Below are 51,895 nucleotides of genomic sequence, written 5' to 3'. Positions count from 1 at the left end.
AGCAATTCTCAGTTTGATCTTTTCGGCGTCATTTTGGGCTGGGAAAAGCCTTTTGAGGAACGCCGTAAACCCTTCCATGGGGGCTTGACAGCAGCATCCCTGCTGCCGACATCCTCAAAAAGCCTCCCCCAGCCCTTTCCCCCTTCAAATTGAGAATTGCTGGATTTGTTCAGCGCCTCCCCTTATGTCACAAAATTCTAATATAATGCCCTCTATATTGTTTCATTTTAATTTCAGGAATTATCGCACATGAATCCCTCTGAATGGTTTACCGAGAAAGTCCCCGGTGCCGAATCGGCTTTTTCATTAAAAATCAAACGTAAATTGCACGAAGAACAATCCCCGTTTCAATTTATCGAAATTTACGAAACCGAAACCTTCGGTAATCTGATGGTGATCGACGGTTGTACCATGGTCTCGACCCGGGATAACTTTTTCTATCATGAAATGATGAGTCATCCGGTATTGTTCACGCATCCCAATCCCAAAAATGTCTGGATTATCGGCGGCGGCGATTGCGGAACCTTAAAAGAAGTTTTGAAACACCCAGGCGTTGAGCATGTCGTTCAGATCGATATTGATGAACGCGTCACCCGGTTGGCTGAAATTTATTTTCCGGAATTGTGCGAGTCGAATGAAGATCCTAGAGCGGAATTGAAATTTATCGATGGGATCAAATGGGTCAAAGACGCCGCGCCCGGTTCCGTCGACATTATTATCGTAGACAGCACCGATCCCATCGGACCGGCGGAAGGATTGTTCGGTGCCGAGTTTTACCGCGATTGTTTTAATTGCTTGTCGGATACCGGCATCGTGATTCAACAAAGCGAGTCCGCTTTGTTCCATCTCGAATTAATGGGCGAAATGCGTTCCGCCATGCAAGGTGCCGGTTTTGATCATCTGCAAACCGTGTTTTTCCCACAATGTATTTATCCTTCCGGCTGGTGGAGCGCAACGATGGCATCCAAAGCCGATCTGGGCCATTTCAGAGAAGGAGATGCCGCTAAAAAGGGCTTTGAAACCGTTTACTATAATATCGATATTCATCGCGCGGCACTGGCGAAGCCGGAATTTTTCAAGCGTGCTTTTGGGTAATAACTGCACTTTGCCCGGCGATATTTAGAAATGCGCGAATTAAGCACTTTTAAACTGATCGACAGAATCACTACGCTCTTACGTTCTGAAGAGCGTAAGCGCTATCTGGCGATGGGATTACAGCCCATTCATGTGCAAATTCTGGAATATCTCGCGCAATGCAATAAATTGAGCGATACTCCTGCAGCAGTAACCGAGTATTTTGGATTAACCAAAGGTACGGTATCGCAGTCTTTACAAGTCCTTGAACGCAAGGGCTACATAGAAAAAACAGCTAATCCGCAGGATAGACGGATTCTGCATTTGAACTTATCCCCGGAAGGCAAAGGCCTGTTGGACGATATACTGGGGGTTAATATGCTCCCCCATGCCTGTAAAACGCTGAATGATGATCAATTTGAAGAGATCAACAAAGCCCTGAATACGGCACTGATCGCCTTGCAAGCCGCTAATAACCTGAGAAGTTTTGGTGTTTGTCATACCTGTAAAAAAATGTCCGAGGTCGACAATCACTATCTGTGTGAACTAACACAAGAGCCTCTGAGCCAGGATGACACAATGCAAATTTGCCGAGAACATGTTCTGACGTAATCAGCGGATTAGCGTAAACTGTTACTCATATTTTTTAAATCATTTGAGCGAGTATTTTATGTTTGACCCAAAAGCACTTGATGAAATTGCCAGCCGTCTTGCCAACGCGGTTCCGCCCGGCCTGAACAACCTTAAAGAAGATCTGGAAAAAAACTTCCATGCGATTCTTCAAGGTGCGCTGGGTAAACTGGATTTGGTGACACGGGAAGAATTTGAAGTTCAAAAAGCCGTGCTGGCTAAAACCCGTGCCAAACTGGAAGATCTGGAAAGCCGCATAGCCGCCCTGGAAAATCCGAATCAGCAACAAAGCAACTGAGTTATTTCGCTGGTCTTATCAGTTTGTTAAAACACCCCTGGAAGCTAGCTTTCTCAGCGTCCAGGGTAATTAACCCCCCTTAAATCGCATTCTATGTCGCTGGCAATCGTTTACAGCCGTGGCCGGTCAGGTATTTCCGCACCGCTGGTTACTGTCGAAGTTCATATTGCCAATGGGCTTCCTGCCCTGAATATTGTTGGCCTCCCCGAAACCGCCGTTAAAGAAAGCAAGGACCGTGTGCGGGGCGCCATCATCAATTCACATTTTGATTTTCCAATGGAACGGCTGACCGTTAATCTGGCTCCGGCTGATTTACCGAAAGAAGGTGGTCGTTTTGACTTGGCTATAGCGCTGGGTATTCTCGCCGCTTCAGGACAAATTCCGAAAAATCGGCTAGCAGAATTTGAATGTATAGGTGAGCTATCGTTAGGCGGTGAATTACGCCCCATTTCCGGAACATTGCCGGTAGCCATCCAAGCCAGAAACCAGGGAAGAGCGTTGATACTGCCTCGCGAAAACAGCGCTGAAGCTGCACTGGTGCAAGGAATTCAACTGATACCCGCCGAGCATTTGTTGCAGGTTTGCGCACATTTAAGCGGACAGCAGATTATTGAAATCGAGATTGAAAGCGCCGTACCGGAACCTTCGAATGATGAACCCGATTTTGCAGATGTGCATGGCCAATACCTTGTCAAACGCGCCTTCGAAATTGCTGCCGCGGGCAATCACAATTTACTGATGCTTGGTCCGCCTGGCACAGGAAAATCGATGCTGGCATCCAGATTGCCGACTATCCTACCCTTGTTATCTGAAGCACAAGCCCAGGAGACAGCAGCCATTGCATCGGTTAGCGATCAGGGATTGAATGTTGCCAATTGGCGAAAACCGCCTTTCCGTGCGCCCCATCATACCGCCTCAGCAGCCGCGTTAGTTGGCGGAGGCAGTAATCCTAAACCGGGCGAAATCTCTTTGGCGCATAATGGCGCTTTATTTTTGGACGAATTGCCTGAATTTGACCGGAAAGTTCTGGAGGTCTTGCGTGAACCACTTGAAACCGGGCATATCACTATTTCCCGTGCAGCCAGACAAGCTGATTTTCCGGCCCGATTCCAGCTTATTGCGGCCATGAATCCCTGTCCGTGCGGCTATCTGGGCGATCCTTCAGGCCGTTGTCATTGCAGCTCAGAACAAGTGGCGCGATACCGCTCCCGCATTTCCGGTCCGTTGCTCGATAGAATCGACATGCACCTGGAAGTGCCGCGTGTTTCTCTGGAGGTGTTAAGGAAAGGCTCGGCTCAGGGCGAAGAAAGCAGCTCGCTAATCAGGACCAGAGTCATGAAGGCCCGCGATACAGCCATTGACCGGCAAGGCAAAGCCAATGACGCGCTGTCCGCCAAGGAAGTCAAACAACACTGCCCGCTCTCTGAGCAAGGCCATCAATTGCTGGAACAGGCCATGGAAAAATTCGGCTTATCACACAGAGCCTATCACCGCATTTTAAAAGTAGCCCGAACCATTGCCGATTTGGCAGGATCACCGTCTATCGAAATAACGCATCTCAGTGAAGCAATCAGTTATCGCAAACTGGACCGAGCATTAAAATAAGCCCATCTATTTTGCAGGATCCCTTTAGCGACGATACCGATAGGGGTTATCGACTACCCTGTAACCTTTTTGATGTCGGGTATAGTAAGTATCGCCTGCGACATAATAATCGACGCCCCGTTGCTTGACGCGATGATGCAGCCTTGGCAGCGAGATGACAATAGCCCCGACAGGCGCGTCAATCAGCATGTAACCGTTTTGATTCGGCCGATAAAAATAGCCCTCGTAATAGTAGTACTCGTTTTGGTTGTAATTGAGTCGCGAAGCGCCATAGGGTAGGGGATTAATATATCGGCCCGGGCGATAATCACTCCGATAAGGCTGCGAATAAGAACGCTGTTTCGGCTGAGTGCTGTGCCTGCGTACTTGCTGTCGTTCCGCAGGAGCAGAGCGTGATTTCGTATAACTATGCCGCATTGAATTTTGCCCGTCATCGGCGCCTGCATCAGCTATAAAAACAAGGCCAAGCCCTAAAAATAGGGCCAGTTTTGTAAGGTAATCAAACATAACGCCTCCTTTTATGTGCCACATCATAAATTGCCATGACACATTCAATGGGGATAAGTTTCCGTTGATGGACAAAGGCATTAATTCCCAGTTTGACGATAAAAAAGGGGTGGCTTAAGCTTTGCGAGGATGTCGGCAGCAGGGATGCTGTCGTCAAGCCCCCATGGAAGGGTCTACGGCTTTCCTCGCAAGACTTACGCCACTCCTTAAAGCCACATATTAAAAGTTCAAACTGGGATTTGCTGGGACAAAGGCCAAATCAAGCGGCCTTTGCGCCCAGTCGTTTTAATTCAGATTGATTATTTTGTTACTTCCGGTTTTTCAGACCGTCTTGTTTGAGCTTTTTCACGCCATTTGTCATGACGGCGCTGTTTCATTTCTTCCAGTTTAGTAAATTGCTCGGGTGTCAATATTGTTTTCAACTGAGCCTGAGTTTCGTCGTGTATCGCTTTGAATTTTTCACCTTGTTCTTTGAAAACTGCCCCCACTTTGGTTTGCTGCTCTTCGGTCAAACTTAATTCCTTGCTCATCCTTTCCATTCGCTTTGCCTGATGACCTTCATCATCGCCTTTACCGCCTGGATATGCGGCTACCGCTAAAGGAAATATCAGTGCTATCAGAATCGCAATATGTTTGGTTTTCATAATAATGTCTCTCGGTTAATGATTGAAAAGAGAGCGTCTTATTGCCGCCCTTGAGAGAAACTATACGCAGCAAATGCGTAAACATTTTGCAGCGATTGTGAAATAAATGTGGAAGTTTTTTACTCGCTTTTTTGAGGATCATACCGATACCCGGCGCCGTAGACCGAGTGAATAATCTCTTGCCCTGGAATCAAGCCGGTTAGTTTTTTTCTCAGCTTCTTAATATGACTGTCAATGGTTCTGTCAGACACAATGCGTTGATCCTGATAGATCAAGTCCATTAGCTTGGAACGAGAGAAAATGCGTCCAGGTTGCTGATAAAGCGCGTAAAAAAGCTGAAATTCAACCGAGGTCAGTTCGATGCTCTGCCCGCCATACTCGACTTTATAACTTTCCGGATAGAGCGTCAGTGACTCATCGCAGGAAGTTGTTACAGGGGGTTGATGTCTGCGCAATACGGCTTTAACGCGAGCCACCATTTCCCTGAGGCTGAAAGGTTTGCATATGTAATCATCAGCGCCCATTTCCAGACCCAGCAACCTGTCGATCTCTTCAATACGCGCTGTCACGATAATAATGGGGACTTGACTGAAGTTACGAATATCACGGCATATTTCCAGGCCGTCCCGCCCCGGCATCATTAAATCCAGCAAGACTAGATCGGCGCTGTTATCTTTTAACCAGGGCACCACTTCAAGCCCCTGATTTAAACAATGCGTTTGAAAACCGGCGTTATGCAAATAATCAACTTCCAACTGAGCCAGTTTGAGTTCATCTTCAACGATCAGGATACGACTCATGATGCTACCGGCAAGATAATTTGAATTGCAAGGCCGCCCAAAGCCGAGGGGGCCGCTATCAGAGACCCTTCATGGGCATGAACAATATTGCTGCAGATGGCAAGGCCCAAACCTGCGCCGCCCAAGTGACGGTTTCGCGAGCTGTCAACCCGATAGAAACGATCAAACAGGTGCTTTAAATCCTGCTCAGCAACGCCCGGACTGCTGTCGGCGAGTTCAATGATCAGATTTTCTTCTAAGCGCTTTACCATAATATGTATTTGCCCGCCGTGATCGGTGTAGTTAAGGCTGTTAGTCAATAAATTCCGAAATAATTGTGCCAATCTATCCGGATCCGCATTAATCTTTACCGGTTTGTTGAGGTGATTGGCGAAGCGAATACTGATTTCCTTGTGGGTGAAATCAGGCGTAAATGCAGTCATATCGTCTTGTAAAAGCAACACAGGATCCAGCAGTTTTTTCCGGTAACTCAAGGCACCCTGGTCGGACAAAGCCAATTGGTACAGGTCATCCGTCAAACGGTTGAGACGCATCACATCTGCTGATAATGATTCGATCGCTTGCGGAGTCAACGGCCGAATACCGTCCATCAACGCTTCCAGTTCCCCGCGTAAAACGGCCAGAGGTGTTCGCAGCTCATGTGAAATGTCCGCCACCCAACGCCTACGGCTTTGCTCGGCCTGCTCCAATGCTGCCGCCATATCATTAAAATTGCGCGCCAGCTGACCCATTTCATCGGTTGACTCAACAGGCAAGCGGGTCTTGTAATTACCAATAGCCAACTCTTTGGCCGCCGAAATGATCCGCTTGAGAGGCCGCCCCAATTGGTAAGCCAGAAACCAGGCGATTAAGGCGGAAAGCAGTACCATCCCCACGGCAATCCCGATCAACAATTTGGCCTGTCTTTCCATGAAAAAAATATCACTGGGTTGATTCACCGCACTGCCCGGCATAAGTCCCAGATAGCCTACCGTTTGTTGATTATGCTGAATTGGATGCAGGGTTAATTGAGACAATAACTCGTTACGACCAAAAATAATCGATTTTTCGGTATTTAACAGCATAACGCGCAGTTCAAACGGTATTATCCGTCTTTGTTTAATTTTTTCAGATAATGCGGGCGGCCACAGATTTTCCGGTTCCAGTTGCGCCTGTCTGATGATGTGCCGGGGTGGACGGTGCCTATGAGAATCCGCGCGCCAGAGCAATAAAATCCAATTCTGCTTGCTTGCCGCCAATTTTTCCCAGCCTTGAGTTTCAGCATAATGCTCTTCCAGTTCTTCAACCAGTGTGTTCACCCGTTCTTTTTCTCTTTTTTCGACAAATTCTGTGAAACCTTTTTCCAGGGACCACCGGGTAAAAAGATGCATCCCCATGACCACCACTAAAGTCGTCAGTAAAAAGGTTAAGAATAATTTAACTCTGATTGTCATGAATGGCTCGCGGGGTTTGCTAACGATGAGCTGAGGCTAGGTTTCGAGAATTGTCATGCCAAATTGTGCAAAAAATAGGGAAATACAGCATCTATCAAAGAAACGGCGCTGTTTAGAAGGCTGGCGGCTTAAGGTGGGTTTTTCTTGCATCCTGTATTCAAAGGCAATCCATCCCTGGATTGTTTTGGCATCTCCCTAATACCCTCTGCTGTGTTTTTCCTCGACCATCTCATCGATTAAAGCCATGACATCGGCGCTGGCTTCCTCCGAACGCCGCATCGAAGCAATGATATTCTCTAGTAAGGATTGATTAACTTGCCAGTCTTCTCTCGATCCACTATAGGCTTGTTGTGTGTATTTATGAACATCCGAATGAGGAAGATTAATTTTTGCATAAGCATTAGTTGTTCTGAATTTTTCGTAACCCAAGCCTTCGAAATACCATTTGCCGAGTCTACAGTTTTTATGCGACACATTGATCGCATCCGATTGCGAACAATGTAGGTGGTTTTCAATAGCAATATAGCCGTTTTGCTTGTAAACGATATGATCCACTTTAGTCAGCAACGCAAAGCTCTTGTCTTTTGCGTAAGCTATGTAATCAACAGAGTTTTTTGCAGATTGCGATAACTCCGCGAATTGGCCTCTGAATTCATTGACATTATCCATGATGTTTTGAGAGATATCGGCTGAGGTTTCGGCTTCGTCACGCATTTGTCTTACACGTTTATTGAATGAGTCCAGCGTTTTAGTCACTTCAAGTGCTGCATTCTTGGTATGTTCCGACAGATTTTTTACTTCCTCTGCCACTACGGCAAAACCCCGTCCATGCTCACCCGCTCTGGCCGCTTCTATGGAAGCATTTAAGGCAAGCAAATTGGTTTGATCAGCGATACCGGTAATCATGGACAGCGATTCTGTCACTTTTTTACTGTCATCGATCAACGCACTGATCACATCAGTCACCGAATGAATATTGTGATTGATATTGGTCAGCGATTTACTGATCGTGTCAACGGAAGATAGGCTGTTTTCAGCATTATTCCCGGTGTTGGCGGCAATATCTTCCACTTTCTGCATTTGCTCACTGATGCTGATTAAATCTTGTTGATTGGATTTCAGGTTATTCAACAAGTTGGACGTATTAAGACCATGCAATCCGGCTGAAAGGCGGTTCTTTTTAATCATAATTTCGTTTTCCGCCATCAGTTTTAAAGTGATGTTGACTGATTTGGCTGACGTTTTAATCAAGCCGGGAAAACCATCCGCCAAGGTATAACGGTCATGATTACCTTTAGAGACCTGATCGAAACAGGTCGTAATTTCCTTAAAATAGGATTCCATGATATCCAGCGTTTCATTTAATTCCCAGGCAATTTTGCCCAGTTCCCCCATACCTTTGGTGCCGGTAATGCGATGGTAAAGTTCGCCGTCATTAGTTTTTAAAAGCACATTTTGTATTGCGGTTATGACTCTGAAATACCGGTTAGCAGAATTCTGGGTAATGAGTGCAATGGCGATCAAGGCTAAATTGATCAATAAATTGAGCCATGAAAATTCGTAGGCGAAGATATTGAGGGCCATGTTCGCCAGAGCCAACAAAGAAACGCTGACGGCCAAATAAAATACCGTTGTTTTCAGGTAAGGGATATTTGCGCTGGAATGGTCTGAATTTGCACTCACCTTAAACTCCTTTGGGTTTGTATAAACTTAACACCAGGCTGTTGTAATTTTTTGCTCCGACTTGCGTTACGACATCGAATAAATATCCCAAGGAAGCATCCGGCGCGTCTTTTATGGAAGAAAGATTTTCGATTGCCAGCATTTCTTTATAAACCGGTATAAGAACGTCAAGAGCCGATTGCGGAGGTTTACGTCTAACTGAATAATAACCTTGTAACTTTCCATCCCGGTCATAATCCGGAGTAATATTGGCAAAGACCCAATAGTACCCGCCATCGGCGCATAAATTTTTGGCAAACCCAAAAAACTCCTCGCCCGCTTTCAGGGTATTCCACATAAATCTGAATACGCCTCTGGGCATATCCGGATGACGAATTACATTGTGCTGAACACCTAGTAAACTGGATTCAGGATAACCGGCAATTTCCATGAAGATCCGGTTCGCATAAGTTATTCGGCCTGTTAAATCAGTTTTAGAAACAATAAAATCCTGATCACCTAGTTTCTTTTCATTGTTATTGGGGACTATTTTTACTTTCATATCACAACTCACCTTTAAATTTCTGCGTTAAGTTTAGGCGAAATTCATTAAACAGTTAGTTGAATCAAGGGGATTTACAAATAGATTTGGCGCCAATAAAACTGCGGCAAGTAGGGAATTTGAGAGATTCACTCACTGAGTGAAAAGGATTTGGTTTGGTTTGCGGGGAAAATTAAATTCCAACTGGAATCCGGAACATGCCGCTGGAAACACCGGGGTATCCAGCGGCATCATCGCAAGTAAATTAATCGATGACGTTATGTCCGCGGTTTCTCAGGCAATTTTTATACGCGCGTTTGAATCGATCTTCTGAGTCTATACCCATCTTCGACCCGCCGCCCATGGCACCTGCAGTCGCGCCAATCGCCGCACCTGTTCCAGGGCTTCCGGCAATCGCGCCAATCGCAGCGCCGGTTGCGCCGCCCAGCAATGCACCTACGCCTGCGCCTTTGGCTGTTTCCATGCCGGTTCCTCCTGAAGCCTGACGGGCGAGTTGATCACATTCGGCCATATCCTGGCTAAGGCGGAATGAGTTAGGGTTGTTGTAGGTATCCACAGTCGGAGTCCATCCAGTCTGGGTTGCACAGGCCGAAATCAATAAACCAGTGGTAAGGGCGATTATTGTGTTGGAAATTTTCATGGTTTTTACCTCATTTTTAGTTTTTGTCAAAATACCTTCAAAGACCTGAATAGTCAGTGAATAAGCTTGATCAATTATTTTACAAATAGCCTACGGAACACCTGCAATTCCCAGTTTGATTTTTTCAGCATCATTTTCGGCTGGGAAAAGCCTTTCGAGGAATACCGTAAACCCTTCCATGAGGGATTGAGAGCAGCATCTGACCGCCAAGGAGGGTGAAAATGCAGATTTTGTCCGGAATAAAAATCTGCCCTGCTGCCGACATCCTCATAAAGCTTCCCCCAGCCCGTTTCTCCTTCAAATTGAGAATTGCTTACGGAACACCCTGTTCCGCTAAAAAACGCTTTGAACTTATAGAATACGACTTAAAGCTCGCTTAAAACGGCTAAAGGCGCTTTGTTAACAACATCTTTTAAACTCCAGTAACCGGTAAGACCAATAAATAAACCGCTAAATACAGGCAGTACGAGCCATATATAGAAATTGGGCTGATAATCCAGATTCAACACAAAGGTATAAAGCAGGTAAAGTAGCGTTTCTGAAAGCAGCGCAGCCAAGAGCCCCGAACTCAGCCCAAGCAAGGTAAACTCGATCATGTGTGTTTTGCGTAAAAATGAGCGATGCGCGCCCAGAGTGCGCATGATAGCGCTTTCATGAACTCTAAGATCAATACTGGTGTATACAGCGGCAAAAAGTACGGTAAATCCCGCCATTAACGCAAAATAAAGCAAATAATTGATCGCCTGAGTCAGTTGCGCCAACAGCCTGTTGAACTGTTTAAGTATCGCATCCACTTCCAGTATCGTTATGCTGGGGTATGTTTTGGCAAGTGTATTGAGCCAATTTTTCTGAGTCTGAGGAATATAAAAACTGGTAATCAAAGTGCTGGCAAACGAGTCCAAGGTTCCTGGCGAAAAAACCATGTAGAAATTGGGCCGCATCGTATCCCAACGCAAATCCCGGATACTGGCAATTGTTGCCTTAACTTGTTCGCTACCCACGGTAAATGTCAATTCATCACCCAGTTTCACATCCAGACTTTCAGCCAGTTTTCGTTCAACAGATACAAGCCCGGTCCGGCTGTCCGTCCACCATTGCCCTTCGGTAATTTTATTTTCCTCAGGCAGGTTGGCAGACCAGGTTAAGCTCAAATCTCGATGAATGGCCCGCTCCCCTTGAGACTCTTTACTGACAATTTTCTGAACCGGCGTTTCGTTGATGGCTACCAAACGGCCGCGTACCACCGGAAAAAACTGACTACCGGAAATTTTTTGATCGGCCAATTCCTGTTTGAAGCTCGCCTCCTGATCCGGAAAGATGTTCAGGACAAAATGATTCGGCGCGTTTTCGTGCAATTGCTTTTGCCAATCGTTTAACAAGTCGTTTCTAACCGAAAAACTTAACACCATCGCCATCAGCGTAATACTGAATGCCAGAATTTGACTGACGCTCGTTTGCCGGTTGCGCACCAGACCTTGCACGCCGAATCTCCAAACGCCGCTGAGTTTGGGCAATTGTTTCTGACAAATCATCAACAACGCATGAATCAATAAACTGAGTAACAGCGTTAAAACGACACCTGCGCCCAGAATCGTTGATGTCATTCTGAAATCTTCGGTATATCGCCAAATCAAAACGGCCACCAGCAGCAATGCCATACCATAAATCAGCCAGGCACTGTTCGGTAACGGCGCAAGATCTCGTCTCAACACTCGCAAAGGTGACACTTGCTTCAGACGGAGCAATGGCGGAAATGCAAACCCCAACAGAATAGCCATTCCGGTACTTAAACCCAAAAAAACCGAAAAGTATCCGGGAGCAGCAATTTCATCAGGTATCAAACCTTTCAGCAGGTAAAACAGACCGTACTGAGCGATAAACCCCAGAAGACATCCAATCGAACTGGCCAATAATCCTAAAATTAAAAACTGAACACCGTATAAGTACAACACTTCATTTTGTTTACAACCTAAACAGCGAAGTAACGCAGTGGTATCAAAATGGCGTTCACTGTACCTGCGCGTTGAAATGGCAATCGCCACTCCGGCAATTAAAACTACAACAATGCTCGACAATCCCAGATAGCGCTCGGCCCGTTTCAGCGCATCGCCCAATTCAGGTCTGTCCTCATGAATATCCATTATCCTTTGAGAGGGGTTGAGTTGAGGCTTGATGGCCGTCTTGAATTGATTAATGGCCTGAACATCACCGCTGAACTGGAAGAAATAATGAATATGACTGCCGGGCTGTATGACTTGGGTGGCCGCTAAATCATCCTCAGCCATCATGACTCGGGGTGACAAACTGTAAAAATCCCCTCTTTTATCGGGCTCATGGGTAATGATGCGAGTAACGGTCAACGGCTTTTCGCCCACAGTTAACTGATCACCCACTTTGATTTTAAGTGCGGCCAGGATGCGCTTTTCCACCCAAACCTGACCCGGCTCCGGACCTTTGGTGACTGTTTCCTCTTGAGTCAAATCACCCTGGGTATTTCTCAAAAAACCACGTAACGGATAAGCGGAACTCACCGCTTTGATCCCTGCCAACAGCATTTCGTCATTTTCGATCAGTACGCTGGAAAACTCGACGGTACTGGAAGTATTTAACTCCAGTGAGCCCGCCTGGTTCCGCCAATTTTCATCAATAGGCGTAGGCGTTGCGATGACCAGATCGGCCGCTAAAAAATCGGCTGACTGCAAGACCATCGTTTTCTGCAAACGATCAGCAAACAAGGTGATTGCGGTTGAACACGTCACAGCGATCACTAATGCAGCAACGAGTATCGTTAACTCACCGGAACGGCCATCCCTGAACAATAGTCGAAGCGCCAGACTGAATCGGCTCATACCATACACCCTGATTCCAGCCGGATTGTGCGTTGACAACGCGTGGCCAGTCCCTGATCATGCGTCACCAAAATCAGGGTCGTCGCATTCTCGCGGTTCATCTCGAATAATAAATCAATGATTTGTTCGCCTGTCTTACGATCCAGATTCCCGGTAGGCTCATCCGCCAATAAAATAGCAGGACCGGTGACGAAGGCCCTGGCCAAAGCCACGCGTTGTTGCTCACCGCCGGATAATTGCCTTGGCGTATGTGAAAACCGATGTTTAAGTCCTACCCGCTCAAGCAGATGTTCTGCTTGCGCTTGTGAATTTTTAATTCCCCTCAGTTCCAGGGGCAGCATGACATTTTCGACGGCAGTCAGGCCAGGAAGCAATTGAAACGATTGAAAAACGAAGCCTATCAACTCATTGCGAATCGCCGCTCTTCCGTCTTCGTTCATTGCCGTCAGATCATGACCGTCGACAACCACGTTACCCTGCGTCGGAGTGTCCAGTCCGGCAAGTAAGCCCAGCAAGGTTGATTTACCGGATCCTGATTCGCCAATAATCGCCAAACTCTCTCCCGGTTTGATTTGTAAATCGACAGATGACAAGATATGCAGATCACCGTCCCCTGTTGGTACGGTTTTGCCAAGATTTTTGGTGTAAATAATATCGCTTAATGTGTGTTTAGTTTGAGTCAGCATAATGTCCAAATATATGTTTGCCGTATGGTTGTCCATCGTTTCAGCGACTGCTTCAGCCGAAGTGATTGTCGTTCTGGGCGATAGTATTAGCGCTGGGTACGGAATTGAAGCCGGTAAAAACTGGGTTAACTTGATTGAGAAAAAACTCGAGGCGGAAAAGTTCCCGCACCGGGTATTTAACGAAAGTATCAGCGGTGACACCAGCGCCGGAGGACTGGCTAGAATTGACAGCACTTTGGCTCGTCATAAACCCCAATGGCTTTTGCTGGAATTAGGCGCTAACGATGGATTAAGAGGTCTAACACCGCAGCAAATGAAGGCTAACCTAACTGAAATTGTTCTTCGCAGTCAAAAAGCAGGGGCCCAAGTACTCTTATTGGGCATGCGACTGCCTCCCAATTACGGGAAACGTTATATCGATATGTTTTACAACATTTATCCCGCTTTGGCCAAAGAGTTTAACCTTAGCTTTGTGCCCTTCATTCTTGAAGATGTGGCTTTAGACAAAGCCTTAATGCAGCCTGACAGACTTCACCCGAATACCGCTGCCCAGCCAATTATCGCCGAAAAAATATGGGGTTATCTAAAACCCTTATTAAAATAAAACCGGCCCTGCCTTTTAACTTTCATACGTTTTGTAACCGCAAAACGATTTTGAACCTATATGGAGAGAGCTGCCATGACCAGCCTGACATTGGAAAAAGCCAATACTATTATTAACGTAGCGCTCGCAACAGCCAGAACATTAAATTTAGCACCGCTCACCGTCGTAGTTCTGGATGATGCAGGACATTTAAAAGCAATGCAGCGGGAAGATGGATCAACAATGATCCGGCAGCAAGTCGCTACAGCAAAGGCATGGGGTTCGGTCAGCATGGGCATGTCATCCCGAAGCCTTGCGGATGTTGCGGAGCAGCGCCCCAACTTTATGAATGCTCTTGTCAATATTGCCGACGGCAAAGTCATGCCGGTTCCAGGCGGAATCCTCATTCGTGATCATAATAACAGAATCATCGGGGCAGTAGGCATTAGTGGAGATGTTTCCGATGAAGACGAGCGTTGCGCAATTGCCGGCGTTAAAGCGGCTGGATTCTGAGAATCATTCCTGAATACCAGTAATCACCGACGGCAACTCATCTGCCGAGGGTGATTAATTGCCAAACGCTCTATTAAGTTTACTTTGCAGGAGCTGGCTCCGGGGCAATACTTTTAGCTGGCGCCGATGGAACATCTGTTGGTGTAGGAACTGCGTCGGTTGAAGATACCGGAGCAGGTAGCTTGGTCGCCTGTTCCATTCTTGTAATCCGCATACCTTCGCCGAACAGCGTACCCACGACCATAACCATAATTAATGTTATAGAAGAAACCAGGAACCGCGTCGGTTTCTCCAAAAAAAACATGGGCCATTTCGGCTTGATCATCCCGGTAATAAAAAATATAACCGTCAAAATGCCAAGATTGGCAGCTGCAATCAATTGTGGATTCAAGTTTTATACCCTCCTTTCTGATAAATAACGAATTATCGATAGTATCAAGTTTTTTTGCAAAGGCTATGGTGATTCCATCGAAAAAGTCAGATATTTTTTTCAAGCGGAAGCTTTTGACTAACATTCCAAAATAGCAGCATAACCCATTGTTTGAATCACAAGCATGACCACTTTAAATAAACTCAATAAATTTTGAATTGTTAGGTTTCGAGATACAATGTGTTTCCGTAAAAGTAACAATTTGTTTTCAACTAGAGGTTATCCATGAAAAGTTATATTTCGTCTCGTTTCTTAGCCGGCATTTTAATTGCTGGTTTGACATCTTTTTTTATGAGTCCTGTTGCGATGGCTGGTGACACTGAGCATGAAACACAATGTTTTAATGAAATTCAGGGAAAAATTCCATGGAATGAAGATAAAAACATGAATTGGGAGCCGGAAAATGTGAAACAACTCTGCAAGGGCACTTCCAAACCCACCCAACCGGGTGAATGCTTTCTTGCTGTTAATTCCGGTGAAGTCAAGTGGGGTAAGGGAAGCAAGGCCGGTGAGTGGGAATGGAAAAACGTTATCAATTTATGCTCAGGAACCGATGATGCCAAGAAAACAGTTAATTGTTTCAATGGTGCCATTAGTAAAGGCCAAGATTGGCGAGATGCAATTTTGTTTTGTCAGCGAGGTCATGATAACAAGGTTGAATAATTGATATAAAACCGAATATAGCCCGACTTTTTAGTCGGGCTATATTCGCGTTGAAATGAGATAATCATCGAGCCAAAAAAGCGTTTAACCTGGAAAACTTAATACTTAAAAGTTTCCAAATGCAAAGTTGCATTTTGATAATCATTAATTATTAAAACGATAAACCGTCGATGGTAGGATTTGTTCACACGTTGATACATATTGAGATTAATTGAGCAACCTATAAGCTGATATTTGCCTTAAAAGGTAGGGGGATCTCAAACCCTCCCACCCACTAAATTAAAAAATTATTAAACGAGCCGGCAAAAACATCTAGGCTAAGGTTTCGATGAAATTATAGAAAGCTGAGCTATTTAGAACACAATCACCCTTAATTACTAAATTCAGTTATTCAAAACCCTAGGAAGCGAGATGCGCACCAAATTACCTTTTGATACCACTAAGCCTATTGTAGGCGAGGCAAGCATAGAAATTGATAAACCGATAGATGAGGTTTTCGGCTTCATTGGTGAGCATTTTTTTGACAATTATCCAAAATGGGCGGTTGAATTGGTTGACTTTGAACCCTTAGATGGTAAACAGGTTTTTAAAGGTGCAAGAGCCAAACAGGTGCGGAATGAGAACGGTGAAAGAGTCGAATCCATATTCGAGATTTTAGATTTTACGCCTGTCTTCAAACTTATTTTCAAAGGATTAAATGCTCCTTACAAACATAATTATCTATTGACAAACAATACCGAAAATAAGCTTACGCGTTTACATTTTCGTTTTGAATTGTTGGAACTGGAGTTTTTTATGCGGCCATTTCAAAAATTGATACGCATAGCCATTGAAGATGGCGCTGAAAACACCGTTGAAAATATAAAAAATCTGCTAATAAACCAATCCCATTGATTTAATAAAATAATTATAAAATCGGAGCTTTAGTTATGCCCTTCATTGTTGAAAAAGATAATGGTTTAATTCCACAAGTACTTTCTGCCATTCTAGATGAGTGTGTGAACGGCGTCACATTGGCCGATCCGGATTTAGAAGATGCGCCCATTGTGTATGCGAACAAAGCCTTTGAGCGTCTAACAGGCTACACACAAGAAGATATCATTGGTCATAACTGCCGGTTTCTGCAAGGTGAAGATAGAGATCAGGAGGCACGTTTTCAAATTGCCGAAGCGATGAATAAGCATGAAGCAATTGAAGTAACATTGAGAAATTATAAAAAAGACGGCACGCTGTTTCATAACCGGTTAAAGATCACTCCTCTATTCGATAAAAAAAATCGGGTTATCTATTACTTGGGGGTGCAATACGATATAACCGAGCAAGTCAATGCCACGAATGAGATTAAAGAACTGAATGATTTGATAAACGCAATGCCGGGTAAATAAGGTGCCCAGCAATGACCTCAACAAGATATTGAGAAGGTGTTAGTTCATGAATGATGGTACCAGTGCCGCTGCTGATTCCGGTATGCTGATTAATCAAACTTTGTTTGGTCTCGCAATGCTCGCTTTTCTTGTGTTATTAATCGTTGAGAAACGCAAGCCCTTCCGCAACTTCCCGATGAAGGTAAACAAAGAGTCTTTCGTTACCAATACAACAGCATTTTTAGTCAATAACCTCATTTTGACGGTAATAAAAGCTTCTTCATTGTTTCTTGTCGCCCAGCAATTTGCATCGCACGGACTTTTAAGCGATCTGGATAAAGGCCCCTTGAAATGGCTGCTGGCCTTTGCCTTTTATGATTTGGCCATTTATGTGTGGCATTGGCTAAGCCATAAAAACGAATTTTTATGGCGCTTTCATAAAATCCATCATTCGGATAAAAGTTTTAATGTCTCCACTGGATTCCGCTTTCACGTTTTCGATTTATTACTCGAAATTGGTTACAAATGTCTATTTGTCATCCTGTTTGGGGTCGATGCATTCCTGATTTTGTCCATTGAAATCTTTGAAATGTTTTTTATCTTCTTTCACCACGCCAATATTGCTGTACCGAACGAAGAAAAACTCTCGCAAGTCATTATCACCCCTTCGTTACACAGAACTCATCATTCAACGCTCAGGTCTGAACACGACAGTAACTACGGCATCGTTTTTTCAATTTGGGATAGAATTTTTGGAACCCGCAACGAACTGGTTCCTGCCAATATCGGCCTGGATATCATCGAAGCTGAAAATTTCATCCAGCTGTTTTCACTGGCATTCATTACTGAAAGAAAAATTTTAAAATTGCTGGGCTGGATTCCTAAAGGAAAAAAATAATTAACGGCCAAGCTTAATCCTCAAAAGAACCCGCTAGATTCTTCTAAAGCCCTCTTTCATCTCGAGATCCACTCAAGGATAAGGCCTTTGGGATTCAGGCGACCGATCTGGCCGGTCTCCCGTTGGCGTTGCTCAGCAAGAACGACTTGCAATGCATTACTTCTGTTCTTATTGGGTTAATTGCTCGAACCGAATTCCAGGTACAAACTAATGATAATAAAAACTAAAAAAACGATTCCTGCCTCCGAAATTACCGATCCCTATGTTTTTAAGGAAAGACGCAAAATAATAAAAGCCTTGTTGGCGTTAACGGCGATGGGGTCAGGTATCGTGCCGGTTTTGGCCGACAACAAACCCCGCTGGACCAACTTACCGGAAAGCAGCTTTTCGGCGGATCTGATGACAACACCCTCAGAAATAATTGAAAACTATACTAATTATTATGAGTTTTCTTATAACAAGCATGATTCAACAAAGTTAGCGCAACAATTGGCCACCGACCCTTGGTCGGTAGAAATAAGCGGTGAAGTGGAAAAATCCGGCACTTATTTTCTGGAAGATATTCTAAGGCAGCAGACATTACAGGAACATATCTACCGGTTTCGCTGTGTAGAAGCCTGGTCAATGGTCATTCCCTGGGTTGGCTTTGCTTTGGGAGATTTATTGAGAAAGGCCCAGCCTTTATCGACTGCAAAATTTGTAAAATTTACGTCGGTTTACCGGCCGGAAGTGATGCCCAGACAAAAGCAGAATAACATGCTGGAATGGCCTTATTCTGAAGGTTTGCGCATCGATGAAGCGATGCACCCGCTTACGCTGCTGGCGGTTGGCATGTATGGCGATACGATGCCAAAACAAAATGGCGCACCCTTACGTTTGGTGGTGCCCTGGAAATACGGTTTTAAAAGTATAAAAGCCATTGTCAAAATCGAACTGCTAAAAAAAGCGCCCACTACCAGCTGGAATAAATTTGCGCCTGGGGAATACGGGTTTTATGCCAATGTCAATCCAAACGTTCCACACCCACGCTGGAGTCAGAATAGTGAGCGGTTACTCGGTAGCGGCTTCTTTACCCCCCGCCGTGAAACCGAATTGTTTAACGGTTATGGCGAGCAAGTCGCGGGACTTTATAAAGACATGAATTTGCGGCATTTTTTCTGAAGATGGTGAAATTCAACAAATTAAAGTTAGGTATCTTTATTGCCTGCTGGCTACCTTTGCTCTGGTTACTGCTGGATATCATTTTGGATAATCTGGGGGGCAATGCCGTTCAGGCAGTACACATCAGGCTTGGTGATTGGTCTCTGCGTTTTCTGTGTATGGTTTTGGCTATAACGCCCATCCAAACCATGACAAACTGGCGAGGCATGGCCGAGTACCGGCGAATGTTCGGCTTGTTTACCTTTTTTTACGCAACCCTGCATCTGCTGGCCTATTTAGTCCTGGATCATTTCCTGGTGTGGCCCATTATTGCGACCGATATTCTCGAAAGTTCCTACATCTGGTTTGGCATTGCCGCGTATCTGATCGTTTTGGCGTTAGCGGTTACTACGCCAAAATGGGTCATCAAACTGATGGGGAAAGACTGGAAAAAACTCCACCGATTTATCTATTTAGCAGCTGGTGCGGCGATTATGCATTATTTCTGGCAGCTCAAAGGCAATCTCGCTGAGCCGCTGTTCTATTTATTGGTCATAATCCTGCTGCTTGGCTTTCGTGTGCTTGTCTCATTTAAAAACCGTGTAGTTAGCCGCTTGATGCTCCCTAAGGGCCGAAGATAAATTCTGTTGAGCTCCTGGCTCGACAGTTCCTCTTAAACTTCAAATCAATTCTGTGGCCGTTTCAAAAATCCCACCAACAACTGAATCCGCGGCACCTCAATATTTAAAGTTAACGGAAAAATGAGGGATTCCCAGTCAAGCCAGCAATTCGCAGCTTGATGACAAAAAAGGGGGTCTAAGCTTTGCTGGGTGTCGACTGGAATGATGCCGTAAGCCCCGAAGGATGGGGTTACGGCGTTCCTCGCAAGGCTTTCACTAACCATGAAGGCTACACGGGAAATAACATTTTAAGTGACTATTCAGGACAAAAGACGAAATTAAGGCCTAATCAAGCTGAAGATCGTATTTACCTCAAAGGGTATTTGATCTTTGAGGTAAACCGCTTTTTGACAGCAACACTATCTGACTTTATCCATCATTCCTTTTACTGCCTGCAACAAATCAGCAGGCAGCACGATCGTTTTAGCATTATCCGATTGAGACAGCAGACGCATAGCTTCAATGTATTTTTCACCCAATAAAAAGGTGACCGGCAATTCGTTGTCTTTAACGGCTGCAGTCACGCTTTCAATTGACCGGGCACTGGCTTCGGCCAAAACAACTTTGGCTTTTGCATCTCGCAACGAAGCCTCAAGACGACCCTCAGCTTCCAGAATGGCGGCCTGTTTCGCACCTTCAGCTCGTGTTACGGCAGCCCGGCGCTGCCGTTCGGCGGCACTTTGCTCTTCCATTGATGCTTGCATGGTTTTTGAGGGATTGATGTCCTGAATTTCGACGGTTTTGAGCGTGATACCCCAGTCGGAAATGTCATCGGAAATTCCGGCTTTCAACTTTTCTTTGATCATATCCCGGGAAGACAACGCGGAATCGAGTGCCATTTCTCCGATAATAGCCCGCAATGCGGTTTGTATCAGCTTTTGTATGGCCAATTCATAATCTTCAACACCGTAGACCGCTTTTTCCGGCGAAACGATATTGATATAGGCAATCGCGTTAGCCACAATGACTGCATTATCCTGCGTGATCACTTCCTGAGCGGGAATATCCATCACGATATCTTTGGTGGTTATCCTGTGCGTTACCGAATCGATATAGGGCACAATAAAATTCAATCCCGGAGTCAATGTGCAGTAGTATTTTCCCAGACGCTGCACAATATGCTTGTATCCCTGGGGAACGACACGAACACCCTTGAAAACAGTGATAACGACCAAGCCGACAAATGCTGCAGCAATATATAAACCTTCCATTTGATGCTCCTCAATTAAACAGTGTTTGAATTGGATTTGGATGTACTGACAATCAGCGTATTACCTGAAATCTCGTGGACAACCACCCGGCTACCGGGCTCCACAGCGTCTTCGCAAATGAATTGCCACTCGTCATTCCCAAGAATAGGGATAGTAAACCGCAAGGTTCCGCGGCCCGCATGAGCGCCGTTACACTCGATAACCAGACCGGTCTGACCAATCATTGATTCTTTGGCCATGCCCGACAATGATTTTGTTTTAAACGTAGGCGAAATCCATTTAAACCAGACCCAAACATTGATCAAAGCCAGGATGACCCACAGCAGCAACTGACCCGATAAGGGTATGGGCACGAAGAACAAGAGTCCACCCACCACGACCGCACTGAGCCCGAACCACAGCAGTATAAAGCTGGGCAACAGAATTTCACCGCAAGCAAGAACCAGTCCCAGCACAATCCAATGCCAGTAAGCAATGTGAGCATTTAACCATTCAAACATTTATCTGCCTTTGCGATAAGGTTAAGTAACGACTTGAATTATAGACTAAAAATTAAACCGGCTTTTTGCCTTTGCACTATAGCCCTTTTTAATCCGTAATTCGGAAATAGCCTCTTTCAGCAAGCTAAGATCCTCTTTGGTAGGCGCTTTTCCGTAGCGATAACGGATAAACAAACCGGTAATCCTGTCCACAGGGCCCGCGAGTTCAGGAAAAACCAGATTGATCCGCCCGGCAAAATCCTGAGGTCCCTCTCCGGCTCTGATTACCAAGCCTCTTGCTGTCATTTTTTTGCAGAAACGGGCATACAATTGCAGCGCTTTATCCTTGGGCTTTTGCCTTTGCCGCAACAAATACCCACTCAATAGCGCTGTAAAAACCGCTATCCCGGCAATCAGCCAGTAAATCATTTTGTTCAGACCGGCAATGCCTAAAGAAGCCAAAAACGTCAATTGATTAGCCGAATGATAGTTGATGACCCAGCGCTGCCAGGAATAATCGAGACTACGCCAAAGTTCACGCGTTGTTTTTAACCACTCAAAGGATCCCTGCAAATTGCGGCGCGGCACCAATTGAGCCAGTTCATCGCCAAACTGCTGCTGAAAATAGCTGGTTTGATCGATTCGTTCCGGGGCAACGGCTGCAGTAGGATCATATCTCACCCAACCTCGGTCTTTAATCCAGACTTCAGCCCAGGCATGCGCATCGGCCTGCCTGATTTCCAAAAATCCTCCGACTTCATTTAACGTGCCGCCTTGATAACCGGTCACCACGCGCGCAGGAACTTTAGCCGCCCGCATCAGATAAACAAAGGCAGCCGCATAATGGCTGCAAAAACCGGTGCGGGTTTCGAAAAGGAAGGTCTCGATCGGATTAGTTTCCATCAATGGAGGTCTCAATGTATAGCTGAAGCCCTCTTCTCTAAAATGCCGCATGATGTTGCCGACCAACTGTTCGGTTAACTGCGTGCCGCTTTGTAAAGCTGTAATCAAGTGTCTGATTTTGGGTGATACTGCCCCCGGAAGTTGGGTATTTCTGACCCGCTCATCTTCCTGCAATAATCCCGTATTGTATTGAAGCAAAGACGTCAGCTGATATTCATTGCGTTTATCGGGCTCTTTGCGCGTCAGCATTTGATAATCTGAATTTTGAAAAAGCTCGCCCGGAAACCCGGCGGGCATGTCTAATGCGTAGACCCAGGGCATGTCTTGCGGCTCCATTAACAGCGTGTAGCGGTAGGCATCACCGTTAAACTCAGGAACTGACGGCTTCATTCCCGTTCCCTGATGACGTCCTTGCATCCAGCGTTTACCGTCCGTATAAGAAAAAACCGGCCCCCGCCAGTAAAGCGAGGCAACCGGTGGAATATTGCCTGTAAATTTGACTCGGAAAGCCAGTTCGTCAGAAAGCCCCAAATCACTGATAGAGCCCGGCTCCATACTGTCTTTCAAACCGGTCATGGCTCTATTCGGATCTTCGAACAACAACCACCGGGGCGCTTCTACCCTGGGGAAAAAGACAAAAATGATCAGCGTCAACGGCAAGACTTGCATCAAAATCGCCATCGCCTTTTTAAGCGAAGCCTTAATATTGGCTTGACGGCCGTTAATCATGATCATTGCGGCCAACAACACGCTGCAGACAAAAACGATATAAACCGCCATGAACATGCTTTGTTCGTAAAGAAACTGCGAAGCGGCAACAATGAACGCAAGATAAGCTATTAAATAGATATCACGCTGTTGTTTAATTTCCATCAGTTTTAACGACAGCGCGGTCATGAAAAGACTCGTACCGGGGTCACGTCCAAACCATCCTAAATGCTGCTGATAAAGCAGGGCAAGACCAGTGAAGGTAAGTCCATACAGTAGAATTTTTCCGGGTAACCAGCGTGGATACCAAATCCCCATAAAACGCCAGATCAGCATGACAAAGAAAAAAATCACCAAAGGACCGGGCAGATGGCTGCTGTGCGGCAAAGCAATCAAACCGATGGCAGTCAGCAAGAAGACAAAGAGGGTACGGTTAGTTAGAACATCCATAGTCGGCTCATTTTAAAAGAGCGCAAGCGCTTCCAGACAATTTAACTGATGGGTTTTGCCATGATCGGGAGAAAGGCGAATTCCAGGAATGATCAAACCATAGATCAATCCCTGCTGTTCAGCATCCAGAACCCACCGGCAAAGTTGACTGAGCCTTTCTTCCACTGAACCTGACGTTTCGTCGTAATCCAGCCATAACTCAGAACCTTGTGTGCCGCTGTATTGCTTGACCAATAAACCTTGTTGTTTGGCAAACGCCTTCCAGTGAATACTTTTTATCGAGGCCCCAGGATAGTAGGTCTGAACGCCTGCAAAGTCATCAACACCTCGCTTGGTGATACCAGACACCGCCGCTCCGCTCAGTGTTTGAGGTAAAGGCAGTGGATATTGCCAGGGCTTGGGATAGACCAGCGTTTTCAAATTAAATCTCAGCGGCGACCAGGCTCTGAATAAGCCCAGCGGGTAATAACTGAAACAGGTAATCGTGTTCGCATGGTGCCAGCCTCGACGCGATGTCCTCGATTGAAGTCTTGCCTGACAGTTGCTGAAGGCCGCTATATCAAAGCTTAGGGTGTTTTCCAGCGAAAGTTGCACCTGCGTTCTGGCGGTTGCAGTTTGATTGTAAATCAGCACTTCAAAGACGGCGTCTTCTCCCGCAAATACCGGTGCGCTCTGTCCTTGTTGTAATACCAGCCCGGACAGCGATTGATAGCTATGCAGGATAGTGACAAAAAAAATGCTGGCCAACAAAAAGGTCAGCAAATAAGCCAGATTATTGTTGTAAACAAATGAGATCAACAACAACAGAAAAATTAGAATGACAAAACCGAATCCGGGTGCTGACGGCAAAATAAAGATTCGCCGTTGATTGAGTTCAATCGGCCCATCAACCGGTTTCTCGCCACGAAAAAACCGGCTTAATCGAAAACGGTCTTTTAAACTGAGCGCATTCAAAACACAGGGACATTTTCAAGAATGGGCGCAACGATTGCCTGTGAATCGTGACTGCCGGGTTTAAGTCTATGACCGGCCACAGACGGCAGGACAGCTTGCACATCTTCTGGCAGAACGGCGTCACGGTTGGCCATATACGCCCAGGCTTTGGCGGCATGAAGCAAGGCAATTCCGGCTCTGGGCGAGAGACCGGCGGCATAATCCGAACTGATGCGCGTGTAAGCGATGATGCCTTGCAGATAATCCAGCAAGGCATCGGACACATGCACATCAATGACCTTTTGCTGAATGACGAAAAGCTGCTCAGCGGACATGTGAGCCGTCAGTTTTTCAATCAGACTTCGCCGTGAACTCCCCTTGAGTAATTCACGTTCGGCTTGATGATCCGGATAACCCAGTTCTATCCGCATCAAAAAACGGTCCAGTTGAGATTCTGGTAACGGAAACGTGCCTAATTGATGGGAAGGATTTTGCGTTGCAATGACAAAAAACGGCGTGGGTAGCGGGTAAGTCTTGCCTTCGACGGTCACTTGTTGTTCTTCCATCGCTTCTAACAACGCGCTTTGCGATTTGGGCGTTGAGCGGTTGATTTCATCGGCCAGCACCATCTGGTTAAAAATGGGTCCCGGATGAAACTTGAAGGTGTGATTATCAACATCAAAAATAGACGCCCCGATAATATCGGAAGGCAGCAAATCACTGGTAAATTGAATGCGTTGATAATTCATACCCATCAAAATTGCCAGCGTATGTGCCAAAGTGGTTTTACCTACTCCCGGAATATCTTCGATCAGTAAATGCCCTTTGCAAAATAAACAACAAACAGCCAAACGAACTTGCAGGGACTTGCCGAGGATGATGTGATCGGCACGGGATAATAATTGATTAATTAGCGTATGCATAAATTCAAGGGTCCAAGTTACGGTTCTATTCTGCAAAACAGGTCACAGCGCCCCCGCTCAGATAGGATTTAATTTTAGTTATTGACTATAGCAGGATGAAGAAAAACCGTTTTTTTCAGGCTCCTGTTTGTCCTTTTTCTGCCGGATTAATTTTAAAATCGAAACTCACTTACTCGTTAAGCCTGTGGTATCCTCTTCAGCCAGGAACTAAATTCGATTGCCATTATAGGCAGCTAGAAAAATGGATTTAAATGACAAGTGTTAAAAGGTGCCCCAGTGACAGAATCCGACGATATTCGCTCAACATTAATCGATATGCTGGAAGAACTTGATGATCGTTTGGCAAGAATTACCGATGACGTTAAACATACACAAGAACCTTTAGCCAAAGATTCAGAAGAACAAGCGATACAAGTTGAAAATGATGAAGTGTTAGATTATCTCGGCAATTCAACCCGTGCTGAAATTGATCAAGTCAAACGCGCAATAGCAAAGCTTGAACATGGACACTATGGAAATTGCGAGGTATGTGGAGAACCTATCTCTAAAGCGCGTCTGGAAATACTGCCGTTTGCTCGTTTATGCGTCCGTTGTGCTGAAAAAGCCGAAGAATAAAACCGTGTAATTAAGCTTGCGACGAATGAGAGAAGCCTTTACCGATAACCTCGCTTGCTATGGGTAAAGGCTCCTGATTTTTATATTTGGCTTTGCGGCAATACTTGGTTTTATCCCGAAAGACATGGGCTTTATTAAACGTTCGCGCATGTTTGGCGACTAAGTTCAAAACCACCTCTTTGCCGGTTTGCGGGGTTTTCTTGCATTTTTTCATCGGGGATACTCCTGATAGATAAAGGATTTCTTGGATAACCAGTCGTTACAAATTAAAATAACATTTTATCTGACCGTAAGACGCTTGTGAAATTCAATAAAAAATTCGATGTAGTTGTGGTAGGTGGCGGACATGCCGGAACAGAAGCCGCTCTGGCTGCTGCGCGTACCGGTGCCCAAACCTTATTGCTGACTCAAAATCTCGAAACTTTGGGACAAATGAGTTGTAATCCTGCCATAGGCGGTATAGGCAAAGGACATTTGGTCAAGGAAATCGACGCGTTAGGCGGCATCATGGCCCGCGCTATCGACGAGTCGGGCATTCAATTCCGTATCCTCAATGCCAGCAAGGGACCCGCGGTCAGAGCCACACGCGCCCAGGCAGACCGAAACCTTTACCGACTTGCCATACGAAAGGCACTGGAGAATCAACCCAATCTGGCGTTGTTTCAGCAAACCGTTTCCGACTTGATTGTCGAAGATAACCGCGTGGTTGGCGTGATCACCCAAATGGGGCTCAGTTTTCATGCGGGTGCTGTCGTATTGACCGCCGGTACGTTTTTAGGTGGAAAAATTCATATCGGCTTACAAAACTATGCCGGCGGCCGTGCCGGCGATGCTGCGTCCATTGCGCTGTCAGAGCGCCTTCGGGAATTGCCGTTTCGTGTTGATCGCCTAAAAACAGGCACACCTCCGCGCATCGACGGACTGACCATCGATTACAGCAAACTCGAAAAGCAACACGGCGACGATCCTGTCCCGGTATTTTCTTTCCTGGGCAGACGCGACCAACACCCAGCCCAGATTCCCTGCTATATCACCCGGACGAATAACCAGACTCACGACATTATCCGCTCGGGTCTGGATCGTTCGCCGATGTACAGCGGCATTATTGAAGGCATTGGTCCCCGTTACTGTCCGTCGATAGAAGACAAAGTCGTGCGTTTTGCCGATCGAGATTCACATCAGATTTTCGTTGAACCGGAAGGACTTAATACCAACGAAGTCTATCCGAATGGCATCTCGACAAGTCTGCCTTTTGACGTTCAATATGCGCTGGTTCGCTCCATGATCGGTTTTGAAAATGCCGAAATCATTCGTCCGGGTTATGCCATTGAATATGACTTTTTTGATCCAAGAGACCTGAAAAGCTCTCTCGAAACCAAACATCTGGATGGTTTGTTTTTTGCCGGCCAAATCAATGGCACCACGGGCTATGAAGAAGCCGCAGCTCAAGGCTTGATCGCAGGCTTGAACGCGGCACGCTTAACCAAAGACCTTGAAGCCTGGTGTCCCGGACGCGATGAAGCTTACATGGGCGTCATGATCGATGACCTGATTACACGCGGCACGCAAGAGCCGTACCGGATGTTTACCAGCCGCGCCGAATACCGCCTGTTACTAAGAGAAGACAATGCCGACCTCAGGTTGACTGAGAAAGGCCGCGAATTAGGCTTGGTAGACGATGGCCGCTGGATGGCATTCGAAATCAAACGACAAGCTATTGATACCCTGCAGGCTGATCTGTCCAAAAAATGGATCAGACCGGACACGGAAGCAGGCCGGCAAGCGGAAGCTTTCTGGAATAAGCCGCTACTGCGCGAAGCCAATCTGATGGACTTGCTGCGACGGCCTGAAGTTGAAATCCAGCAATTACTAAGCTTCCTGGAACTGGGCGACATTGACGAGCAAGTCTCGGAACAGGTTGCGATAAAAGCCAAATATGCCGGGTATATCGACAGGCAGCAAACAGAAATCAACCGGGCCCGGCGTTACGATCATTTGCAGCTACCCAAAAGCCTGGATTACAAAGGCGTCTCCGGACTGTCCAACGAAGTCAGCGAAAAACTGATCAGGCAGCAACCGGAAACGCTAGGCCAGGCTTCGCGCATTCCCGGCATCACCCCGGCAGCGATTTCGTTGTTATTAGTCCATCTTAAAAAGAAAAGCGCCTGATGGAGCCTTGTCGGAAAAACCTTGTTTCAGGCCTCGATCAACTGGGCTTGTCAATCAGCGAACAGCAAATCGATCTGTTATTAGCATTTATTCAACTGATAGAAAAATGGAATAAGGCCTATAATCTGACCTCCATCAGAAACAAGGATGAAATGGTTACCCTGCATTTGCTCGATAGCCTGTCCGTCCTTCCTTATGTCAAAGGCTCGCGCATCATCGATTGCGGGACAGGAGCGGGCTTACCGGGACTGCCCTTGGCCATTTGCTTGCCTGAATACCATTTTACGTTATTGGATAGTAACGCCAAGAAAACCCGTTTCGTGCAACAGGCGATACTGGAACTCAAGCTAAAAAATGTCTCTATCCACCAGAGCCGGGTCGAAGACTATCAGCCTGAAGAAAGGTTTGATTGTGTCATTACTCGCGCGTTTACACACTTATCCGAAATGATTTCATTGACTGCTCATTTATTGGCTGATGATGGGGTCTTGCTGGCCATGAAAGGCCAGCATCCTGAACAGGAACTGGCCGCCGTCAAAGCCAAGACAAAGGTAATACCGCTGGTAGTACCGGGGCTTGCGGCCGAGCGATGCCTGGTTCAAATTGAAACGGCCACACATGCAGAGGTCCTCTAGTGGGAAAAATAATTGCTATTACAAATCAAAAAGGCGGGGTCGGTAAAACAACCACCAGCGTCAATTTGGCTGCCGCGCTGGCCATGGCACAACGAAAAGTCCTGCTGGTTGATATCGATCCGCAAGGCAATGCCGCTATGGGCTGCGGCGTCGACAAAGAACATGTGGCTTATTCCAGCTGCAATTTGTTATTGGACAAAATACCCGTAAGCGAAACCATCATTGAACAAAAGCAATGCGGTTTTTCAATCATCCCCGGCAATTCCGATCTGACGGCTGCCGAAGTTCAGTTGATGAGCGCAGAAAACCGCGAAAGACGGTTGGCCGTAGCACTGGAACCGATCAAAGATCAGTTTGACTACATTCTGATTGATTGCCCTCCGGCCTTGAACATGCTAACGCTAAATGCCATGGTGGCGGCGCACAGCGTGCTCATTCCCATGCAATGCGAATATTATTCACTGGAAGGCTTATCGGCACTGATGTCGACACTGAGAAACATTCAGACCGTCAACCCCGGATTACACCTGGAAGGCATACTCAGAACAATGTTTGACAATCGCAGTCGCCTGACCAAAGATGTATCGGATCAATTGCTGGAATATTTTAAAGACAAAGTGTTCCGCACCTGTATTCCCAGAAATATTCGGTTGGCGGAAGCGCCAAGCCACGGATTACCGGTCATTATGTATGACAAAGCATCACGCGGCGCCGTCGCTTATATTGCACTGGCAGGCGAACTCATTCGAAAAGAGAAGGAAGAATAAGCGATTATGATTAAAAAACGCGGTCTTGGCCGGGGTTTGGATGCGTTATTGGGTGAAATGCCCGCATCCAATCATACTGCCTCTCAGGAAAAATCAAACGCCATTCAATCGCTACCGATTGAGTGGTTGCGGCGCGGAAAATATCAACCCAGAAAAGACATTGATCCGGAAAAACTGCAGGAACTGGCCGATTCAATCAAATCCCAAGGCGTTATACAGCCGGTAGTTTTGCGCAAAACGGGTGAAAATCAATACGAAATCGTCGCCGGAGAACGCCGCTGGCGCGCCGCACAAATCGCAGGCTTACAGGATATTCCGGTCATTGTCAGAGAGATTGATGACCGTTCAGCAATGGCCATCGCCTTGATTGAAAATATCCAGAGAGAAGATTTAAACCCTCTGGAAGAATCGGAAGCGCTTAAAAGACTGCTGGACGAATTCTCGCTCACTCACCAACAGATAGGCGATGCGGTCGGCAAATCGAGAACCACCATCACCAATTTATTGCGCCTGATGGATTTGCACCCGGAAGTCAAAAAGCTTTTGAGCAGTAAAGCCCTGGAAATGGGCCATGCCCGAGCTTTGCTTGCATTGGATGGCGCAGAACAGGTGGCCGCCGCACATAAAATTGCTCGGCAGGGCTTGAGTGTCAGGGCTGCAGAGCGCCTGGTAAAAGACATTCAAAATGCCACCGAGAAAAAATCCGCTCAAACACCCGATCGCGATATTCTCAACTTACAAGACGACCTGACCGCCAAACTGGGGGCTCAGGTTGCCATCAATCAAAAGAAAAACGGTTCAGGCAAACTGGTCATTTCCTATTCCAGCCTGGATCAACTGGACGGCATCATTGAACAGCTGGGCAGAAAAGAAGAATTATTGATAGGGCAAGAATAGCTGTTTGGCTGGATAAACAGCTAACGAGATCAGCGGAAATACGAATATCTCTTTCCCAAGCTCCAGCTTGGGAATGCCTACCCTCAAGCTCAGCTTGATGAACATCTGTTTCTGAGCAAATTAAAGCTATGGGCCATAGGCTGCGTTGAGAATAGGAACCGCATCAAACGCGACAGATGCGATTCGTGCCTCACCGCATGCTACCTCGCTGGATTTGCGAATTACCTAACAAATAGAATATTGCGGAGGTCTATTCAAGCATGCACATCGATACTTTGAGCAGGTATTGAAGCAGATTCCAATAATTGTAAAACCGCCTCCCCTTGTTGCTCCTGGATATCTTGTGCTTTATTCAACACAGCAAGCTGAACTTGCTGCCCCGTTTTTTGAACTGACATTAGTGTTGCGAGTGATGTAATGGATGAAACAGAATCAAGCATGGCAATCTCCTTTTAAGCGTTAATCAGACTGATACGGTTATCGGCATACACAGCAAAAAACACAGTCACTCTTTTGATATCTCGTTACCAAGCTCCAGATTGGGAATGCCTACCCTCAAGCTCAGCTTGTCGAACAGCTGTTTTCTGTGCAAATTAAAATATGGGTCGTAGCCGCTATAAAATTCTGAACGAAGCCTATCCTTACTTCCACACCTTGACGGTTGCTGGTTGGCAGCCCGTTTTCACCCGGCCGGAAAGTGTGCAACTATTGTTCGATAGCTTCATTTGGTTGCAGGAAAACACCGATTTCAGACTCCATGCCTATGTGATCTTGGAAAATCACTTGCATTTTATTGCAAGCGGTAGTCAGCACAGCAAGCGCATCCAACAATTCAAATCATTTACTGCAAGACAGATTCTCGATTTATTAGAACAACGCAAAGCAACAACCTTGCTGAGTTATTTTGCGTATTACAAACGCAAACACAAAACCGAAAGCCACTATCAGTTCTGGCAAGAAGGGTCACATCCGGAAGAAATGAGTAATGACACTATGCTGATGCAGCGATTAGCCTACATTCATAACAATCCTGTCAAACGGGGTTATGTGGACTTGCCAGAACATTGGCGTTATTCAAGTGCTCGGGCTTATGCAGGGCAAGACGCTTTGTTACCTGTTGTTTTGCTGCATTAAAATACCAAGCAGAGCTTGAAGGTAGGCATTCCCAAGCTGGAGCTTGGGAACGAGACAACGAGTCGTGTAACTGGCGCGGCTTCCGGCCGGCCTAGTTCACGTGATAGTTAGCCATCTTTAAGACACCGAATCACCGGTGTTTTGCTGCAATATCTTGAGTAGCATTCGAAGTGTGACTATTTCGCGCCGTTGAAACTCGCTTACCACATGCGGAAGACGCAAATTGATCTTTTCGTCACAACTATAAAATAAACATCGATTCTTAAACGACATTAAACGTCCCTCGGTGCTTTGATCCGGAAAAAGGATGAACTTTTCTATAACAATTCCATTTTCTGTAACCTTATATGCCTTCGGCATATCATCAAGCAATCCGTCATGTATCACATGGTTTCGGACGGACTCGATTTCCCGGACAAGCATGCAGTCCTCAAAGAGCGTGTCTTTCGTCCCTTCGATAGAAATTTGTTTTCGATCCCCAAACTGCACTTTCTTTGATGCCAAACGCGGGTAGGCGGAAAAGTCGGTCTTTATCTTCTCTATCTCAATGCCAAGCTTCGTAATGTAATCAAGCAAGCTGTGCAGACGGATATACATAAACCCAAGGGTGGCATGGAGGTTTGTCACTACAGGAGACGTCATCCACCTTATTCCATTTTCTTCCATTTCTGACGGCATCAAGAAGAACTCATCAAGGTTCAAAGCTCGGTAAAACTCACCTTGTAGCTGAATCACTTCCTTGCTGCATTCTTGGATTCCACTGACCAGTTTGCGGCAATCAAATAGGTAGAGGGCCATATTAACCTCTTTGCGACCTAATTTACCTAGAAGCTGTTCGAACTGACCTTTAGAAAGGCGAGACTCTGAATTCATCCCCGCCTCATAAACGAATGGTGGGCAGATCTTCAAGAATTCGTAGTACAAACTTAGATCGCCGAATATTGATACTGCAAATGCATCATGAATCTGTACGCATTCTCGCTCGATATCGTGTAGAAGGTTGCCTCTAAAGGGGACCCAAGTACCCTGTGGCTCGCGAATAAAATAGATCTGATCAGGATTACTTGGCGTATTCGTCGGTATTCCATTCAAGGAAAGGTAAACAGGTCTAGTTGAAACTTCCATTTCTTTTCGCAGCTAACAAGTTATTAAGCTGTTAACAGTATATCTACCGCGAAACCTGGGTTGCAACACTAAATTTTTGAACTGCAGTGTTTTTCCATTCCGTATCTCATCCAAACTGAGCCAATAGGTGAAATTTTAGGTTGTCATGTTGACCGTTACCGCATCCTTAAGTCAGGCGTTTGAGTTGAAGCTTAGGAATAAGCACAAAATAACCTCCACAAGCTTGACTGTGTGTGGGGTTCGGTGGATCGTCTGACAGGACGCCGTGAATAAGTCCGTGTCGGCTTTACGGCAGCTCCATGTCGCCGACACCTGCCATCGAGCAACCGAGACCTACATAAAATAGGGAAGTTATTTATGACCGAATCCTAAGTCATGGACAGCGTACCTGCTGCCCAAAACTTAACCATACTCTCGGACCTCGCGACCACGAAACCCACCGGTTCAATATCTCGTTCCCAAGCTCCTGCTTGGGAATGCCTACCCTCAAGCTCTGCTTGACGAACATCTATTCCGAACAAATTAAATCTATGAGCCGAAGGATACGGTGAGGCACGAACCGCATCCTTCGCGTTTTTCTCTTGAAACCACATCCCTAAATAACCAGCGCCGGTGCAAAATGAATCCGATTGTGCCGATAGTTTAGGCTTGGGCCAGTTGTTGATATTAAGTATTAAGGGTATCCATTAAATCAATCATAAATTCCATCTCTTCGTCTTCGACGTTGATTAACGCATCAAAGCCCAAATTGTTTAATACGTCCTGTCCTTTTTCATCCGAAGGCATGGCTAACAGTAAATCACGTAGTTCGTCACGGCGATCAGTCAGTCTGGGGCCAACCATCAAAACATGTTGAATCACGCCTATTTGACTATGTACCAGCACTTTAAGCTGCTTTTTGATCATTCCGGACAAATCATCAAACGCTTCCGCTAAAAAAATACCGGCATCCGCTTCGCCTCTCAATAATTTTTTAGCCACTAAAACATAGGTGTCGCAGAGATGTAAGTCGATATTGCTGCTGGTCAAATCGGCAGGCTCCAGCATAATCATGCCCATTAATCGTACATCCGGGTCTTCGGTGGCCGCTACTCGGGTACCCGGCGCCAAATCGGCGACATCCTTAGCAGGACTTTCGGCGTTGACGGCAATTATGGCTTCGTCGGATAAGCCGTGGGCTTTGACCAGCGGCAGAAAACCCCTTTCCCGCACCAGCATTGCCGCATCAAATGGATTGGCATAGATCAAGTCAATCTGATCTTTAACAATCGCCTCATGTTGCGCCTGAAAGCTGTTGTACATTTCAAGATGGATGCCCTCTCCCAGCTGTTTCTGCAGCCAGGTATTAAAGATGTACCAGCCGGGAAGATGATCAGGGGTAAAATCAGGACTAACCGTAAGCCTAAAAGTCATAAGGGCGCTCCGTTCTGTTACATCAGAGTAGGGTATAGTTTGATACATTCTTCCACTTTGGAGCGCGAGGGCTTTCGCCGGACGGAGGTATAACCGACTATTTGTCCTTTCCGGATATTGGGAATGACCGTTGCCTTAACCCAATAATAGCCGCCGTCTTTACGCAGGTTTTTTACAAAGCCTTGCCACTTTTCGCCTCTCAATACCGTGTCCCATAAATCTTTAAACGCCGCTGCGGGAATATCGGGATGCCTTAAAATTGAGTGTGGCGCATTGATCAACTCCGCTTCCGTATAGCCTGACATTTCAACAAAAGACTGATTGACGTGCGTGATAATGCCATTGGTGTCGGTGGTCGAGACTATCAGTTTTCCGTCAGGGTAGGGCGTCTCCACCTCTGAATACAAACATAACCTTTTGATGCCGCCGTATAAATCAAGCATGACTTCCTTGTAATCACCGATGATATCTTCGGGCTTCATATCGTTAATCATGGAAATATTCTCCTGTGCCGTTTTCAGCAGAGCCATTCAAGATCAATTTGCAGCAAGAATTTTGTGTTTACAATAATTCGGCAATGCTGCTCGCTGCCCTTTTTACATCAAGAAAAATCAGTCCCAGTTTGGCATTGGGTTTGGCAAGAACGGTTAAAACAGCCTCATCGCCGGCATAAGTCATCAATACATAACCTTTAGCGCCTTTGATTAATACTTGCTCTAATGTACCTCTGGCCAATTCCTGCGCGGTTCTGTCACCCAAGGACAACATGGCGGCACTCATTGCACCCACTCTGTCTTCGTCCATCCCTGCCGGTAATACCGAAGCGATCATTAAGCCATCGGTTGAAATGACACCGGATGCTTCTATATCGCCCGATGTCCCGTTTAAGTCTGTTAAAACAAATGTCAACATATCTGCTCGCATAATGTTTTTCCTCAAAGTCGTTAAATTAAAATTGTCTGTTAATTCGCGTAACGAATGGTTAACGCCCACACTAACGACACAAATTCAGGCTGGTTAAAATGCGGAATCCCGGAAACAGCCACAACAAAACGGTTTTTACCGATAAATAAAGGCCAAAAACCGACCTGACTGTTGCCAAACGAATCAACCACTGACCAGGCATGACTGCCCAGCCCCATGTTATTCAATAAAAGACCGGACCGGCGTTCGTGTACCGTCGCAATTTCCGCACTTAATGCGGACAGTTCTTCAGCGACCTCATGCGGGAAACCCTGAGTTACAAGATAAAATCCTTGCTGGTCGGCCAGCAACACTTTGCCTTTTTCTGAAAGTGGCCCGAGAAAACCCGGCAAAATTTCTTCCAAAGCACCATCAGGATAAGTCAGCGGCTCTTTCAGCCCTTGTATCCAACCCAGTTTTTGACAGTGATAAAGCTGATCCAGGCATTTTGCCTCTTCGTCCAACTCCATCAGCTGCGCCAGTATTTCACCTGTCAATTCCGGTGTCTGCCGTTGTAACTGCAAATTTCTAAGAAACTGCCGTGCCCGATCAGCTTCTTTGGTCGATACCGTAGCGTAGGCACCGGCGGGGGTTGGGTAAAGATAAAGCCCCTGATTCAGCGTGTACTGATTCATTATTCTTCCTCTAATCCGGGATCCAGCGTAAACAGCAACGATTGCACCAAAAGGGATACATCGTTTTTTACTCGGGCATCGACTGCAAAAACCGGTGGCGTGATACCCAGCACTTTAAGTTGCAGATGGTAATCGTCGATAGTTGGGGTCGCACTGATATCCATTTGTGTAACACCGATTGCTACTCCGGTTTCGCCGATAAATTTGTCAAACGCGTCCAGAAAGAACTTCATATCCTGAAAAGGGTCACTGCGGGTATTATCCAACAGCAAAATAAGTCCGATACCGCCGGTGACCAAAATATCCCACATAAAATCAAAGCGTTCCTGGCCTGGCGTGCCATACAAATGAATTTTTTCGCCCCCTGCCAAATGGATCAGGCCGTAGTCCATGGCTACGGTGGTTGACGACTTTCTGGCCTTGGTCATGTCGCTGGCGGCAGCATCCGTTTTTATTGGCGGCACATCACTGATGGAATTGATTGCGGTTGTTTTGCCTGCGCCAACCGGCCAATTTCCAGACGAAAGCGTCAATGCTGTGAAGTTTTTCCGGCGCCAGCGTTAAAGCATCCGGATCAACGGTAAAAGGCTTAAACGAAAAATGGGCATGATGTGCTTCTTTTTGCTTTAGACCGGCAAAGGCTCTGATCTGCTTTTCGTCCGCATCGACCCAAATTTCATGGGTTTTAGGCAACAAAATGAGTGGCTTCCAACCGAAGTCAAACGTCAGCATCTCCTGTTTTTCGATGCCGGTTTTAACCGCAGATAAAATACCCCCTAGAAAATATTCATCCGGGTTATAGGTGGCCTGCGCAAATTGCGCAGGGTCATTGACGTCCAAGCCAGAGACACTACCAATATAAGTATTGAATGACGCCTCGGTCATTTGCACCGCGGTTTGATGCTTGGAACTGTTGTTTGGGCTGGAATGAGGGTATATTTTTAAGCTCTGTATTTTCGCAGCAGGGACCACCTCCACCTCCTTGTAAGTTAAGCGGCTCGGAAGATAGGGCGCTTTTTTGATGATCATTTGCCAAGCCCGCCGGTTTAATCAAGGCTTTTTTTGGCCATGCCCAACGCAGCAATCATCTCATCCGTTTTCACCGGTTTTTTGAATCCGCGAGGAAATAAGTTTGCCATCAGGAATTCATTAACAGATCAAAAAATCCCAATCGCAGAGATTTCTGTTGCCACCTATACTTGTTCATTTGTATACCTCTCATAATAAGCACAAAAGGAATCTGCAATGAATTGGTTTAGTAATTTAAAAATTGCCCGCAAAATCATGTTGTCTACAGGTCTTCTCATGCTGTTGATTCTGTTGACAGGAAGCGTTGCCCTCTATGGTTACAATGCCATGCGGGCATCGCTGCAAACCGTTTATACGGATCGATTGGTTCCGTCGCTTCACCTGGGGGAAATCATGGATTTGATGAATGCCAATATCCGAGAGGTGCTGCTGGCTATTCAGCATGATCCGGTAGTGCCAGTTTCAAAAGCACACGAGGCAACCCATCATATCGACCGTCATATTCAAACTGTAAAAGACAATATTGAAAAGATCAGCGCAATCTGGCAAACCTATACGGCTTCAGAAATGACACCGGAAGAGAAGCGCTTAGCTACCGAATTTTCAGTGACCCGTGAAGCCTTTGTTAAGAAAGGTTTATTGGAAGCACTGAATTTACTGGAAAAAGAAGATTTTGAAGCTGCCGCGCTGCATATGGTAAAAACAGCGTTACCGCTGTTTAAAACCGCTACCGACAATGAAAGACTATTGTTGCACTTGCAGCAGGATGTCGCCAAAGCTGAAATGGAACGGGCTAATTTGATGAATGAGCAATTCATCGGCCTGATGATAGGCGTAGCCATCATGGCCTTCCTGGGATTATTCATCTCATTATGGATATCCAGGCGTATTACCGGACCATTAAACACAATAGTGGATATTGTCGGGCAAGTGGCTGAGGGCGATTTAAGTGTAGCTATCGATATTCATAGTCAGGATGAAGTGGGTCAATTAGGCGAATCGCTCCGTAACATGTGCGACCAGCTCAGCAGGGTTGTTACCGAAGTCCGATCCGGTTCCGATAATCTATCTAGCGCATCACAACAAGTCAGCGCTACCGCACAAGGAATGAGTCAGGCGGCCACCGAACAAGCTGCCAGCGTAGAGGAAACCTCAGCATCCATTGAACAGCTGCAGTCCTCGGTTCAGCAGAACGCTGAAAATGCCATGGCAACTGAAAAAATATCCAGCCAATCCGCGAGTGAAGCAAAACAAGGAGGTGAAGCGGTTAACGAAACGGTAAGCGCGATGAAAAATATTGCCAAAAAAATTGGCCAAATCGAGGATATTGCCTATAAAACCAATCTACTGTCTCTGAATGCTGCGATTGAAGCGGCTTCAGCCGGTGAGCACGGTAAAGGCTTTGCTGTCGTTGCTGCTGAAGTCAGAAAACTGGCTGAAAGCAGCCGAATAACCGCTCAGGATATCAATGAGCTGGCCATAAACAGTGTCTCCATTGCGGAAAAAGCAGGTTTGATGATTAATAACGTGGTGCCAAGTATCGTCAAAACATCTGATTTAGTACAAGAAATCACCGCCGCATCCACTGAACAGTCCAGTGGAATCAGTCAAATCAATGAGGCTATGCGGCAACTGGATAATGCGACTCAACAGAATGCCGCGGCCTCCGAACAACTGGCGGCAACCGCAGAGGAACTGAACGGTCAGGCCGAGCAACTTCAACAAGCCGTTGCTTTTTTAAAAATTGAGTAATCGTAGGAGCGGGGGAATAAAAAATTTATAATTTTCAATCGATCCAATCCCAATGACGGTCATCAAACGAATGCTCTCGATTCTGCTGCCTTATCTGCTGCTGCTCCTTGCGGTGTTTTTGTTACAACGCAATCTTGTATATTTCCCCGAAAAGCATTCAACCATCAAGCAGCAAGAGTTGGCAGATCAGCTAAATCTGAAACGTTGGCCGTCAGCTGACACGTATCTCGGGCTGATGTCCAAATCACTTAATCCAAACTATAAAGGTACAGTCATCGTCTTTCACGGCAATGCGGGCTCTGCACTAGACCGTAGTTATTATTTTGACGCGCTGGAAAAGCTGGATTACCGTGTCATTGTGGCAGAGTATCCGGGCTATGGCGCCAGAGAGGGAGCTCCCTCTGAACCGGCATTGCTCGCTAATGGCCTTGAAACCGTAAAAATGGCACTAGCCGACTTTGGCGGCCCGGTTTTTTTGTGGGGCGAATCGCTTGGCAGCGGGGTCGTCGGAGCCATTGTAAAGTCAGGTCAAGTGCCCATTAAAGGTATTGTATTAATGACGCCGTTTGACAGTCTGGCCAATGTTGCCCAACACCATTACTGGTTTCTTCTGGCCAAATGGTTAATCCGCGACAAGTTCAATACGCTTAATAATTTGCATGATTACTCAGGGAATACTGCGGTTTTAATGGCTGAAGATGATCAAATCATCCCCAATAAAAACAGCTTAAAACTGTTCAACTCACTACCCCATCACAAGCGGCTCTGGACATTCAAAAATGCAGGCCATAACAGCCTGCCTCTGTCACCCAATTTACCCTGGTGGCAAGAGGTCATGCATTTTGTGGCGGGAGAAAAAGAGGTATTTCTTTAATCGCCTATTCTTAGCCGCTTTTTCAGTCTTTCAACCCCCTTCAAAAAGTTCTCAACCAAGCTTCGGCCAGGACTTTATTGGGATGCATGAGTTTCCGGATAATCACAGTTCAAACAGGCAACATAGAAACATAACGTTATACTTGCCATTTTGTGTTCAATAATTCCAAATTCCCGATAAATCCAAGGCATAACGCTAAGCATGAACTTAATAAAATTGATCGTATTGCCTGTCCTTTTTTTACCTATCCTTTTATCCGGCTTACTTATCCTGGCATTGGAAGATGAACCTAAACTAAAAAAACAGGCCGATATGACGCCGGCGCGGATCGCCAGAGTAAAACAGCTCATTCAAATGAACGATCCTCGCAGATTAAGGTCTGGCGCGGTTGTCATGGCCAGGCTAAGACAGGAAGAACTGGATTTGGCCGTCAATTATTTTGCGAATCAATATGCCCAGGCTGTTGCGGGCCTGGTGATCGAAAAAGGCAGGGCTATTGTAGAAGCCACAGTAACATTACCCGCCAATCCGTTTGGCCGTTTTATCAATGTTAAGCTCGAAATCAAACAAACCCAGAAACTGCCGCTGATTGAACGTTTGCAGCTAGGCGACTTACCGATCCCTGCCGTTTTAGCGAATAACGTGGTCAACTATCTATTGGCGAATAGCCAAACCTTATTTGATTGGCAAGAATTTAACAAAACCGTCAGGAATATCAGGTTCGAACCCCGGCAGTTGGTCATCACGTATCAATGGCGAACTGACTTGCCGGCCCGGTTAAGCGGCATATTGCTTTCCCCGCAGGAGCTGAGTCAAATTGAGTTTTATCAAAGGCGTTTGGCCGAATTGACACAAAAAAGCCGTCCTCCCATTAACTTAACGGACTTAATGCAACCCCTGTTTAGCGAGGCTAAAGAGCGCAGTCAAAACGGCGAGGCCGTAAAGGAAAACCGGGCAGTCATATTGGTACTCGCTTTTTATGCTAACCAGAAGAATTTAAGCAAACTCATTTCACAAAGCAAAACCTGGTCACGTCCTAATTGGAGATCGGTAAAGCTCCAGAACCGTGAAGACCTGACCAAGCATTACCTGGTTTCTGCACTATTGGCTGCTTATGCCGGTACGCCCTTGGCGGATGCTGTTGGGTTATACAAGGAAATTGAGGATTCGAAAGGCGGCAGCGGCTTTTCGTTTATCGATATTGCCGCCGATAGAGCAGGAACGCTCATGGGCGAGCTGGCTGTCGCCGGCGAACAGCAGGCAAGGCAGGTACAATCGCTACTGGCAACGGGAGCTGAAAGCGATATTATGCCGAAGACATCCGACTTGCCTGAATTTATCTCGGAAGCCGAGTTTATGCGCCGGTATGGCGGCACGCAAGGAAAGGCCTATCAGCAAATGATGAATGAAATCGAACGCCGCATCCTGGCTTTACCGGTCAACCGCAGTTAGTCGAGTAAAGAACAGGCTTTAGCCTGGTCTTAACTCTGCTGGACCAAATAATTTTCGCATCTGCTCACCCGTCCATTTTATTGGGCGTAAGTGATTTATTGAAAAAGGCCTCTGCAACAAGACTGTTGCAGAGTGCGACAGAGACGTATCACGCGTCGTTTGAAATCAAATACCTACACCCTCAATTGAAAGCGGGCGAGTAATTACAATTTTTCTAAATTGATAAGACGCTTGTCCGTTCAAACAGCTGATAACCCACTTCACCTGCTTTCTTTTGTTTGAGCTGACGCCAATTGTCAGGCAATCCATTTAGCACCAGATCAGCCTCGGTCTCTACATAGATTTTGGCCGTTTTCGTCAACCAGTTTTTATCTTCCAGCCATTGACAGGTTTGCAGTGCCAGATTTTTAGAAAAAGGCGGATCAAGAAAAACCACGCTGAAGGGTTCGGAATTGCCCGCTAAAAAACGGAAAACATCACTGTTGATTACTTTGATCTGATTCGCTCCCAAATGAACACAATTTTCATGCAATTGCCGGCAGGCTTCCTGATTATGCTCGACCTGAACCACCAGTGAAGCACCTCTGGAGGCTGCCTCAAAACCCAGAGCACCGCTGCCGGCGAAAAGATCGAGGCAGCGGCTACCGGGTATATCGTAATGCAACCAGTTGAAAAGTGTTTCTCTAACTCGGCCGGGAGTCGGTCTAAGCCCCGGCGCGTCGATAAACGTTATTTGGCGGCTACGCCACTCACCGCCAATGATTCTAATTTTATTTTTCACGCAGCTTGACGGCTTCTCCGACCGTCACGGTTTGCAGTAACTTGGGGTCAACGCGGCGCTTGAAAGCATCTTTAATGTCGTTAACCGTCAACGCCAGGACTTTTTCGGGAAAAGTATCCAGATAATCCAGCGGCAAGCCATAAAAACCAATCATTTCCGCATAACCGGCCAGTTTGCTGTTGGTGTCAAAGCGCATTACAAATCCGCCGGTTAAATTTTTCTTGGCCGCTTCAAGCTCAGCTTCTGTCGGCCCTGTCTCAATAAAATCCGCCAGTGTTTGCGTCATGACATCCAAGGCTTGTTGAGTTTGATCATTACGGGTTTGCAGTCCCATGCTGAAAGCCCCTTTTCTAAACATCGGTGCAAATGAGCTGGATGCACTGTAAGCCAAACCGCGTTTTTCCCTGACTTCCTCAAACAACCGGGAGACTAAACCACCGCCACCCAGAATATGATTACCTACGTACAGCGCAAAATAATCCTCGTCTTTTCTGTGCATGCCAGGTATTCCTGACAAGACATGGGTTTGCGTGGAAGGAAATTCAATATGCTGCAGCTTGGCATTTGCAGGCAAACTGACTTCCGGAATATCGGCCGGTTTTTGTCCTGCAGGCAACTCAGCCAATAAATCTTCTGCAGTTTTGGCAGCTTGTTTTTTTGTTAAATCCCCGACAATCACGACCAAGGCATTAGCGGAAACGTAATATTGCTTGTAAAACTTCTTAAGATCGTCCGCAGTCAAGGCGGTAACGGTTTCAATTTCACCGGCAGATGAATGTGCGTAGGGATGATCACCGTAAACGACTTTATTAAAGGTTAAGTCAGCTAAAGCCGAAGGTGATGACTCCCGGTGTTTTAAGGCCGCCAATGTACGATTTTTTTCTCGGTCAAAATCAGCCTGATTAAAGACGGGTTGGGTCAAAATTGTTTTCATCGTTTCAACCGCCTTATCGAACAAAGGCGGATCGGTCAATGTACGCAGCGATAATGAAGCGGTATCTCTGGACACGCTGGTTCCGAAATTGGCGCCGACGCTTTCAAACCGCTGCGCCAGTTCGTCTGCGCTCCATTTACCGGCTCCTGTATCGAGTAAACCCGAAGTTAAGGCGGCGAGTCCATGCTGCGCTCCATCTCGGGCGCTTCCGGCATCGAAGGTAATGCGTATATCCGCCATCGGCAAATCCTGCGCATAAATGTAAAATACGCGGCTGCCCTTAGGAGTCTGCCATGTTTCAATTTTTGCAGCAGCCCAGTTCAGCGGACTGATTGCCATCAATACTAACAGTAAAAAAATACGCATCAGTTGGCTCCCTCATTGGTTTTTTCAGTTTTCTGTTCGGCAATGGGTTGAGGATCAAGGTAAGCGACGCTTAACGAATCATCCTTAAAGTATTTTTGAGCCACTTCCCGCACTTGTTCTGCAGTAACCTCACTGACTTTCTTGACGTACTCTTTCTCTTTTTGCCAGCCTAATCCAACAGTTTCCAGCATCCCCATTTGCATGCCTTGATAAAACATGGAATCGCGTTCGTAAATTGCGTTCGCCAAGACCTGAGCTTTGATTCGTTGTAATTCGTCTTGTTTTACCAGCTCATATTTCAGCTTTTCAATTTCTTCTTTCAAAGCAACTTCTAAATCATTAGCGGTTTTTCCTTGAACCGGAGTTCCTTCCAGCATGAACAACTCATCCAATCGTGAGGCCAGTCCGTAACCGGCACCCACCGATACAGCCAATTGTTTGCCTCTGACCAGATTGGTTTCCAATCGTGCGCTACTACCACCGTCTAAAATGCCGGCCATGACTTCCAGTGCGTAAGCTTCCCATTCATGCTCGGAGGTCTTTAGCACCGGCACTTTATAGCCCATCACCAAATAGGGAAGCTTGGCAGGAACTTTGACCACCATTCTTCTGATGCCCAATTGGGGAACTTCCTGTTGCGGCTTAATGGCTACAATTTCACTGGGTTTGAGTTCGCCAAAATATTTTTCGGCCAGACTGAAAACGGCTTTAGGCTCAACATCGCCAACAACCACCAAGGTCGCATTGTTAGGGGCATACCAGCGCTGATACCAGGCTTTTAAATCTTCAATCGTATAATTTTCGATATCGGACGGCCAGCCGATAATCGGATTTTTATAGGGACTGTTGGAATAGGCCATCGCGGTAAAGTGTTCCTGCGTCTTGGCCCTCGGATTATCGTCCGTGCGCATCCTGCGTTCTTCATAGACGACTTGCAATTCCTTTTTCAACTCTTCATCCAGCAAATTCAGATTGCGCATACGATCGGCTTCCAGTTCAAAACTCACTGGCAGGCGCGATTTTTCCATGGTTTGAAAATAAGCCGTGTAATCTCTACCGGTAAATGCATTTTCATTACCGCCATTGGCCGCTATGATCCGCGAAAATTCACCGGGTTGCAGTTTGTCGGTACCTTTGAACATCATGTGCTCAAGCATGTGTGATATTCCGGTAATACCGTTGGGTTCATAGCTGGAACCTACCTTGTACCAGACTTGGGAAACCACTACCGGTGAGCGATGATCCTCTTTGACCAGAATTTTTAAGCCGTTTTTAAGCTGATGTTCGTGTACTTTGGTTTCCGCATTCACTGATGATGCGCCTATGACCAGCATGAGCCCCAGGATTTTTACATATTTCATAACGTCCTCTTTGTAGAAATGTTAGCGCTTCCGACTATTTCATTAATCAATAGTTCACTGTATTCTATTTCAAAATGACCTCGTTGAGATTGATTAAAAAATGAATAGCAAGACCATAATTCAGCCACCGCTCTGGAAAAGTTATCTGGTCCTTTGCAAGCCCAATGTTGTTGCAGAAATGCTTTTTACTGCAATTGTCGGCATGTTGTTGGCGGTGCCCGGTTTACCACCTCTGGATTTAGCCTTTTGGGGCATCATCGGCATTGCCTTGGCCGCCTCATCCGCTGCAGCGGTCAATCATTTCATTGACCGTGAAATTGATATAAAACTTAACCCTCAGCGACCATTACCCCAAGTTTTTTTACAACCTAATCAGGTGTTGATTTTTGCTGCCATTCTAGGTGTCGCGTCAATGGTCGTCTTATTGGTGTGGGTCAACGTGCTTACAGCGGTGCTAACCTTTTTATCCATGTTCGGCTATGCGATCATCTACACGCGCTATCTCAAAAGAATGACGCCGCAAAATATAGTGATCGGCGGCGCATTCGGTGCGACCCCTCCTTTATTGGGCTGGTGCGCCATTACCAACGAGATACACCCTTATGCCCTGCTGTTGGTCTTGATCATTTTTGTTTGGACGCCCCCCCATTTTTGGCCGCTGGCAATCGCAAAAAGAGAAAAATATGCGCTGGTCAATATCCCGATGCTGCCGGTTACGCATACCCTGGAATTCACTCGCCTTCAGATTTTGTTGTATACCATCCTTTTGCTGATTGTCACCTTACTACCCTATTTGACGGGCATGAGCGGGCTTATTTATCTGGGCTTTGCCGTTCCGTTGGGGCTGGGTTTCATCTATTTTGCACTGTTGATGATGCGTACCAAAGACGACAAAACCGCGATCCGAACGTTTGTTTATTCCATCGTTTACATTACGCTGATGTTTGCCGGGCTTCTTGTCGATCATTATGTACCCATGCTCAGAGCGATCTAACGATGCCGATGCAAGCTTTCGACAAAGAAGAACATCCTTTCGCACCGTTTATCCGCATTCTGGGTAAAGGTAAAAAAGGCACGCGGGCACTGACCCTTGATGAAGCTTATCAGGCCATGCACATGATCATGGCCGGTGAAGTGCTGCCTTCTCAACTGGGCGCTTTTTTGATGTTAATGCGGGTTAAAGAAGAAACGCGCGAGGAACTCGCAGGATTTGTTCACGCAGCACGCGATTCGTTTACTCTGCCGCAGGACACATCACCCGCTGACCTGGACTGGTCGTCCTACGCCGGTAAACGGCGGCACTTACCCTGGTTCCTTTTATCCGCATTGCTGCTTGCCGAAAATGGCGTCAGCGTTTTTATGCATGGTGCAGGCGGGCACACAAATGGCCGAATTTATACTCAAAACGTCTTACGCTATTTAGGTATTGAGGCGGCCACCTCTATGCAGGAAGCGCAACAACAGCTGCTTTCAAATAAATTCAGCTATTTGTCACTGGAACATTTTTGTCCGCAGCTTTTTGAAATCATTGAACTGCGCCGCATTATGGGCTTACGGTCACCGGTTCATACCCTGGTCCGCCTGCTCAACCCTTTCAATGCCGCTTACAGTATCCAGGGCATTTTTCATCCCGGTTACCGCCAGGTTCATCAGGAAGCGGCTTTATTGCTCAATCAGCCGCATGTGTCGGTTTTTAAAGGGGAAGGCGGAGAAGTAGAGCGAAATCCTGATGGCGATTGCCTGGTTCAAAGCGTCCACGAAGGCGTTTTATCTGATGAACTGTGGCCTGCGTTATTTCAGCGCCGTCATATGAAACCGGATGATCTTGACCCTCAGCAATTAGTTTTGTTTTGGCGAGGACAACTCAATGATGAATATGCCGAGGCAGCGGTGACAGGCACAGCCGCTGTTGCATTAAGATTGCTGGGCAAGGGAGATACTCAGGAGGACGCTTATGCCCTGGCGCATGATTATTGGAACAACAGAAATAAACAAAGGTTTTAACTAAACGTTACTCGATCTTGGCCGGGCAAATCGCGGAACCCCTTTAACAAAGGTTTTTTCCAGGTAAATATACTCCAGCCCCATCAAGGTCTCGCCATCCTGGTGCTTGACCCACACCACTTTAACTTCACCCAGCATATCCAGGCGTTTAAAATCGAATGCAGCCACAGTACCCTCATCAACCAGGATGTGCTGCGGCAAACGAATCATTAAACCGTCTACTGATACATTAACCGTCATAAAATGGCAGCGCTCACCATTCAAAATAATAAGCCCGGGCGCTGACATGCTTTTCCGGTAAACTTGTCTTTCGTAAAACAAATTATCAATGTCATGTTCGATTGTCCGAAACTCCATAGCCAGATACAAATGCCCGTCAATAATATCTGATCTGACAATCTCAACTTCTCCAGCCAATCGCATCTCATGCAGGTAAACATCAGCCAACGGCTTCATTTTGATCATCTCAAATAATTCAGCGACTTTGTGTTCCGGCTCTTTGGTAGCAAGTTCAGCCAGCATACCGGTAATGGAGATATTGCTCAGCGTAATCTCATACTCTTCGCCGCCAAGATAAATAAAACCGTGTGAGGTTAATTTTTTTCGATAAAAACGTTTTTCGTATGACATAAATTACCTTGCATCTCTTGGGTACGTCAGATTTTGGTGGCATCATAGACACGGCGATCAGAGCAATCTAAAAACCGGTAATACGAGACACTTAAGCATTACACTCATTGAACTTGCCCATTCGGCCGCTTAATCTCTGTTTTCTAACTGAGAAACCGGAGTTTTAAACCCAATATAAAGTTCGAATCATTATTCTAGTTGATTATCCGGCTTTGTCGCCTGTCTTAGCTGAGGATTATTTGGCTACACGTTATGAATAACAACCATTCACCCGCACTACAATTTCCTGCTTCATGGATTTTAATCAAGTTGAAATATAGTCTACTACTTTTATCTGTTTTTGCCTTATCCGCCTGCACATCTTCGCCGCCCAAAAACCCCGATAATATCTGTTCAACCTTTATTGAAAAGCCTGATTGGCTTAAAAGCACCCGCAAAACCCATAAAAAATGGGGCACACCGATTCCGGTTCAAATGGCTTTCATTTATCAAGAGTCTCGTTTTGTGGCAGACGCACAGCCACCTAGAACCCGACTTCTAGGCTTTATTCCCTGGTTCAGGCCAACTAGCGCGTATGGTTACGCGCAGGTACTGGACGGAACTTGGGATGATTATAAAAAACATACCGGCCGTTTGTTTGCCAGCCGCAGTAATTTTGCTGACGCAACGGATTTTGTAGGTTGGTATAACCATATCAGCCACACCCGACTGAGTATTCCTCTAGGGGACGCAAAACAGCTTTATCTGGCATATCACGAAGGCCATGGCGGTTTTAGACGCAAAACTTATTTACGCAAAAAATGGTTATTGAATGTAGCAGATAAAGTTGCGGGGCGATCTCAGATGTACCTTAAACAAATGTCACATTGTCAAAATGATTTAAAAGGCACATCGTGGTTTTTTTGATAGACTATGCGCTCCATTACAATTAGAAAGGAGAATCCGTGAGTAAACTTTATACCCGCGCTTTTTCGATTTTTGCCGCCATACTGATAGGATTTACTGTGTTTTCCATAGCCAACGCAACCACACCGGAAGAAAATAAAGCGGCAGGCATCGCGTTTCTAGCCGAAAATGCCAAAAACCCCGCCATAAAAACAACCACTAGCGGTTTGCAATATGAGATAGTCACTGAAGGCTCAGGCGCATCACCCGCTGCAACTGACAGTGTCACTGTTCATTATAAAGGCACTACCATTGATGGCACTGAGTTTGATAGTTCATACAGCCGCGGTGCTCCTGCTACTTTCCCGCTAAACAGAGTGATTGCAGGCTGGACTGAAGGCGTTCAACTGATGAAAGAAGGAGCAAAATACCGTTTCTACATTCCTGCTGAATTAGCTTACGGAACCCGAGGAGCCGGCCCTAAAATCGGTCCTAATTCCGCTTTGATTTTTGATATCGAACTGATTAAAGTCGAATAAGCGGTTCACTACTTATAGAAAAGCTCAAGGTGCAAGGCAATCAACTTCACCTTGAGCTTTTTTTTGCCCAAACCATTGCCCCTTCCACAAGCATATGAATACGTTTCAATTGTTTGCCACTACACCCAAAGCCATGGAGCAGATTCTAGCTGAGGAACTTAAACAATTAGGTATTACTGATGCCAAGTTAACCGTTGCCGGTGTTGCCTTTGAAGGCTCACTGGAAACCGCTTACCGGGTCTGCCTGTGGTCAAGAATTGCCAACCGGGTTTTACTGGTACTGAGTACTTTTCCTGTCCTTAATCAGGAGGATCTTTATAACGGCGTAAAAAAAATCAACTGGTTCGAACATATGAAACCGGACGATTCAATGGCTGTGACATTCAGCGCCAAAAACTCTAAAGCTATCAACAACACGCACTTTGGCGCGCTTAAAGTCAAGGATGCCATCGTTGACCAGATGCGAGCCAAATTCAATAAACGCCCCGATATAGACACAGAACAACCGACAATACGCATCAATGTCTATCTGAATGGCGAAAACGCGCAATTGAGCCTGGATCTTTCCGGAGAAAGTCTACATAAAAGGGGCTATCGCGATACTCAAGTCAAAGCGCCGATAAAAGAAAATCTGGCCGCAGCTATCTTACTGCGCGCAGGATGGCCCGACATCGCCAAACAAAATGGAACACTGATAGACCCGATGTGCGGCTCAGGTACCTTGCTGGTCGAAGCCGCCATGATAGCCGCTGATTATGCTCCCGGTCTGCTGAGAACGCATTATGGCTTTTTAGGCTGGAAAAAACATGACGCCGCATTATGGCAAAATTTGCTCAGTGAAGCCGAATTACGCAGAAACACCGGTATTGAAAAACTGCCCGTCATTGTCGGTTTTGATAAAAGCACTCAAAGTATCAATGCGGCATTGACGCATATCGATAACGCCGGATTGAGCCAAAAAATTCATGTCGAACGCCGTGACATCGTAGATGCAGAACCCGCCTCCGACTGGAATCCGGGATTGCTGGTGTGCAACCCTCCGTATGGCGAGCGCTTGGGGGATGAGGACTCGACATCCGAACTCTACCGTCAATTCGGCGAAATATTAAAAAGCCGATTTAAAGGCTGGCGTGTCGCCCTCATTATAAGCAACTCGGAACTTGGCTTCAGGCTGGGCATACGCTCACAAAAACCTATCACACTTTATAATGGCGCCCTGGAATGCACACTGTTGCGCCTCACAGTGGATGAGCCTGCGTTCTTTATACCGAAACCCAAAAACAGAGAAGAAAAGCTGCTTCAGCTTGCTCAAAACACGCCGTCTGAATCAGTCGACAACAGCGCTGAAATGTTTGCCAACCGGGTCAAAAAAAACCAGAAAAAACTGGCGAAATGGGCAAAGCAGCAGAATATTCAGTGTTATCGCGTTTATGATGCCGATTTGCCGGAATATGCTGTCGCGGTTGACCTGTATCAAGGCGACAAAACCTGGATCAATGTTCAGGAATATGAACCGCCAAAAACGATAGACCCCGACAAAGCCGATCAGCGTCTGGCCAGCGTTATAGCAGAAATACCCAAGCTCTTTTCGATTCCCGCTGATCAGGTTTTCTTGAAAATCAGGCGTAAAAAGCAAAACAAGGATCAGTATGAAAAGCAGGGGGATCAAGGCCGGTTTCATGTCATTGAAGAGGGCGGTTGTAAACTCCTGGTCAATTTTGAAGATTATCTGGACACGGGCTTATTTTTGGATCATCGGCCGATTCGCGCCAGAATTCAGCGGGAAGCTAAAGGCAAACGTTTTCTGAATCTGTTTGCCTACACCGGGAGCGCTACGGTTCATGCGGCAATGGGCGGCGCTCAGTCGACGACCACAGTGGACATGTCTAATACCTACCTTGACTGGGCTCAGAAAAATCTGGCTTTGAATGGCATAAAAGGCAATCACGAAATTATTCAGGCCGACTGTAAAACCTGGTTGCAGACTGAAGCGGACCGGCTTTATAAAAAACGGCAATATGATCTCATATTCCTGGATCCTCCTACATTTTCCAACTCAAAACGGATGGAGGATGTATTCGATATTCAAAACGATCATGTAGAATTGATTTCAGATGCGGCAGCACTTATGGCACCGGCGGGTGTGCTCTATTTTTCTACTAACTTTCGACGTTTTAAAATGGACCAAGAAGCGCTCTCGGGATTGGTAATTGAAGATATATCAGCGGCAACACTGCCGGAAGATTTTGCCAGAAATCCAAAAATCCATTATTGCTGGAGAATTCAGAAATGCTAAAACAAGTCAGGATATTGGTTTCAGGACGGGTGCAAGGCGTTTATTTTCGGGCTTTTACCCAAAAGAAAGCCAAGAAACTCGCTATTACCGGTTATGCAAAAAATCTTTCCGATGGCCGTGTTGAAATCGTTGCATCAGGCTCCGAAGAGGCCATTGATCAATTAATCAAGTGGTGTTACAAAGGGCCCATTACTGCGCGTGTTGATCATGTGGAAACGGAGTCACTGAACGGGGAAGCAATACCTCCCGGTTTCAACGTGAGTTAAACAGCCAGACACATCTTACCGATTTTCGGGCTTGTACTTAAAAGTTAAACACCGAAGCCTTAACTACCGGCATTTCAATTAACCATTCACACACGGAGTCATTATGGCTGTTAAATCCAAGCGGCTTTTTCCATGGCTGATACCTGCGCTGATGTTTGCATTTGCTCAACCGGTTGCGAGCGAACAAACGAGTCATCAGGCTGCACCTAACGGCTTACAGATTCCAAAAAACTATAAGGACTGGCCGGTTTTAGGCGTCTCGCATAGAACCGATAAAAACTCATTAAGAGTGATACTGGGTAATAGTGTTGCGATAAAAGCGGCCCGAAACGGTCAAACCCATCCATGGCCGGATGGCACGATCCTGGCCAAACTGGTATGGAAGGACAGCGAACATCCGCTCTGGCCTGCAGCCACAGTTCCTGGCGATAAAGAACATATTGAATTTATGTTTAAAGACAGCAAAAAATTTAAGGCTAATAATGGCTGGGGCTATGCACGCTGGGTAGGAAAGGATCAAAAACCCTACGGAACAAATGCTCAGTTTGACCTTGAATGCCACAGTTGCCATACCACCGCAAAAAATTCAGACTTTGTTTTTACCAGACCGGTCAAACTGCCTTAACTCAAAAAAGGCAGGGCCACACGGTGCATTAGCGATAGCATAATGCAGCCTATCCCCAAGGAAACGCTTTGTTTTTATGCTTAGGTGAATGCCTCGTGTAATCATGACCAAAGCGCTGCTTGATTATGAAGATGTTTCAGCTTTAACTCTTTTTCCCTAGCCGACCGCGTCATTTGGGCAGGGATTGCCTAAATCCAGGCGCCATGGATAGGATAGCTCGAAGTTTACCAACGATGAGGCTTGACGGCAGCATCCCTGCTGCCGACACCCCCGCAAAGCTTACACCTCCCACTTTTTTATCATCAAACCGGGAATTGCTTCTATAAACTCGAAACCTTTGTAAGGGATACCGCAGGCATAAAAATCCCGTCATAATGGTGATTTTGCGAAATACCTCAGGCCGACAAAGATGAAAGAAGCCATTGCCCCGTCCGTCATGTTTACAGAAGAGCTTTCGGAATTGATTACCCGCTTGGTAAA

General features: G+C 46.1%; 56 protein-coding genes. 28 read left to right on the top strand and 28 right to left on the bottom strand.

Features of this window, described 5'->3' with window-relative positions; all coding sequences use genetic code 11:
- The first annotated feature begins 249 nt into the window (after positions 1-249).
- The 4 genes from speE to Q7V32_RS13370 all read left to right on the top strand — a co-directional run bounded on the left by speE (position 250) and on the right by Q7V32_RS13370 (position 3,607).
- Positions 250-1,095, top strand: coding sequence for a polyamine aminopropyltransferase (speE, locus tag Q7V32_RS13385; protein ID WP_304897486.1), 846 nt, complete (start codon positions 250-252; stop codon positions 1,093-1,095).
- Between the two features lie 30 nt (positions 1,096-1,125).
- Positions 1,126-1,686, top strand: a complete 561-nt coding sequence (locus Q7V32_RS13380; protein ID WP_304897485.1) for a MarR family winged helix-turn-helix transcriptional regulator — start codon at positions 1,126-1,128, stop codon at positions 1,684-1,686.
- Positions 1,687-1,744: 58 nt separating this feature from the next.
- A complete protein-coding gene (locus tag Q7V32_RS13375) occupies positions 1,745-2,002 on the top strand; it encodes an accessory factor UbiK family protein (protein ID WP_304897484.1) in 258 nt (85 codons plus the stop codon).
- A 93-nt stretch (positions 2,003-2,095) separates the two neighbouring features.
- Positions 2,096-3,607 (top strand): YifB family Mg chelatase-like AAA ATPase, encoded by a 1,512-nt coding sequence (locus Q7V32_RS13370; RefSeq protein WP_304897483.1) that lies wholly within the window; start codon positions 2,096-2,098, stop codon positions 3,605-3,607.
- A 24-nt stretch (positions 3,608-3,631) separates the two neighbouring features.
- On the opposite strand, the gene Q7V32_RS13365 is transcribed toward Q7V32_RS13370, so the two are convergent.
- The 9 genes from Q7V32_RS13365 to Q7V32_RS13325 form a co-directional block, all read right to left on the bottom strand.
- The gene (locus Q7V32_RS13365; RefSeq protein WP_304897482.1) at positions 3,632-4,114 is read right to left on the bottom strand and encodes a DUF6515 family protein; all 483 of its coding nucleotides are present in this window, start codon (positions 4,112-4,114) and stop codon (positions 3,632-3,634) included.
- A 299-nt stretch (positions 4,115-4,413) separates the two neighbouring features.
- Positions 4,414-4,758, bottom strand: coding sequence for a Spy/CpxP family protein refolding chaperone (locus Q7V32_RS13360; protein WP_304897481.1), 345 nt, complete (start codon positions 4,756-4,758; stop codon positions 4,414-4,416).
- A 119-nt stretch (positions 4,759-4,877) separates the two neighbouring features.
- Positions 4,878-5,558 (bottom strand): response regulator, encoded by a 681-nt coding sequence (locus Q7V32_RS13355; RefSeq protein WP_304897480.1) that lies wholly within the window; start codon positions 5,556-5,558, stop codon positions 4,878-4,880.
- Positions 5,555-6,991, bottom strand: a complete 1,437-nt coding sequence (locus Q7V32_RS13350; RefSeq protein WP_304897479.1) for an ATP-binding protein — start codon at positions 6,989-6,991, stop codon at positions 5,555-5,557. Before Q7V32_RS13350 ends, Q7V32_RS13355 begins: the two co-directional genes overlap by 4 nt.
- Positions 6,992-7,186: 195 nt before the next feature.
- Positions 7,187-8,674 carry a methyl-accepting chemotaxis protein gene (locus Q7V32_RS13345; RefSeq protein WP_304897478.1) on the bottom strand — a complete coding sequence of 496 codons (1,488 nt, stop codon included), beginning with the start codon at positions 8,672-8,674 and terminating at the stop codon, positions 7,187-7,189.
- Position 8,675: 1 nt separating this feature from the next.
- On the bottom strand, positions 8,676-9,215 hold the full coding sequence (locus tag Q7V32_RS13340) for a PAS domain-containing protein (protein ID WP_304897477.1): 540 nt from the start codon (positions 9,213-9,215) through the stop codon (positions 8,676-8,678).
- 244 nt (positions 9,216-9,459) lie between these two features.
- Positions 9,460-9,855 carry a glycine zipper family protein gene (locus tag Q7V32_RS13335; RefSeq protein WP_304897476.1) on the bottom strand — a complete coding sequence of 132 codons (396 nt, stop codon included), beginning with the start codon at positions 9,853-9,855 and terminating at the stop codon, positions 9,460-9,462.
- Between the two features lie 365 nt (positions 9,856-10,220).
- Positions 10,221-12,704, bottom strand: coding sequence for an ABC transporter permease (locus Q7V32_RS13330; protein WP_304897475.1), 2,484 nt, complete (start codon positions 12,702-12,704; stop codon positions 10,221-10,223).
- On the bottom strand, positions 12,701-13,390 hold the full coding sequence (locus Q7V32_RS13325; RefSeq protein ID WP_304897474.1) for an ABC transporter ATP-binding protein: 690 nt from the start codon (positions 13,388-13,390) through the stop codon (positions 12,701-12,703). The genes Q7V32_RS13330 and Q7V32_RS13325 overlap by 4 nt, the downstream gene beginning before the upstream one ends.
- 1 nt (position 13,391) lies before the next feature.
- On the opposite strand from Q7V32_RS13325, the gene Q7V32_RS13320 reads away from it, so the two are divergent.
- Both Q7V32_RS13320 and Q7V32_RS13315 read left to right on the top strand, forming a co-directional pair.
- Entirely contained in the window at positions 13,392-13,994 is a 603-nt protein-coding gene (locus Q7V32_RS13320; RefSeq protein WP_304897473.1) for an arylesterase, read from the top strand.
- Between the two features lie 75 nt (positions 13,995-14,069).
- The gene (locus tag Q7V32_RS13315; RefSeq protein WP_304897472.1) at positions 14,070-14,486 is read left to right on the top strand and encodes a heme-binding protein; all 417 of its coding nucleotides are present in this window, start codon (positions 14,070-14,072) and stop codon (positions 14,484-14,486) included.
- 79 nt (positions 14,487-14,565) lie between these two features.
- On the opposite strand, the gene Q7V32_RS13310 is transcribed toward Q7V32_RS13315, so the two are convergent.
- Positions 14,566-14,877: a hypothetical protein gene (locus Q7V32_RS13310; protein ID WP_304897471.1), complete on the bottom strand. Its 312-nt coding sequence runs from the start codon at positions 14,875-14,877 to the stop codon at positions 14,566-14,568.
- Positions 14,878-15,141: 264 nt separating this feature from the next.
- Here Q7V32_RS13310 and Q7V32_RS13305 point away from each other — a divergent pair, with 264 nt between their 5' ends.
- From Q7V32_RS13305 to Q7V32_RS13280, 6 genes are all read left to right on the top strand, one after another.
- The gene (locus Q7V32_RS13305; RefSeq protein WP_304897470.1) at positions 15,142-15,579 is read left to right on the top strand and encodes a hypothetical protein; all 438 of its coding nucleotides are present in this window, start codon (positions 15,142-15,144) and stop codon (positions 15,577-15,579) included.
- A gap of 411 nt (positions 15,580-15,990) precedes the next feature.
- A complete protein-coding gene (locus Q7V32_RS13300; protein ID WP_304897469.1) occupies positions 15,991-16,473 on the top strand; it encodes an SRPBCC family protein in 483 nt (160 codons plus the stop codon).
- 35 nt (positions 16,474-16,508) lie between these two features.
- Positions 16,509-16,964, top strand: coding sequence for a PAS domain-containing protein (locus tag Q7V32_RS13295; protein WP_304897468.1), 456 nt, complete (start codon positions 16,509-16,511; stop codon positions 16,962-16,964).
- A gap of 46 nt (positions 16,965-17,010) precedes the next feature.
- Complete coding sequence (locus Q7V32_RS13290) at positions 17,011-17,841, top strand: sterol desaturase family protein (protein ID WP_304897467.1); 831 nt, start codon at positions 17,011-17,013, stop codon at positions 17,839-17,841.
- A gap of 210 nt (positions 17,842-18,051) precedes the next feature.
- Entirely contained in the window at positions 18,052-19,002 is a 951-nt protein-coding gene (msrP, locus tag Q7V32_RS13285; protein WP_304897466.1) for a protein-methionine-sulfoxide reductase catalytic subunit MsrP, read from the top strand.
- A 2-nt stretch (positions 19,003-19,004) separates the two neighbouring features.
- Positions 19,005-19,622 carry a sulfite oxidase heme-binding subunit YedZ gene (locus Q7V32_RS13280; RefSeq protein ID WP_370691464.1) on the top strand — a complete coding sequence of 206 codons (618 nt, stop codon included), beginning with the start codon at positions 19,005-19,007 and terminating at the stop codon, positions 19,620-19,622.
- Positions 19,623-20,020: 398 nt separating this feature from the next.
- Here Q7V32_RS13280 and Q7V32_RS13275 read toward each other — a convergent pair whose 3' ends face one another.
- From Q7V32_RS13275 to Q7V32_RS13255, 5 genes are read right to left on the bottom strand one after another with little or no spacing between them, the layout of a single operon-like run.
- On the bottom strand, positions 20,021-20,872 hold the full coding sequence (locus Q7V32_RS13275; protein WP_304897464.1) for an SPFH domain-containing protein: 852 nt from the start codon (positions 20,870-20,872) through the stop codon (positions 20,021-20,023).
- A gap of 14 nt (positions 20,873-20,886) precedes the next feature.
- A complete protein-coding gene (locus Q7V32_RS13270) occupies positions 20,887-21,372 on the bottom strand; it encodes an NfeD family protein (RefSeq protein ID WP_304897463.1) in 486 nt (161 codons plus the stop codon).
- A gap of 45 nt (positions 21,373-21,417) precedes the next feature.
- Positions 21,418-23,412, bottom strand: coding sequence for a DUF3488 and transglutaminase-like domain-containing protein (locus tag Q7V32_RS13265; RefSeq protein ID WP_304897462.1), 1,995 nt, complete (start codon positions 23,410-23,412; stop codon positions 21,418-21,420).
- A 12-nt stretch (positions 23,413-23,424) separates the two neighbouring features.
- Complete coding sequence (locus Q7V32_RS13260) at positions 23,425-24,366, bottom strand: DUF58 domain-containing protein (protein WP_304897461.1); 942 nt, start codon at positions 24,364-24,366, stop codon at positions 23,425-23,427.
- The gene (locus Q7V32_RS13255; protein WP_304897460.1) at positions 24,363-25,268 is read right to left on the bottom strand and encodes a MoxR family ATPase; all 906 of its coding nucleotides are present in this window, start codon (positions 25,266-25,268) and stop codon (positions 24,363-24,365) included. Before Q7V32_RS13255 ends, Q7V32_RS13260 begins: the two co-directional genes overlap by 4 nt.
- Positions 25,269-25,544: 276 nt before the next feature.
- On the opposite strand from Q7V32_RS13255, the gene Q7V32_RS13250 reads away from it, so the two are divergent.
- Complete coding sequence (locus Q7V32_RS13250; RefSeq protein ID WP_304897459.1) at positions 25,545-25,883, top strand: TraR/DksA family transcriptional regulator; 339 nt, start codon at positions 25,545-25,547, stop codon at positions 25,881-25,883.
- Between the two features lie 10 nt (positions 25,884-25,893).
- Here Q7V32_RS13250 and Q7V32_RS13245 read toward each other — a convergent pair whose 3' ends face one another.
- On the bottom strand, positions 25,894-26,097 hold the full coding sequence (locus Q7V32_RS13245) for a hypothetical protein (protein ID WP_304897458.1): 204 nt from the start codon (positions 26,095-26,097) through the stop codon (positions 25,894-25,896).
- Between the two features lie 86 nt (positions 26,098-26,183).
- On the opposite strand from Q7V32_RS13245, the gene mnmG reads away from it, so the two are divergent.
- Genes mnmG through Q7V32_RS13225 form a run of 4 tightly spaced genes read left to right on the top strand, consistent with a single transcriptional unit; the run spans position 26,184 to position 30,351 of the window.
- Positions 26,184-28,052, top strand: a complete 1,869-nt coding sequence (gene mnmG / locus Q7V32_RS13240) for a tRNA uridine-5-carboxymethylaminomethyl(34) synthesis enzyme MnmG (RefSeq protein ID WP_304897457.1) — start codon at positions 26,184-26,186, stop codon at positions 28,050-28,052.
- On the top strand, positions 28,052-28,687 hold the full coding sequence (rsmG, locus tag Q7V32_RS13235) for a 16S rRNA (guanine(527)-N(7))-methyltransferase RsmG (protein ID WP_304897456.1): 636 nt from the start codon (positions 28,052-28,054) through the stop codon (positions 28,685-28,687). The genes mnmG and rsmG overlap by 1 nt, the downstream gene beginning before the upstream one ends.
- Positions 28,687-29,454 carry a ParA family protein gene (locus Q7V32_RS13230; protein ID WP_304897455.1) on the top strand — a complete coding sequence of 256 codons (768 nt, stop codon included), beginning with the start codon at positions 28,687-28,689 and terminating at the stop codon, positions 29,452-29,454. The genes rsmG and Q7V32_RS13230 overlap by 1 nt, the downstream gene beginning before the upstream one ends.
- Before the next feature lie 3 nt (positions 29,455-29,457).
- The gene (locus tag Q7V32_RS13225; RefSeq protein WP_304897487.1) at positions 29,458-30,351 is read left to right on the top strand and encodes a ParB/RepB/Spo0J family partition protein; all 894 of its coding nucleotides are present in this window, start codon (positions 29,458-29,460) and stop codon (positions 30,349-30,351) included.
- 254 nt (positions 30,352-30,605) lie between these two features.
- Here Q7V32_RS13225 and Q7V32_RS13220 read toward each other — a convergent pair whose 3' ends face one another.
- Positions 30,606-30,791 (bottom strand): YjfB family protein, encoded by a 186-nt coding sequence (locus Q7V32_RS13220; RefSeq protein ID WP_304897454.1) that lies wholly within the window; start codon positions 30,789-30,791, stop codon positions 30,606-30,608.
- Between the two features lie 160 nt (positions 30,792-30,951).
- On the opposite strand from Q7V32_RS13220, the gene Q7V32_RS13215 reads away from it, so the two are divergent.
- Positions 30,952-31,485 (top strand): transposase, encoded by a 534-nt coding sequence (locus Q7V32_RS13215; protein ID WP_304897453.1) that lies wholly within the window; start codon positions 30,952-30,954, stop codon positions 31,483-31,485.
- A gap of 117 nt (positions 31,486-31,602) precedes the next feature.
- On the opposite strand, the gene Q7V32_RS13210 is transcribed toward Q7V32_RS13215, so the two are convergent.
- The 7 genes from Q7V32_RS13210 to Q7V32_RS13180 form a co-directional block, all read right to left on the bottom strand.
- Complete coding sequence (locus Q7V32_RS13210; protein ID WP_304897452.1) at positions 31,603-32,610, bottom strand: hypothetical protein; 1,008 nt, start codon at positions 32,608-32,610, stop codon at positions 31,603-31,605.
- Positions 32,611-33,276: 666 nt separating this feature from the next.
- Positions 33,277-34,023 (bottom strand): phosphate/phosphite/phosphonate ABC transporter substrate-binding protein, encoded by a 747-nt coding sequence (locus tag Q7V32_RS13205; RefSeq protein WP_304897451.1) that lies wholly within the window; start codon positions 34,021-34,023, stop codon positions 33,277-33,279.
- A 17-nt stretch (positions 34,024-34,040) separates the two neighbouring features.
- Entirely contained in the window at positions 34,041-34,517 is a 477-nt protein-coding gene (locus tag Q7V32_RS13200) for a PAS domain-containing protein (RefSeq protein ID WP_304897450.1), read from the bottom strand.
- 67 nt (positions 34,518-34,584) lie between these two features.
- On the bottom strand, positions 34,585-34,947 hold the full coding sequence (locus tag Q7V32_RS13195; RefSeq protein ID WP_304897449.1) for a roadblock/LC7 domain-containing protein: 363 nt from the start codon (positions 34,945-34,947) through the stop codon (positions 34,585-34,587).
- A gap of 38 nt (positions 34,948-34,985) precedes the next feature.
- Positions 34,986-35,621, bottom strand: a complete 636-nt coding sequence (locus tag Q7V32_RS13190; protein WP_304897448.1) for a hypothetical protein — start codon at positions 35,619-35,621, stop codon at positions 34,986-34,988.
- Positions 35,621-36,085, bottom strand: a complete 465-nt coding sequence (locus Q7V32_RS13185; RefSeq protein ID WP_304897447.1) for an ATP/GTP-binding protein — start codon at positions 36,083-36,085, stop codon at positions 35,621-35,623. Before Q7V32_RS13185 ends, Q7V32_RS13190 begins: the two co-directional genes overlap by 1 nt.
- A gap of 1 nt (position 36,086) precedes the next feature.
- Positions 36,087-36,650, bottom strand: a complete 564-nt coding sequence (locus tag Q7V32_RS13180; RefSeq protein WP_304897446.1) for a hypothetical protein — start codon at positions 36,648-36,650, stop codon at positions 36,087-36,089.
- A gap of 216 nt (positions 36,651-36,866) precedes the next feature.
- Here Q7V32_RS13180 and Q7V32_RS13175 point away from each other — a divergent pair, with 216 nt between their 5' ends.
- From Q7V32_RS13175 to Q7V32_RS13165, 3 genes are all read left to right on the top strand, one after another.
- Positions 36,867-38,402 (top strand): methyl-accepting chemotaxis protein, encoded by a 1,536-nt coding sequence (locus Q7V32_RS13175; RefSeq protein WP_304897445.1) that lies wholly within the window; start codon positions 36,867-36,869, stop codon positions 38,400-38,402.
- 52 nt (positions 38,403-38,454) lie between these two features.
- The gene (locus Q7V32_RS13170) at positions 38,455-39,276 is read left to right on the top strand and encodes an alpha/beta hydrolase (protein WP_304897444.1); all 822 of its coding nucleotides are present in this window, start codon (positions 38,455-38,457) and stop codon (positions 39,274-39,276) included.
- 201 nt (positions 39,277-39,477) lie between these two features.
- Positions 39,478-40,728, top strand: coding sequence for a hypothetical protein (locus tag Q7V32_RS13165; RefSeq protein WP_304897443.1), 1,251 nt, complete (start codon positions 39,478-39,480; stop codon positions 40,726-40,728).
- Positions 40,729-40,942: 214 nt separating this feature from the next.
- Here Q7V32_RS13165 and rsmD read toward each other — a convergent pair whose 3' ends face one another.
- Genes rsmD through Q7V32_RS13150 form a run of 3 tightly spaced genes read right to left on the bottom strand, consistent with a single transcriptional unit; the run spans position 40,943 to position 44,170 of the window.
- Positions 40,943-41,509, bottom strand: coding sequence for a 16S rRNA (guanine(966)-N(2))-methyltransferase RsmD (gene rsmD, locus Q7V32_RS13160; protein WP_304897442.1), 567 nt, complete (start codon positions 41,507-41,509; stop codon positions 40,943-40,945).
- A complete protein-coding gene (locus tag Q7V32_RS13155; RefSeq protein ID WP_304897441.1) occupies positions 41,499-42,809 on the bottom strand; it encodes a pitrilysin family protein in 1,311 nt (436 codons plus the stop codon). Before Q7V32_RS13155 ends, rsmD begins: the two co-directional genes overlap by 11 nt.
- Positions 42,809-44,170, bottom strand: coding sequence for a pitrilysin family protein (locus tag Q7V32_RS13150; protein ID WP_304897440.1), 1,362 nt, complete (start codon positions 44,168-44,170; stop codon positions 42,809-42,811). The genes Q7V32_RS13155 and Q7V32_RS13150 overlap by 1 nt, the downstream gene beginning before the upstream one ends.
- A 100-nt stretch (positions 44,171-44,270) precedes the next feature.
- Here Q7V32_RS13150 and cyoE point away from each other — a divergent pair, with 100 nt between their 5' ends.
- The gene (gene cyoE / locus Q7V32_RS13145; protein WP_304897439.1) at positions 44,271-45,164 is read left to right on the top strand and encodes a heme o synthase; all 894 of its coding nucleotides are present in this window, start codon (positions 44,271-44,273) and stop codon (positions 45,162-45,164) included.
- A gap of 2 nt (positions 45,165-45,166) precedes the next feature.
- Positions 45,167-46,174 (top strand): glycosyl transferase family protein, encoded by a 1,008-nt coding sequence (locus Q7V32_RS13140; protein ID WP_304897438.1) that lies wholly within the window; start codon positions 45,167-45,169, stop codon positions 46,172-46,174.
- Here Q7V32_RS13140 and Q7V32_RS13135 read toward each other — a convergent pair whose 3' ends face one another.
- Positions 46,175-46,804: a PilZ domain-containing protein gene (locus Q7V32_RS13135; RefSeq protein ID WP_304897437.1), complete on the bottom strand. Its 630-nt coding sequence runs from the start codon at positions 46,802-46,804 to the stop codon at positions 46,175-46,177. It abuts the gene before it with no gap.
- A 252-nt stretch (positions 46,805-47,056) separates the two neighbouring features.
- On the opposite strand from Q7V32_RS13135, the gene Q7V32_RS13130 reads away from it, so the two are divergent.
- The 5 genes from Q7V32_RS13130 (at position 47,057) to Q7V32_RS13110 (ending at position 51,415) form a co-directional block, all read left to right on the top strand.
- Positions 47,057-47,710 (top strand): hypothetical protein, encoded by a 654-nt coding sequence (locus tag Q7V32_RS13130; RefSeq protein WP_304897436.1) that lies wholly within the window; start codon positions 47,057-47,059, stop codon positions 47,708-47,710.
- A gap of 38 nt (positions 47,711-47,748) precedes the next feature.
- Positions 47,749-48,228 carry an FKBP-type peptidyl-prolyl cis-trans isomerase gene (locus Q7V32_RS13125; protein ID WP_304897435.1) on the top strand — a complete coding sequence of 160 codons (480 nt, stop codon included), beginning with the start codon at positions 47,749-47,751 and terminating at the stop codon, positions 48,226-48,228.
- A gap of 94 nt (positions 48,229-48,322) precedes the next feature.
- Positions 48,323-50,524 carry a bifunctional 23S rRNA (guanine(2069)-N(7))-methyltransferase RlmK/23S rRNA (guanine(2445)-N(2))-methyltransferase RlmL gene (rlmKL, locus tag Q7V32_RS13120; RefSeq protein WP_304897434.1) on the top strand — a complete coding sequence of 734 codons (2,202 nt, stop codon included), beginning with the start codon at positions 48,323-48,325 and terminating at the stop codon, positions 50,522-50,524.
- A complete protein-coding gene (gene yccX, locus Q7V32_RS13115; RefSeq protein WP_304897433.1) occupies positions 50,518-50,790 on the top strand; it encodes an acylphosphatase in 273 nt (90 codons plus the stop codon). Before rlmKL ends, yccX begins: the two co-directional genes overlap by 7 nt.
- Before the next feature lie 103 nt (positions 50,791-50,893).
- Positions 50,894-51,415, top strand: a complete 522-nt coding sequence (locus Q7V32_RS13110; RefSeq protein WP_304897432.1) for a cytochrome P460 family protein — start codon at positions 50,894-50,896, stop codon at positions 51,413-51,415.
- Positions 51,416-51,895 lie beyond the last annotated feature (480 nt).

Origin of the sequence: Methylicorpusculum sp., assembly GCF_030651835.1 — a bacterium.
Classification (GTDB): Bacteria; Pseudomonadota; Gammaproteobacteria; order Methylococcales; family Methylomonadaceae; genus Methylicorpusculum.
Note: the sequence above shows the minus strand (reverse complement) of the source record. Positions and strands in the feature narration are given on the sequence as shown.

Coding starts and splice junctions, on each gene's coding strand:
- speE (WP_304897486.1), top strand. CDS start 250: ATGAATCCCTCTGAATGGTTTACCGAGAAAGTCCCCGGTGCCGAATCG.
- Q7V32_RS13380 (WP_304897485.1), top strand. CDS start 1,126: ATGCGCGAATTAAGCACTTTTAAACTGATCGACAGAATCACTACGCTC.
- Q7V32_RS13375 (WP_304897484.1), top strand. CDS start 1,745: ATGTTTGACCCAAAAGCACTTGATGAAATTGCCAGCCGTCTTGCCAAC.
- Q7V32_RS13370 (WP_304897483.1), top strand. CDS start 2,096: ATGTCGCTGGCAATCGTTTACAGCCGTGGCCGGTCAGGTATTTCCGCA.
- Q7V32_RS13365 (WP_304897482.1), bottom strand. CDS start 4,114: ATGTTTGATTACCTTACAAAACTGGCCCTATTTTTAGGGCTTGGCCTT.
- Q7V32_RS13360 (WP_304897481.1), bottom strand. CDS start 4,758: ATGAAAACCAAACATATTGCGATTCTGATAGCACTGATATTTCCTTTA.
- Q7V32_RS13355 (WP_304897480.1), bottom strand. CDS start 5,558: ATGAGTCGTATCCTGATCGTTGAAGATGAACTCAAACTGGCTCAGTTG.
- Q7V32_RS13350 (WP_304897479.1), bottom strand. CDS start 6,991: ATGACAATCAGAGTTAAATTATTCTTAACCTTTTTACTGACGACTTTA.
- Q7V32_RS13340 (WP_304897477.1), bottom strand. CDS start 9,215: ATGAAAGTAAAAATAGTCCCCAATAACAATGAAAAGAAACTAGGTGAT.
- Q7V32_RS13335 (WP_304897476.1), bottom strand. CDS start 9,855: ATGAAAATTTCCAACACAATAATCGCCCTTACCACTGGTTTATTGATT.
- Q7V32_RS13330 (WP_304897475.1), bottom strand. CDS start 12,704: ATGAGCCGATTCAGTCTGGCGCTTCGACTATTGTTCAGGGATGGCCGT.
- Q7V32_RS13325 (WP_304897474.1), bottom strand. CDS start 13,390: ATGCTGACTCAAACTAAACACACATTAAGCGATATTATTTACACCAAA.
- Q7V32_RS13320 (WP_304897473.1), top strand. CDS start 13,392: ATGTCCAAATATATGTTTGCCGTATGGTTGTCCATCGTTTCAGCGACT.
- Q7V32_RS13315 (WP_304897472.1), top strand. CDS start 14,070: ATGACCAGCCTGACATTGGAAAAAGCCAATACTATTATTAACGTAGCG.
- Q7V32_RS13305 (WP_304897470.1), top strand. CDS start 15,142: ATGAAAAGTTATATTTCGTCTCGTTTCTTAGCCGGCATTTTAATTGCT.
- Q7V32_RS13300 (WP_304897469.1), top strand. CDS start 15,991: ATGCGCACCAAATTACCTTTTGATACCACTAAGCCTATTGTAGGCGAG.
- Q7V32_RS13295 (WP_304897468.1), top strand. CDS start 16,509: ATGCCCTTCATTGTTGAAAAAGATAATGGTTTAATTCCACAAGTACTT.
- Q7V32_RS13290 (WP_304897467.1), top strand. CDS start 17,011: ATGAATGATGGTACCAGTGCCGCTGCTGATTCCGGTATGCTGATTAAT.
- msrP (WP_304897466.1), top strand. CDS start 18,052: ATGATAATAAAAACTAAAAAAACGATTCCTGCCTCCGAAATTACCGAT.
- Q7V32_RS13280 (WP_370691464.1), top strand. CDS start 19,005: ATGGTGAAATTCAACAAATTAAAGTTAGGTATCTTTATTGCCTGCTGG.
- Q7V32_RS13275 (WP_304897464.1), bottom strand. CDS start 20,872: ATGGAAGGTTTATATATTGCTGCAGCATTTGTCGGCTTGGTCGTTATC.
- Q7V32_RS13270 (WP_304897463.1), bottom strand. CDS start 21,372: ATGTTTGAATGGTTAAATGCTCACATTGCTTACTGGCATTGGATTGTG.
- Q7V32_RS13265 (WP_304897462.1), bottom strand. CDS start 23,412: ATGGATGTTCTAACTAACCGTACCCTCTTTGTCTTCTTGCTGACTGCC.
- Q7V32_RS13255 (WP_304897460.1), bottom strand. CDS start 25,268: ATGCATACGCTAATTAATCAATTATTATCCCGTGCCGATCACATCATC.
- Q7V32_RS13245 (WP_304897458.1), bottom strand. CDS start 26,097: ATGAAAAAATGCAAGAAAACCCCGCAAACCGGCAAAGAGGTGGTTTTG.
- rsmG (WP_304897456.1), top strand. CDS start 28,052: ATGGAGCCTTGTCGGAAAAACCTTGTTTCAGGCCTCGATCAACTGGGC.
- Q7V32_RS13220 (WP_304897454.1), bottom strand. CDS start 30,791: ATGCTTGATTCTGTTTCATCCATTACATCACTCGCAACACTAATGTCA.
- Q7V32_RS13215 (WP_304897453.1), top strand. CDS start 30,952: ATGGGTCGTAGCCGCTATAAAATTCTGAACGAAGCCTATCCTTACTTC.
- Q7V32_RS13210 (WP_304897452.1), bottom strand. CDS start 32,610: ATGGAAGTTTCAACTAGACCTGTTTACCTTTCCTTGAATGGAATACCG.
- Q7V32_RS13205 (WP_304897451.1), bottom strand. CDS start 34,023: ATGACTTTTAGGCTTACGGTTAGTCCTGATTTTACCCCTGATCATCTT.
- Q7V32_RS13200 (WP_304897450.1), bottom strand. CDS start 34,517: ATGATTAACGATATGAAGCCCGAAGATATCATCGGTGATTACAAGGAA.
- Q7V32_RS13195 (WP_304897449.1), bottom strand. CDS start 34,947: ATGCGAGCAGATATGTTGACATTTGTTTTAACAGACTTAAACGGGACA.
- Q7V32_RS13190 (WP_304897448.1), bottom strand. CDS start 35,621: ATGAATCAGTACACGCTGAATCAGGGGCTTTATCTTTACCCAACCCCC.
- Q7V32_RS13180 (WP_304897446.1), bottom strand. CDS start 36,650: ATGATCATCAAAAAAGCGCCCTATCTTCCGAGCCGCTTAACTTACAAG.
- Q7V32_RS13175 (WP_304897445.1), top strand. CDS start 36,867: ATGAATTGGTTTAGTAATTTAAAAATTGCCCGCAAAATCATGTTGTCT.
- Q7V32_RS13170 (WP_304897444.1), top strand. CDS start 38,455: ATGACGGTCATCAAACGAATGCTCTCGATTCTGCTGCCTTATCTGCTG.
- Q7V32_RS13165 (WP_304897443.1), top strand. CDS start 39,478: ATGAACTTAATAAAATTGATCGTATTGCCTGTCCTTTTTTTACCTATC.
- Q7V32_RS13155 (WP_304897441.1), bottom strand. CDS start 42,809: ATGCGTATTTTTTTACTGTTAGTATTGATGGCAATCAGTCCGCTGAAC.
- Q7V32_RS13150 (WP_304897440.1), bottom strand. CDS start 44,170: ATGAAATATGTAAAAATCCTGGGGCTCATGCTGGTCATAGGCGCATCA.
- cyoE (WP_304897439.1), top strand. CDS start 44,271: ATGAATAGCAAGACCATAATTCAGCCACCGCTCTGGAAAAGTTATCTG.
- Q7V32_RS13140 (WP_304897438.1), top strand. CDS start 45,167: ATGCCGATGCAAGCTTTCGACAAAGAAGAACATCCTTTCGCACCGTTT.
- Q7V32_RS13135 (WP_304897437.1), bottom strand. CDS start 46,804: ATGTCATACGAAAAACGTTTTTATCGAAAAAAATTAACCTCACACGGT.
- Q7V32_RS13130 (WP_304897436.1), top strand. CDS start 47,057: ATGAATAACAACCATTCACCCGCACTACAATTTCCTGCTTCATGGATT.
- rlmKL (WP_304897434.1), top strand. CDS start 48,323: ATGAATACGTTTCAATTGTTTGCCACTACACCCAAAGCCATGGAGCAG.
- yccX (WP_304897433.1), top strand. CDS start 50,518: ATGCTAAAACAAGTCAGGATATTGGTTTCAGGACGGGTGCAAGGCGTT.
- Q7V32_RS13110 (WP_304897432.1), top strand. CDS start 50,894: ATGGCTGTTAAATCCAAGCGGCTTTTTCCATGGCTGATACCTGCGCTG.